The organism is Xanthobacter sp. AM11, assembly GCF_047444035.1.
Classification (GTDB): Bacteria; Pseudomonadota; Alphaproteobacteria; order Rhizobiales; family Xanthobacteraceae; genus Xanthobacter.
The window spans coordinates 2,984,168-3,040,775 of sequence record NZ_JBLAOA010000001.1; the positions used below are offsets into that span (position 1 = coordinate 2,984,168).

General features: G+C 69.1%; 49 protein-coding genes (1 of these 49 only partly in view). 32 read left to right on the plus strand and 17 right to left on the minus strand.

What is annotated here, in order from left to right; translation table 11 throughout:
- Positions 1-126: 126 nt before the first annotated feature.
- Positions 127-426 (minus strand): DUF3253 domain-containing protein, encoded by a 300-nt coding sequence (locus ACI7BZ_RS13730; protein ID WP_414117713.1) that lies wholly within the window; start codon positions 424-426, stop codon positions 127-129.
- 253 nt (positions 427-679) lie between these two features.
- Between ACI7BZ_RS13730 and ACI7BZ_RS13735 the strand changes: the two genes are divergently transcribed.
- From ACI7BZ_RS13735 to ACI7BZ_RS13750, 4 genes are all read left to right on the plus strand, one after another.
- Positions 680-817 (plus strand): hypothetical protein, encoded by a 138-nt coding sequence (locus ACI7BZ_RS13735; RefSeq protein ID WP_414117714.1) that lies wholly within the window; start codon positions 680-682, stop codon positions 815-817.
- A gap of 193 nt (positions 818-1,010) precedes the next feature.
- Entirely contained in the window at positions 1,011-2,051 is a 1,041-nt protein-coding gene (locus ACI7BZ_RS13740) for a hypothetical protein (protein ID WP_414117715.1), read from the plus strand.
- A 17-nt stretch (positions 2,052-2,068) separates the two neighbouring features.
- A complete protein-coding gene (locus tag ACI7BZ_RS13745) occupies positions 2,069-2,503 on the plus strand; it encodes a DUF1489 family protein (RefSeq protein ID WP_414117716.1) in 435 nt (144 codons plus the stop codon).
- A gap of 159 nt (positions 2,504-2,662) precedes the next feature.
- Positions 2,663-3,805, plus strand: a complete 1,143-nt coding sequence (locus tag ACI7BZ_RS13750) for a hypothetical protein (protein WP_414117717.1) — start codon at positions 2,663-2,665, stop codon at positions 3,803-3,805.
- 54 nt (positions 3,806-3,859) lie between these two features.
- On the opposite strand, the gene ACI7BZ_RS13755 is transcribed toward ACI7BZ_RS13750, so the two are convergent.
- Complete coding sequence (locus tag ACI7BZ_RS13755) at positions 3,860-4,096, minus strand: Lrp/AsnC ligand binding domain-containing protein (RefSeq protein ID WP_414117719.1); 237 nt, start codon at positions 4,094-4,096, stop codon at positions 3,860-3,862.
- A 237-nt stretch (positions 4,097-4,333) separates the two neighbouring features.
- Between ACI7BZ_RS13755 and thiD the strand changes: the two genes are divergently transcribed.
- Positions 4,334-5,149, plus strand: a complete 816-nt coding sequence (gene thiD, locus ACI7BZ_RS13760) for a bifunctional hydroxymethylpyrimidine kinase/phosphomethylpyrimidine kinase (RefSeq protein WP_414117720.1) — start codon at positions 4,334-4,336, stop codon at positions 5,147-5,149.
- A 112-nt stretch (positions 5,150-5,261) separates the two neighbouring features.
- Positions 5,262-5,876: a helix-turn-helix domain-containing protein gene (locus tag ACI7BZ_RS13765; protein WP_414117722.1), complete on the plus strand. Its 615-nt coding sequence runs from the start codon at positions 5,262-5,264 to the stop codon at positions 5,874-5,876.
- 15 nt (positions 5,877-5,891) lie between these two features.
- Here ACI7BZ_RS13765 and ugpE read toward each other — a convergent pair whose 3' ends face one another.
- From ugpE to ugpB, 3 genes are all read right to left on the minus strand, one after another.
- Positions 5,892-6,743: a sn-glycerol-3-phosphate ABC transporter permease UgpE gene (gene ugpE / locus ACI7BZ_RS13770; protein WP_414117723.1), complete on the minus strand. Its 852-nt coding sequence runs from the start codon at positions 6,741-6,743 to the stop codon at positions 5,892-5,894.
- Positions 6,743-7,627: a sn-glycerol-3-phosphate ABC transporter permease UgpA gene (gene ugpA, locus ACI7BZ_RS13775; RefSeq protein ID WP_414117725.1), complete on the minus strand. Its 885-nt coding sequence runs from the start codon at positions 7,625-7,627 to the stop codon at positions 6,743-6,745. Before ugpA ends, ugpE begins: the two co-directional genes overlap by 1 nt.
- Before the next feature lie 93 nt (positions 7,628-7,720).
- Positions 7,721-9,076 carry a sn-glycerol-3-phosphate ABC transporter substrate-binding protein UgpB gene (gene ugpB / locus ACI7BZ_RS13780; RefSeq protein ID WP_414117726.1) on the minus strand — a complete coding sequence of 452 codons (1,356 nt, stop codon included), beginning with the start codon at positions 9,074-9,076 and terminating at the stop codon, positions 7,721-7,723.
- Between ugpB and ACI7BZ_RS13785 the strand changes: the two genes are divergently transcribed.
- Positions 9,075-9,266: a hypothetical protein gene (locus ACI7BZ_RS13785; protein WP_414117727.1), complete on the plus strand. Its 192-nt coding sequence runs from the start codon at positions 9,075-9,077 to the stop codon at positions 9,264-9,266. The genes ugpB and ACI7BZ_RS13785 overlap by 2 nt on opposite strands.
- A 96-nt stretch (positions 9,267-9,362) precedes the next feature.
- The gene (locus ACI7BZ_RS13790; RefSeq protein ID WP_414117728.1) at positions 9,363-11,411 is read left to right on the plus strand and encodes an acyltransferase family protein; all 2,049 of its coding nucleotides are present in this window, start codon (positions 9,363-9,365) and stop codon (positions 11,409-11,411) included.
- A gap of 34 nt (positions 11,412-11,445) precedes the next feature.
- On the opposite strand, the gene ACI7BZ_RS13795 is transcribed toward ACI7BZ_RS13790, so the two are convergent.
- From ACI7BZ_RS13795 to ACI7BZ_RS13815, 5 genes are all read right to left on the minus strand, one after another.
- Complete coding sequence (locus ACI7BZ_RS13795; RefSeq protein WP_414117729.1) at positions 11,446-11,757, minus strand: SCP2 sterol-binding domain-containing protein; 312 nt, start codon at positions 11,755-11,757, stop codon at positions 11,446-11,448.
- 209 nt (positions 11,758-11,966) lie between these two features.
- Complete coding sequence (locus tag ACI7BZ_RS13800; RefSeq protein ID WP_414117730.1) at positions 11,967-13,757, minus strand: acyl-CoA dehydrogenase C-terminal domain-containing protein; 1,791 nt, start codon at positions 13,755-13,757, stop codon at positions 11,967-11,969.
- 303 nt (positions 13,758-14,060) lie between these two features.
- A complete protein-coding gene (locus ACI7BZ_RS13805; RefSeq protein ID WP_414117731.1) occupies positions 14,061-16,403 on the minus strand; it encodes a 3-hydroxyacyl-CoA dehydrogenase/enoyl-CoA hydratase family protein in 2,343 nt (780 codons plus the stop codon).
- Between the two features lie 14 nt (positions 16,404-16,417).
- Positions 16,418-17,554 (minus strand): thiolase family protein, encoded by a 1,137-nt coding sequence (locus ACI7BZ_RS13810; protein WP_414117732.1) that lies wholly within the window; start codon positions 17,552-17,554, stop codon positions 16,418-16,420.
- 65 nt (positions 17,555-17,619) lie between these two features.
- Positions 17,620-18,057: a MerR family transcriptional regulator gene (locus ACI7BZ_RS13815; RefSeq protein ID WP_414117733.1), complete on the minus strand. Its 438-nt coding sequence runs from the start codon at positions 18,055-18,057 to the stop codon at positions 17,620-17,622.
- A 448-nt stretch (positions 18,058-18,505) separates the two neighbouring features.
- On the opposite strand from ACI7BZ_RS13815, the gene ACI7BZ_RS13820 reads away from it, so the two are divergent.
- From ACI7BZ_RS13820 to lpxB, 16 genes are all read left to right on the plus strand, one after another.
- Positions 18,506-19,834, plus strand: a complete 1,329-nt coding sequence (locus tag ACI7BZ_RS13820) for an OmpP1/FadL family transporter (RefSeq protein WP_414117734.1) — start codon at positions 18,506-18,508, stop codon at positions 19,832-19,834.
- A 193-nt stretch (positions 19,835-20,027) separates the two neighbouring features.
- Entirely contained in the window at positions 20,028-21,677 is a 1,650-nt protein-coding gene (locus tag ACI7BZ_RS13825; protein WP_414117735.1) for a long-chain-fatty-acid--CoA ligase, read from the plus strand.
- Positions 21,678-21,925: 248 nt separating this feature from the next.
- Entirely contained in the window at positions 21,926-22,933 is a 1,008-nt protein-coding gene (locus ACI7BZ_RS13830; protein ID WP_414117738.1) for a 30S ribosomal protein S2, read from the plus strand.
- A gap of 127 nt (positions 22,934-23,060) precedes the next feature.
- The gene (tsf, locus tag ACI7BZ_RS13835) at positions 23,061-23,984 is read left to right on the plus strand and encodes a translation elongation factor Ts (RefSeq protein WP_414117739.1); all 924 of its coding nucleotides are present in this window, start codon (positions 23,061-23,063) and stop codon (positions 23,982-23,984) included.
- Between the two features lie 23 nt (positions 23,985-24,007).
- The gene (gene pyrH, locus ACI7BZ_RS13840) at positions 24,008-24,781 is read left to right on the plus strand and encodes a UMP kinase (protein ID WP_414117740.1); all 774 of its coding nucleotides are present in this window, start codon (positions 24,008-24,010) and stop codon (positions 24,779-24,781) included.
- A gap of 397 nt (positions 24,782-25,178) precedes the next feature.
- Positions 25,179-25,742: a ribosome recycling factor gene (gene frr / locus ACI7BZ_RS13845; protein WP_414117741.1), complete on the plus strand. Its 564-nt coding sequence runs from the start codon at positions 25,179-25,181 to the stop codon at positions 25,740-25,742.
- Positions 25,743-25,770: 28 nt separating this feature from the next.
- On the plus strand, positions 25,771-26,538 hold the full coding sequence (locus tag ACI7BZ_RS13850; RefSeq protein ID WP_414117742.1) for an isoprenyl transferase: 768 nt from the start codon (positions 25,771-25,773) through the stop codon (positions 26,536-26,538).
- Positions 26,539-26,542: 4 nt separating this feature from the next.
- Positions 26,543-27,355, plus strand: coding sequence for a phosphatidate cytidylyltransferase (locus tag ACI7BZ_RS13855; protein WP_414117743.1), 813 nt, complete (start codon positions 26,543-26,545; stop codon positions 27,353-27,355).
- A 10-nt stretch (positions 27,356-27,365) separates the two neighbouring features.
- Entirely contained in the window at positions 27,366-28,535 is a 1,170-nt protein-coding gene (dxr, locus tag ACI7BZ_RS13860) for a 1-deoxy-D-xylulose-5-phosphate reductoisomerase (RefSeq protein WP_414117744.1), read from the plus strand.
- Positions 28,536-28,665: 130 nt separating this feature from the next.
- Complete coding sequence (locus tag ACI7BZ_RS13865) at positions 28,666-29,823, plus strand: M50 family metallopeptidase (protein WP_414119170.1); 1,158 nt, start codon at positions 28,666-28,668, stop codon at positions 29,821-29,823.
- Positions 29,824-30,006: 183 nt separating this feature from the next.
- The gene (bamA, locus tag ACI7BZ_RS13870) at positions 30,007-32,511 is read left to right on the plus strand and encodes an outer membrane protein assembly factor BamA (protein WP_414117745.1); all 2,505 of its coding nucleotides are present in this window, start codon (positions 30,007-30,009) and stop codon (positions 32,509-32,511) included.
- Between the two features lie 76 nt (positions 32,512-32,587).
- Positions 32,588-33,685 carry a UDP-3-O-(3-hydroxymyristoyl)glucosamine N-acyltransferase gene (gene lpxD / locus ACI7BZ_RS13875; RefSeq protein ID WP_414117746.1) on the plus strand — a complete coding sequence of 366 codons (1,098 nt, stop codon included), beginning with the start codon at positions 32,588-32,590 and terminating at the stop codon, positions 33,683-33,685.
- The gene (fabZ, locus tag ACI7BZ_RS13880) at positions 33,682-34,167 is read left to right on the plus strand and encodes a 3-hydroxyacyl-ACP dehydratase FabZ (protein WP_414117748.1); all 486 of its coding nucleotides are present in this window, start codon (positions 33,682-33,684) and stop codon (positions 34,165-34,167) included. The genes lpxD and fabZ overlap by 4 nt, the downstream gene beginning before the upstream one ends.
- Before the next feature lies 1 nt (position 34,168).
- Positions 34,169-34,975 (plus strand): acyl-ACP--UDP-N-acetylglucosamine O-acyltransferase, encoded by an 807-nt coding sequence (gene lpxA / locus ACI7BZ_RS13885; protein WP_414117749.1) that lies wholly within the window; start codon positions 34,169-34,171, stop codon positions 34,973-34,975.
- Positions 34,976-35,911, plus strand: coding sequence for an LpxI family protein (locus ACI7BZ_RS13890; protein ID WP_414117751.1), 936 nt, complete (start codon positions 34,976-34,978; stop codon positions 35,909-35,911). It abuts the gene before it with no gap.
- Entirely contained in the window at positions 35,908-37,107 is a 1,200-nt protein-coding gene (gene lpxB / locus ACI7BZ_RS13895) for a lipid-A-disaccharide synthase (RefSeq protein WP_414117753.1), read from the plus strand. The genes ACI7BZ_RS13890 and lpxB overlap by 4 nt, the downstream gene beginning before the upstream one ends.
- 126 nt (positions 37,108-37,233) lie before the next feature.
- Here the strand turns inward: lpxB and gltA are convergent, their stop codons facing one another.
- The 4 genes from gltA to ACI7BZ_RS13915 form a co-directional block, all read right to left on the minus strand.
- Positions 37,234-38,544 (minus strand): citrate synthase, encoded by a 1,311-nt coding sequence (gene gltA, locus ACI7BZ_RS13900; protein WP_414117755.1) that lies wholly within the window; start codon positions 38,542-38,544, stop codon positions 37,234-37,236.
- 171 nt (positions 38,545-38,715) lie between these two features.
- Positions 38,716-39,378: a molybdenum cofactor guanylyltransferase MobA gene (gene mobA, locus ACI7BZ_RS13905; RefSeq protein WP_414117756.1), complete on the minus strand. Its 663-nt coding sequence runs from the start codon at positions 39,376-39,378 to the stop codon at positions 38,716-38,718.
- Between the two features lie 243 nt (positions 39,379-39,621).
- Positions 39,622-42,330, minus strand: a complete 2,709-nt coding sequence (locus tag ACI7BZ_RS13910) for a glycosyltransferase (protein WP_414117758.1) — start codon at positions 42,328-42,330, stop codon at positions 39,622-39,624.
- Positions 42,331-42,564: 234 nt separating this feature from the next.
- Positions 42,565-43,029: a hypothetical protein gene (locus ACI7BZ_RS13915; protein WP_414117760.1), complete on the minus strand. Its 465-nt coding sequence runs from the start codon at positions 43,027-43,029 to the stop codon at positions 42,565-42,567.
- Positions 43,030-43,208: 179 nt separating this feature from the next.
- Here ACI7BZ_RS13915 and ACI7BZ_RS13920 point away from each other — a divergent pair, with 179 nt between their 5' ends.
- Positions 43,209-44,834 carry a glycoside hydrolase family 17 protein gene (locus tag ACI7BZ_RS13920; protein WP_414117761.1) on the plus strand — a complete coding sequence of 542 codons (1,626 nt, stop codon included), beginning with the start codon at positions 43,209-43,211 and terminating at the stop codon, positions 44,832-44,834.
- On the opposite strand, the gene ACI7BZ_RS13925 is transcribed toward ACI7BZ_RS13920, so the two are convergent.
- Positions 44,794-45,192, minus strand: a complete 399-nt coding sequence (locus tag ACI7BZ_RS13925; protein ID WP_414117763.1) for a hypothetical protein — start codon at positions 45,190-45,192, stop codon at positions 44,794-44,796. The genes ACI7BZ_RS13920 and ACI7BZ_RS13925 overlap by 41 nt on opposite strands.
- A 160-nt stretch (positions 45,193-45,352) precedes the next feature.
- Between ACI7BZ_RS13925 and glmU the strand changes: the two genes are divergently transcribed.
- From glmU to ACI7BZ_RS13940, 3 genes are all read left to right on the plus strand, one after another.
- Positions 45,353-46,699 carry a bifunctional UDP-N-acetylglucosamine diphosphorylase/glucosamine-1-phosphate N-acetyltransferase GlmU gene (glmU, locus tag ACI7BZ_RS13930; protein WP_414117764.1) on the plus strand — a complete coding sequence of 449 codons (1,347 nt, stop codon included), beginning with the start codon at positions 45,353-45,355 and terminating at the stop codon, positions 46,697-46,699.
- Positions 46,700-46,866: 167 nt separating this feature from the next.
- Positions 46,867-48,690: a glutamine--fructose-6-phosphate transaminase (isomerizing) gene (glmS, locus tag ACI7BZ_RS13935; RefSeq protein WP_414117766.1), complete on the plus strand. Its 1,824-nt coding sequence runs from the start codon at positions 46,867-46,869 to the stop codon at positions 48,688-48,690.
- 94 nt (positions 48,691-48,784) lie between these two features.
- The gene (locus tag ACI7BZ_RS13940) at positions 48,785-49,990 is read left to right on the plus strand and encodes a GGDEF domain-containing protein (RefSeq protein WP_414117768.1); all 1,206 of its coding nucleotides are present in this window, start codon (positions 48,785-48,787) and stop codon (positions 49,988-49,990) included.
- A 9-nt stretch (positions 49,991-49,999) separates the two neighbouring features.
- Here ACI7BZ_RS13940 and ACI7BZ_RS13945 read toward each other — a convergent pair whose 3' ends face one another.
- Together ACI7BZ_RS13945 and recG are read right to left on the minus strand one after the other, a co-directional pair.
- Positions 50,000-50,377, minus strand: a complete 378-nt coding sequence (locus ACI7BZ_RS13945) for a YbaN family protein (RefSeq protein ID WP_414117770.1) — start codon at positions 50,375-50,377, stop codon at positions 50,000-50,002.
- Positions 50,378-50,490: 113 nt separating this feature from the next.
- Positions 50,491-52,584, minus strand: coding sequence for an ATP-dependent DNA helicase RecG (recG, locus tag ACI7BZ_RS13950; protein ID WP_414117772.1), 2,094 nt, complete (start codon positions 52,582-52,584; stop codon positions 50,491-50,493).
- Between the two features lie 122 nt (positions 52,585-52,706).
- On the opposite strand from recG, the gene ACI7BZ_RS13955 reads away from it, so the two are divergent.
- The 4 genes from ACI7BZ_RS13955 to nagZ all read left to right on the plus strand — a co-directional run.
- Complete coding sequence (locus ACI7BZ_RS13955; protein ID WP_414117773.1) at positions 52,707-53,366, plus strand: protein-L-isoaspartate(D-aspartate) O-methyltransferase; 660 nt, start codon at positions 52,707-52,709, stop codon at positions 53,364-53,366.
- 146 nt (positions 53,367-53,512) lie between these two features.
- The gene (locus ACI7BZ_RS13960; RefSeq protein ID WP_414117775.1) at positions 53,513-54,742 is read left to right on the plus strand and encodes an alpha/beta hydrolase; all 1,230 of its coding nucleotides are present in this window, start codon (positions 53,513-53,515) and stop codon (positions 54,740-54,742) included.
- A gap of 190 nt (positions 54,743-54,932) precedes the next feature.
- Positions 54,933-56,147: a peptidoglycan DD-metalloendopeptidase family protein gene (locus ACI7BZ_RS13965; RefSeq protein ID WP_414117777.1), complete on the plus strand. Its 1,215-nt coding sequence runs from the start codon at positions 54,933-54,935 to the stop codon at positions 56,145-56,147.
- A gap of 146 nt (positions 56,148-56,293) precedes the next feature.
- A protein-coding gene (nagZ, locus tag ACI7BZ_RS13970) for a beta-N-acetylhexosaminidase (RefSeq protein ID WP_414117779.1) crosses the window boundary here: on the plus strand, positions 56,294-56,608 show its start. Its footprint extends 699 nt past the window's final position; the window shows 315 of its 1,014 coding nt (coding positions 1-315); it begins with the start codon at positions 56,294-56,296; its stop codon lies off the right edge, out of view.

The window sequence follows — 56,608 nt, forward strand, 5'->3', positions numbered from 1 at the left end:
ATCGGCGCGCACCCTAGAGCCTGATCCGATCAGGTTGAATCAACCTGATCGGTGAATCAGTCTCTAAATTATTGATAGAGAACGTTTTACCGCCCAGCTTGCGATGCAAGCTGAGCGGAACGTGCTCTAGTCGTTGCGCGGCGGCCCGAGCCGGTAGACGCCGCGGAAGTCGGTGGGGTCCACCGCCTTGCCCTTGCGATAGATGATCAGGCGCCCGGCGAGGGCGAGCCGCACCGCCACCCGCCGCACCGCGGGCAGGGCGCGCTGCCACTGGTCCTTCGGCATCAGCGCCTGCGCCACGTCCATGGGGCTCACGCTCTTGCCCGGCTCGCAGGCGTGCGCGAGGCGCAGGAGCACGGCTTCCGTCTCCCCTTCCTCGGGCAGGCGGGTGTCGCAGGGGGGCTCGTTGGGGGAATCGGCGATCATGGCGCCTTATTAGAGCGCGATCCCGCCAGAGGGAAACGGAAGCTGTCCACCGCCCGCGGAGCGGCGGTGGCGGATGATTCACCCGCCGGGACGGGGCCGGGGAGGGGGTGTCCCGCAATCCACAAGGGTTTTCATCCTGCAGGTGCGAGGCGTTCGCGTCAGGCTCTTGCCGCGGCCTTCATAAAATCTTAAATCTTTGTGCATCGCGGAACGGCCCGTGCCGCCGCGCCCTATCGAGATCCAACATCCCATCATGAACCTCGCTCAAGGCTATACCCATCGGCGCTCCTGCTGGTGCGTCGCGCGCACGGCGCTCGTGGTCTTCCTCCTCGCCGTGACGGTGGTCTATCTGTTCGGCGGCTTCGATCACGCCGCGCTCGGCGGGCGCTGACCGCCGGCCGGATTTCCGGCCCGCCGGCAAATGCTTTACCATGTGAACCAACGGCGGGATTGCCGCGTTGCCTTGCCCGGTGCGCCGGAGGATCATCCGCCGCCTTGGGGCAGCCGCGGCGCGTCCGCCGTTTGCGGCTGAAGGCCGTGGTCGGCGATTGCGGGCAGCCGGGGGCGCCGCGGAGGACGACGAGATGGAGTGGATCGCCCAGGTCTTGGGTATCGTGAACACGAACGTTGCCGTTCCCGGCTGGGTGGTCCTGGTATCCCTGGTCCTTGGCGCGGTGTTCGTGTTCCTGCTGTTCGTGCGGTCGGAGCCGAACGAGAATCCCCTCACCATCCTGGTGCTCATCGGCATTCTGGTGGGCGGGCTTGCCGTGGGCAGCGCGCTGCTGCGCCAGTTCAATGCCTCCTCGGGCATCGCCGAGGCCCGGGCCCTGGAGGCCCGCGCCGCCGCGCTCGATGCCGCCTTCGCCCAGTCTCCCGCCCTTGGCTGCATCGCCCCGGACGTGCGGCTGGTGACGGTCTGCGAGCCGGTGCTGTTCGAGCGGCCCGACGCCGTCGCCTCCGCCCGCGCGCTGGTGCGTGCCCGCATGGCGCTGGTGGAGGATGCGTTCGAGTTCGTCCGCCGGCGCGACGCGACCTATCTCACCGAACGCATCACCGCCTGGCGCCGCCCGCTGGAACAGGACCCCTACGGCCTCGTCGCCGCGGCACTGGTGGATTATTCCGGCTGCACGCCGGCCTATTGCCCGCAGGCGGCGGTGATCGGCGATCCGGTGAAGATCATCGCCAACATGAGCGAGGGGCGCTACGAGACCCTGGTCGCCAAATACACGCCGATCTGGGAGCGCAACGCGCGCAACCGCGGCACCTTCACCCAGGCCACGCCGCCGCGCACCGGCCCCTTCGGCTTCGCGGTGGTTTCGCCGGACAACGCCGCCGCCGGCCACGCCACCGCGGCGCCGGAGCGCCCGCCGGTGGCCAATTTGCCGGTGGAGGAGCCTGAAACCACCGCTTCCACCTCCGCCGCGCCCTCCGGCCCCGCCCCCCTGCCGCCGGCCCGGCCCGCCCGCCCGCCGGCCACGGTGCTGAACCAGGCCTTGCCTGCCGCCGCCGCGCCTGCGCCCCGTCCGGCGGCGCCGCGCCCGCGGCCGCAGCCGGCTCCGGCCGCTGCCGAGCCGCAGGCCGAGGCCGAGGCGCCGGCTGCCGCCGCGCCCGCCGACGACCAATAGGGCGCCGCCCGCACCCTATGGCCCTTCACCTCATCAAGCTGTGCGTCGGCGCCACCTCCATCGCCGACCTGGAGGCCTGGATTGCCGGCCGCGCCGCCGCCGCGCAGGCCGCCGGGCAGGTTTTCGAGCAGATCCACGTCACCCGCATGGTGCCCACGCGCCGCGACGAGCTGCTGGCCGGCGGCTCGCTCTATTGGGTGATCCGCGGCGAGGTGGCCGCGCGCCAGGCCCTCCTCGACCTGCGCCCGTTCACCGACGGGGAGGGGGTGCGCCGCTGCGCCCTGGTGCTGGACCCGCGGGTGGTGCCGCTGGTGCCCCGGCCGTCCCGGCCGTTCCAGGGCTGGCGCTACCTGCCGCCCGCCGACGCGCCCCGCGATCTGGCGCAGGAGGCGGCCGCCGCCGACCTGCCGGACGAGATGCGGCGTGAATTGCGGGACCTCGGCTTGCTCTGACGCCGGACAGCGGGCCACCCCGGCCGGCCGTCGCGGCAGGAATTCGGGTCATCCTGCGTTCAGGAACGCTGCGCCATGGTGCCGCCACGAACGACCCCCGGGCCATGCGGCGCGCCGCCGCCGCGGTGCCGGCCGTTCGCGACCAAAGGGAAGACACCCATGACCATACGCATCGTGCCGGCCACACTCGCCTGCGCCGGCGGCCTTCTTGCCGCCACCGCCGCCTTCGGGCAGCAGAGCCAGGCGCTCAAGGAGATCCCGGCCGACAAGGCGAAGCTCACGGGCAGCATGACCGTGGACTACAATTCCCGCTCCGTGCGCTCCACCAGCGGAACGGACCTTTATGAAATTTCCGACCTCGCCGTGGCCGACCTCATGGTGCTGCGGGGCTCGGTGCAGCGCACGCCGGGCAAGAGCCTCGTCTATTCGGTGAAGTTCGACGTGATCAACCCGTCCAACCCGTCCCAGGTGGCGCGGGAAGTGGCGATCCTGCGGGGCGACCTGCAGATCGACAACAGCGGGCGCTACATTCCCGATGCCGGGCGCCTGCGCATCGACGTGGTGAAGGGCAACCAGACCTCGTCCGGCTATGGCGGCTCCATCCAGGGCCGCAACGTCACCCGCTGGTGGGAGGTGGGCGAGCAGTTCCGCAAGGCCCAGAAGGAAGCCACCAAGATCTATTCGCGCGTGGTGGACGGCAAGGTGGTGTCCATCCAGGTGAAGAACCCGGACCCGCTGCGCTTCGAGCGCACGCAGCTCGCCTCCGGTCCCTTCTCCTTCCTGCCGGAGACGCGGGTTTCCGGCAATCTCGACTATGATTACGAGCTGGGCAACTGGCTCACCGACGCCAACGCCATCAGCTTCAGCTACACGGTGGCCGACCGCTCCTTCACGGATCGGGTGTCGGGCTCCATCCGCTATGTGGAGGAGGAGGGCAGCTTCACCGACAAGGCCGGCAAGAAGAAGCCCTATACCGGCTATTATGAATATAACCTGAGGTGGAACGAGCAGGCGGTGAACAACGACCAGTCGTTCTTCGATGCCGGCGCTGCACAGGCACAGTCCGATGCCTTCTTCTCGTCGGCCGACCAGTCGAAGCCCGGCCTCTATGGCCGCGTCTATTACAACGACACGGAAGACTTCTGCAAAAGGGCGAAGGGCGACGACGGCAAGGACACGTGCGTGGGGCCCACGCGCTCGGATGTCACCTGGGACCTGAAGGCGGAGAAGCTCACCTATGCCCAGCTTGCCAATTGGGTGAAGCTGGAGATGCTCATTCTCGGCCCGCTGACGGACGAGTGAGCGCCCGGTTCCCGCGCCGTCCTGCCGGGCGGCGCGGCTTGCTCCGGCCGGCGGTCAGAACGCCTTGAAGGTGATGATGGTGCGGGTGTCCTGGATGCCCGGGATGGTCTGCACCTTCTGGTTCACGAAATGGCCGATGTCGGTTCCGTCGTCCACGTAGAATTTCACCAGCAGGTCGAATTCGCCGGCCGTGGAATAGATTTCCGAGGCGATTTCCGCATCGGCGAGGGCATCCGCCACCTCGTAGGACTTTCCGAGCTGGCACTTGATCTGGACGAAGAAGGGGACCACGGCGAGCTCCGCTCGGACAGGACGATGGATGGCCGCCGGCTCCCGGTTGAGGGACAGGCCGGCGGGGCGCGCGGCGCCAAGGTGGACAAAAGCCGGCGCACTGGCAAGGGTGGGGCCGGCCTTGGAGCGGACCGCACCCTGACTTATGGAAGGGAGGCGGATCGGCTGCCCATGGGGGCAGATCCGGCCCCTGCCGTTCGCCAGGGCCATCCGCCCCACTGGAGCCCCGTTCCACCCATGCCGCGCCCCAAGGTTCCCATCGCCCTCACCATCGCCGGTTCCGATTCCAGCGGCGGCGCCGGTATCCAGGCGGACCTGAAGACCTTTTCCGCCCTCGGCGTGTTCGGGGCCAGCGTCATCACCGCCCTCACCGCGCAGAACACCCTGGGCGTCTCGGCCATCCACGACGTGCCGGACGGCTTCATCGCCGCGCAGATGGATGCGGTGTTTGCGGACCTGCGGGTGGATGCGGTGAAGATCGGCATGCTCTCGCGCCCCGGCGCCATCCGCACGGTGGCGGAAGGGCTGGCGCGGCACCGGGCGCGCCCGGTGGTGCTGGACCCGGTGATGGTGGCCGCTTCCGGCGCCCGCCTCCTGACCGATGATTCCCTCGCCGGCCTCAAGGCCATCCTCATTCCCATGGCCGATCTCATCACCCCCAACCTGCCGGAAGCCGCCGCCCTGCTGGGCGCCGAACCGGCGCAGGACGAAGCGCAGATGCGCCGGCAGGGGGAGGCGCTGCTTGCCCTCGGCGCCCGCGCGGTGCTCATGAAGGGCGGGCATGGGCAGGGGGCGGAAAGCGTGGACCTTCTGGTGGAGCCCGCGGGCGTCACCCGCTTTGCGGCGCCGCGCCACCCCACCCGCAACACCCATGGCACCGGCTGCACCCTGTCTTCCGCGGTGGCGGCGGGCCTTGCGGCCGGGCTCGCCTTGCCCGCGGCAGTGGCGCGGGCGAAAGACTATATCTCCGGCGCCATCGCCGCCGCCGACCGGCTGGACGTGGGCCACGGCCACGGGCCGGTGCACCATTTCTTTGCCCTGTGGGACGCGTGACGGAGGATTCGGCCGGCGGTTGATGCCCGCACAGCCCGCGCTTCCCTCCGGCGCCTTTGCCAAGTATCGTCCGGCGCAGCGAACGCTCGTTCGGCACAAAGGATTTCTCGGCATGGTCGTCAAGGATCGCGGCGGTAGCGCCCTCGAAACCGGCGCGCAGGTCATCACCGGCCAATTGGGCAAGACCATCCAGCGCCTGCGCAAGGCCTACAACCTGTCCTTGTCCGACCTCGCCGAGCAGTCGGGCGTGGCGAAGTCCATCATCAGCCAGATCGAGCGCAACGAGACCAACCCCACCCTCGCCACCGTCTGGCGCCTCTCCCAGGCGCTGGACATGACGGTGGAGCGGGTGCTCGCCTCCGAGGACGACACGCCGTTCCTGGAAAAGCTCTCGCGCGCGGACACCCCCATCCTGGTGTCCGAGGACGGCCTCGTGCGGCTGTCCATCATCGGCTGGATCAAGACGGTGGAATGGCTGCAATATTATGAGATGCGCGCCGAGCCGGGCGGGGAACTGGATTCCGACGGCCACCAGCGCGGCTCGGTGGAATGCCTCACCGTGGTTTCGGGCACCGTCGCGGTGGAGGTCAGCGGCGTCACCGAGACGGTGAAGGAGGGCGAGACCGTGCGCTATCGCTGCGATCGCCGCCACGTCATCCGCAATCGCGGCCCCGTGCCCGCCCATGCCTTCATGGTGTGCCTGCTGAAGGCGGCCGTGCTGGAATGAGGGCCTGAGTCCGCCCTATTTCTCCGTCTCGGTCAGGCCGCGCACGAACAGGCGCTGCATCAGCGCAATCACCAGCACCGGCGGCAGCAGGGCCAGGACGGCGGTGGCCATCACCAGATGCCACACCGGGTCCGCCTCCGACGCCGCGCCGGCCAGCCGGCGGATGCCCATCACCACGGTGTAGTAGCGGGTGTCGGTGGTCACCAGCAGCGGCCACAGATACTGGTTCCAGCCATACAGGAACAGGATCACGAACAGGGCCGCGATGTTGGTGCGCGAGAGCGGCAGCAGGATGGACCAGAAGAAGGTGAGCGGGCCGGCCCCGTCCACCAGCGCCGCTTCGGTCAGTTCGTCCGGGATGGTCATGAACACCTGCCGGAACAGGAAGGTGGCGGTGGCGCTGGCGATCAGCGGCACGGTGAGCCCGGCATAGGAATTCAGCAGGCCGAGGTTCGACACCACCTGGAAGGTGGGCAATATGCGCACCTCCACCGGCAGCATCAGCGTGATGAAGATGAGCCAGAAGGCCGCCACCCGCAGCGGGAAGCGGAAATAGCACACCGCAAAGGCCGACAGCAGCGAGATGGCGATCTTGCCCGCCGCGATCAGCACCGCCACCACCAGCGAGTTCCACAGCATGGGCCCCACCGGCGGAATGCCCGAGGTGCTGGAGCCGGTGGCCAGCGCGAGGCGGTAGTTCTCCAGGAAATGCCCGCCCGGCAGGAGCCCCACCCGGCCGGCGAGGAAATCCTCCCCCGGAAAGGTGGAGGCGACGAACGCCACATAGACCGGCAGCACCATGACCGCCACGCCGGCGATGAGGGCGAGGTGGGCGAGGAGAAGGGAAAGGCGCGAGGTGCCGGCCATCAATAGCTCACCCGCCGCTCGATGTGGCGGAACTGCACCGCGGTGAGCACGATGACGATGGCCAGCAGCACCACCGATTGCGCCGCCGAGCCGCCGAGGTCCAGCCCTTCGAAGCCGTCGCGGAACACCTTGTAGACCAGGATGGTGGTGGCCCGCCCCGGCCCGCCGCCGGTGGTGGCGTGGATGATGCCGAAGGTGTCGAAGAAGGCATAGGTGAGGTTCACCACCAGCAGGAAGAAGGTGGTGGGGGCGATGAGCGGCAGCACGATGTGGCGGAAGCGCAGCCACGGCCCGGCGCCGTCGAGCGCCGCCGCCTCCATGGAGCCGGCGGGAATGGCCCGCAGCCCGGCATAGAAGAACAGGAAATTGTAGCTCACCTGCTTCCAGGCGGCGGCGAGGATGACCAGCAGCAGCGCCTGCCCGCCGTCGAGGAAGTGGTTCCAGGAGATGCCGAAGGCCCGCAGCGCCCGCGCCGCCGCCCCCACCGAGGGATCGAACAGGAACAGCCACAAGATGCCCGCCACCGCAGGCGCCACCGCATAGGGCCACACCAGGAGCACTTGGTAGAGGCCCGAGGCCTTCCCCAGCGCATCCGCCGCCGCCGCAAGGCCGAGGCCGAGGCCCATGGCCAGCGCCGTGACGCAGAAGGCGAAGAGGAAGGAGACTCCGACCGCCTCCAGATAGGCCGGATCGCCGAACAAAGCGGCGAAATTGCCGAGGCCCACGAAGGTCTGGCTCAGCCCGAACGCATCCTGCGCATAGAGCGAGGAGACCAGCGCCTCCCCCGCCGGCCAGACGAAGAACACGAGCGTCACCAGCACCTGCGGCGCGAGCAGCAGGTAGGGCATGGGCCCGCGGGGGAAGGTGACGCGCTTGGCTTGCATGGGCTTGGGCGGGGTCCTGCCGGCGCCTCATGGCCGGGCGGAGCCGGTCATGAGGCCGCTTTGAGGGGCTGAACGGGGGCGGTCGGCCCGCCCTTACGGGTTGGCCTTCTCGAACGCCCGCAACAGATCATTGCCCCGCTTCTGCGCCGCCGCCAGTGCCGCCTGCAGGGTCTTCCTGCCCGAAAGCGTCTCCTCCAGCTCCTCCTCGATCACGTCGCGGATCTGCACGAAGGAGCCGAAACGCAGGCCCTTGGAATTGGCGGTGGGGGTCTTCAGCGTCATCTGCAGGATGGACACGTCCGTTCCCGGGTTCTTCTCATAGAAGCCCTGGGCCTTGGAAAGGTCGTAGGCGGCCTTTGTGATGGGCAGGTAGCCGGTGTTCTGGTGCCACCATGCCTGCACCTCCGGCTTCGACAGATAGGTGAAGAAGCGGGCGACGCCCTTGTATTCCTCCGCCGGCCGGCCGGTGAGCACCCACAAGGTGGCGCCGCCGATGATGGAATTCTGCGGCGCGCCCGGCATGTCGGGCCAATAGGGCATCATGCCGTAGCCCACCTCGAACCTGGCATTGGCGAGCACGCCGGCCCGCGCCGCCGATGAGGCGATGCTCATGGCGCATTCGCCGGAGAAGAATTTCGGGTCGGCCTTGGCCTGACGGCCGCCATAGTCGAACACCTTGGTCTTCTGCCACTCGGCCAGGGCGCCCCAGTGCTTCACGGTCAGCGCATTGTCGATGGTCAGCTCGGTGCCGAAGCCGCCGAAGCCGTTCTCCAGGGTGCCGATGCCCACATTGTGCCAGGCGGAGAGGTTTTCCAGATTCACCCACGACGGCCATTGGGTGGTGAAGCCGCAGGCGGTGCCGGCGGCCTGCAGCTTCTTCGCCGCCGCCTCCATCTGCGGCCAGGTCCTGGGCGGCGCCGCGGGATCAAGCCCGGCTTTGGTGAACAGGTCCTTGTTGTAATAGAGGATGGGGGTGGACGAGTTGAACGGGAACGACAGCATGTTGCCGGCCGTGTCCGTGTAATAGCCCGTCACCGCCGGAAGATAGGCCTTGGGGTCGAACGGCTCGCCCGCGTCCGCCATCAGCTTGTAGGTGGGATAGATGGCGCCCTTGGCGGCCATCATGGTGGCGGTGCCCACCTCGAACACCTGCACGATGGCCGGGTGCTGCTTGGCCCGGAAGGCGGCGATGGCCCCGGTCATGGTCTCGGGATAGGAGCCCTTGTAGACCGGCACCACCTTGTAGTCGCCTTGCGAGGCGTTGAAGTCGGCGGCGATCTTCTCCAGCTTCTCGCCCAGCGGGCCGGACATGGCGTGCCACCACTGGATCTGGGTCTGCGCCGCCGCCGGCAGCGCCATGGCGCACGCCGCGGCCAGAATGCTCGCCGCAAGGGTTCCGCGCAGGACGGGGCGGGCGGAAACCGAGCGGGCGGAAGAGGGATGAACCATGTTCTGCCTCCTGTGCGCCGCCGGGCCGGCCGCGCATCGCAATGCATGGTGCATGGAAGCGTTGCGCGACGAAACCATGACATGGGCATTGAGCTTGCGTGACACCGCCCCGGCGATCGCCGCCGCGCCCGGTGGGGAACCGGGGGCGGGGGCTGCTCCCGCGACCTGTGGCCTGCCGCATACCTTGTGAATTGCCGCAGGGACAATCTCTGGCTAAATCGGGAGGCGGCGCGGGGGCGGCCGGCGGCGCATTCTGCTTCGCCGGGAGCGGATCAAGGGATCAGGGATGAGTTTGACCTACCGGCCCGACATCGACGGGCTCAGGGCCGTTGCGGTCGGCAGTGTCGTGTTGTTCCACGGGCGCATCCCGCCCTTCGGCGGCGGATTTATCGGCGTTGACGTCTTCTTCGTCATCTCCGGCTTCCTCATCACCTCGATCCTGTACCGGGAAATGTCCGGTGGCAGCTTCTCGCTGGTGGATTTCTACGACCGGCGCATCCGCCGCATCTTTCCCGCCCTGTTCGTGGTGCTGGCGGTGACGACGCTGCTTGCCGCCCTGGTGCTGATGCCGCGGCAGATGGGCGGCTATGTCGCCACGCTGATTCCCTCGGCGCTGTTCTACGCCAACATCCATTTTACCGATCTTATCAACTATTTCGGCCCCAAGGCCGACGAGACCCCGCTGCTCCACCTGTGGTCGCTGGCGGTGGAGGAGCAGTTCTACATCTTCTTCCCGCTGCTCCTGTTCGTTCTCATGAAGGCGGGCGGGCGGCGGCTTGCGGTGCCGGGGCTGGCGCTTGTCGCCATCGGCTCGCTGGCCTACGCCCAGAGCATCGTCGAGACCGACCAGTCCGCGGCCTTCTTCCTGCTCACCAGCCGCGCGTGGGAACTGCTGGTCGGCGCGCTCGTCGCCCTCATCGCCTGGCCGCGCATGGCGGCGAAGCCGGCGGCGTGGATCGCCGTCGCCGGGGCGGCGGCGGTGGTGGCGCCGGTGTTCCTCTACAATCAGGATTCGCCCTTTCCGGGCATCTGGGCGGCGCCGCCGGTGCTGGGCACCGCCGCCCTCATCCATGCCGGTGCCTTCGCGCCGGAGGGCATCGTCTCCCGGCTCCTGAGCCTGAAGCCGATGGTCTATGTGGGGCGAATTTCCTATTCGCTCTATCTGTGGCACTGGCCGCTGCTGGTGCTCGCCGCCCTGTGGAAGGGTGGGCACCTCACCTACATCCAGTCCGGCCTGGTGATCGTGCTGGCGGTGGCGCTGTCGGCGCTTTCGCTGAAATATATCGAGACGCCGCTGCGCCGCTCCGGCGCGCCGGGCGGGCGGCGACTGGCCAGCATCGGCGCCGGCGCCTGCGCCATCGCGCTCACGGTGGGCGTCGCCCTGGGGCTGCAGCAGGCCGGGCGCGGCTTCTTTCCCATCTCGCCGCTCGGCGCGGCGGCGGAGGCGGCGGCCGACGACAAGAGCCAGTTCCAGCGCCATTGCAACCATTCCCCGCGCTACTGGTATCCCGCGTCCATGAAGTCCATGACCCAGTGCGGGCTCGGGCCGGGCGTCGAGCGCGGCACCTATGACGTGCTGGTGTGGGGCGATTCCCATGCCGGGGCCACCTTCATCGGCATCGCCGAGGCGGCGGCACGGCTGGGCTATACTTCCCGGCTGCAGACCATGGCCGGCTGCCCCCCGCTGATCGGCGGCATCGCCCAGCGCGACCAGACGTCGAACAGCGTCTGCCACGATTTCAACGCCGCCGTGCTGGACGAGATCCGGCAGGTCAAGCCGAAGGTGGTGGTGCTGGTGGCGCGGTGGGCACTCACCACCACCCGCGCCGGCCGCGGCTTCGCCCTCGTCACCGACGAATTGCCCGGCGGCGACGTGCGGACCAAGGAAAACAGCATCCGCGTGTTCGCCCACATGGTGGGGCGCACCGTGGAGGAATTGCGGGGCCTTGGCGCGCAGGTGATCCTGCTCGGCCAGTCGCCGGAATATGACGCGGCGCCGTCCCTGTGCTTCGCGCGACGGGAGTTCAAGGGCCATGCCGACACCGCGGCCTGCCTGGAGCAGACGCGCCCGCAGGCGCTGCGCGCCATCGGGCCGGCCAACGACATCCTCGCCGCCGCGGCCACGGGCAGGCCCGGCGTCGCCACCGTGCTGATGGCCGATGTGCTGTGCCGCGGCGACCGCTGCACGGCGGGCGAGCCGCCCGTCTTCTATTATGTGGACGGCAACCACCTGACGGCCACCGGTGCCCGCCGCGCCTTCGAGGACGACGCCCTGCGCCAGGTCCTCGGGCAGGCACTGGCGGCGGGCGGCAGCAGTGCGGCGGCGAAGCCCTGAGCGCCGCCGCCGGCCGGCGATGCCGGCTTTGGGCTCAGCCGGGGTCGAGCAGCCCCGCCAGCTTCAGGGCGACGCCCTGGGAGCCCTCCACCTTCAGGCGGCCGGTGGAGAAGGCGAGCAGGGGGCCGATGCGGCCGGTGATGAGCTTGTCCAGCGTGTCGCTGGAGAGCTTGAGCACCGCATCCGCCTCGCCGCCGCCTTCGCCCACCTCGACGCCGCCGCCAGTGGCATCCAGCAGGATCGCCTCGCCCGTATCGGTGAGGTCGAAGCGCACCTTGTAGCCGAGCTCGGCCAGGGCGCCCGCGCGCTCGCGCATGGCTTCGACGAGGGAGGAGAGATCGGCCATTGGTGATCCTTGGCAGAAGCCCCTTGGGGCCTGGGACGGTGTGAACCCTCTCCCGCTTGCGGGGGAGGGCAGGGAGGGGGAAAGCGGTGTCTGCGCTCGATCCGCCGCATCACGTGGGCAGGCATAGCCCCTGCCCACCCCTCCCCCACAAGCGGGAGAGGGAGCCATCAGCGCCCATTGCGGCGCGTCCAGCGTTCAGAAGCTAGCGCTCAGAACATGGCCTCGTCGAGGGCCATCATGGACGCCTTGCCGGCCTTGATGGAACCCCACAGGGCGGCCACGTCGGGCAGCAGCTTGTCCATGAAGAAGCGCGCGGTGGCGATCTTGGCGTCGTAGAAGGCGGCGTCGTCCGGGTTGGACACGCGCTTCTCGTGGGCCACTTCCGCCATGCGCACCCACATGTAGCCCAGCGCCACCATGCCGAACAGGCGCAGATAGGGGGTGGCGGCGGCGCCGGCCTCCTCCGGGTCCTTCAGCCCCTTCTCGGCGATGTGGGCGGTGGCGAGCTGGAGCGCGCCGAAGGCTTTCGAGAGAGGGGTGATGAGGGGGCCGAGATTCTCGTCGTCCAGCTTGGCGTCCATGTAGGCCAGCACGGGATGGAAGAAGGAGCGCAGGTAGCGCCCCATATGCGCCGGCAGCTTGCGGCCCACGAGGTCGAGGGCCTGCACGCCGTTGGTGCCCTCGTAGATCATGGCGATTCTGGCATCGCGCACATATTGTTCCATGCCGTGGTCGCGGATGTAGCCGTGCCCGCCATAGACCTGCATGCCCATGGAGGTGGCCTCGAAGCCGAGGTCCGTGAACAGCGCCTTCACGATGGGCGTCATCAGCGCGGTGAAGTCCTCGGCGCGCTTGCGCTCCTCTTCGGTCTCCGCCCGCTCCATCAGGTCCAGCGCCCGCGCCACCCAGCCGGCCAGCGCCCGGCAGCCTTCGTTGTAGGCGCGCATGGTCATCAGGGTGCGCCGTACGTCCGGGTGCACGATGATGGGGTCGGCCGGCTTGTCGGGGTGCTTGGCCCCGGAAAGCGCGCGGCCCTGCAGCCGCTCTTTCGCGTAAGCCACAGCCGCCTGATAGGCGGCTTCGCCGAGGCCGAGGCCCTGCGTGCCGACCGACAGGCGCTCCGAATTCATCATGGCGAACATGGCGCGCATGCCCTTGTGGGGCTCGCCCACCAGCCAGCCGGTGGCCTCGTCGAACGCCATCTGGCAGGTGGACGAGCCGTGGATGCCCATCTTGTGCTCGATGCCGGTGCACATGACGCCGTTGCGCGGGCCCAACGAGCCGTCCTCCCTCGGCAGGAACTTGGGCACCAGGAACAAGGAGATGCCCTTGATGCCCTTGGGTGCGTCCGGCAGGCGGGCGAGCACGAGGTGGACGATGTTCTCGCTCATGTCCTGCTCGCCGGCGGAGATGAAGATCTTGTTGCCGGTGATCTGGTAGGAGCCGTCCGCCTGTGGCACCGCCTTGGTGCGCACGAGGCCGAGGTCGGTGCCGCATTGCGGCTCGGTGAGGCACATGGAGCCGGACCACACGCCCTCCACCATCTTCGGCAGGAAGCGGTCCTTCAATTCCTCGGAGGCATAGGCCTTGAGCGCCTGGTAGGCGCCGTGGGTGAGGCCGGGGCAGATGCCGAAGGCGAGGTTGCCCGAGCAGAGCATTTCCTCCACCAGCTTGTTCACGCTCGCCGGCAGGCCCTGCCCGCCATATTTCGGATCGCAGGCGATGCCGTTCCAGCCGCCCTCGCAGAACGCCTTGTAGGCCTCCTTGAAGCCCTTGGGCGTGCGCACCACGCCGTTTTCATAGGTGCAGCCCTCAAGATCGGCGGACTGGTTGAGGGGCGCGAGCACCTCGGTGACGAGCTTGCCCGCCTCTTCCAGCACGGCGTCGATGAGATCGGGGGTGACCTCCTCCAGGCCCTTCAGGGTGGAAAGCTCCGCGCTGCCGTGCAGCTCGTGGAGGACGAAGCGCATGTCGCGCAGCGGGGGGGTGTAGACCTGCATGGCGTTGGCTCCCGTGTTGCTTTGCCTCCGTCCCTCCAACGGGAATGGAAGCGTCTGTTTCCCTCGGCTTCGTCATGCCCGGCCGTGTGCCGGGCATCCACGTCGTGCCGCTGCGCTCCCTGCGGAGCCTTGCATCCGGCCCGGGCGCGTGGATGGCCGGGTCAAGCCCGGCCATGACGGCCTGCTGAGTGTTCACATCCTTTTCCGCCGTCACCCTCCGGCTTGACCGGAGGGGCCATCTCGCCGCTTGTCCCGGCCGATCCATGGGCCCTCCGGTCAAGCCGGAGGGCGACGGCAGTTCATTCAGTTCCTGAGCGGCCGGCCCGTCTCAAGAATGTGCTCGATGCGGTCCAGCGTGGCCTCGGTGCGGATGAGCTTCATGAAGCCGTCCCGCTCCAGCTCCAGCACCCGCGCGGCCGGCACCGGGGCGATGTGGTCGGCATCCCCGCCGGTGAGCACCTCCGCAAGAACGCCGGAGACGGTCCGGTCGTGCCTGGTCGCCATGCCGCGCTTGGCAAAGCCTTCCACCGCCATGTCCATGGCCGCCTTGCCGGAGGGACCGGGCAGGAAGAACTCCACGGGCTTGGGCGGCGCATAGCCTTCCACCAGCGCCAAAGCCTTGGCCTTGGCGTCGGCCAGCAACCGGTCGCGGTTCATGGTGATGCCATCGCCCTCGCGCAGGAACTTCAGCTCCTTCGCCTCGGCGGCGGACTTGGCGACGGTGGCGGTGGAGACGGTCTCGAACACCTTGGAGGGCGCCGGCATGGGCCCCTTGGGGAATTTCGGGTCGCTCGCCCAGCGCTCCAGCATGGCGGTGCAGCCGCCCCAGGCGGGCAGCACGCCCACGCCGCATTCCACGAGGCCGACATAGCTCTCCGCATGGGCCTGCACGGCCGAGGCATGGAGCAGGATCTCGCACCCGCCGCCCAGCGCCATGCCCGAAGGCGCGGCCACTACGGGGAAGGGGGCGTATTTCATGTCCTGGTAGGTCTTCTGGCCGGCGGCCACCAGCTTCTCCACCTCGCCGAAGGCGCCGATGTTGCAGGCGAACAAAGCAAGGCCGAGATTGGCCCCCACCGAGAAGTTGGAGCCCTCATTATAGATGACGAGCGCCTTGTACTTGTCTTTTGTGAGCTTCAGCGCCTTGCCGAGCAGCGTGATGATGCCCTCGTCCAGCGAATTGCCCTTGGAGGTGAATTCCAGGCACAGCACCCCGTCGCCGATGTCCCACAGCGAAGCCGAGCCGTTCTTCATCACCGGCTGGGACTTCAGCTTGATGTCGGCCAGAAGCAGCACGCCTTCCGGCCGCACCACGTCGCCATAGGTGCCGTCGAGGGCGAGGAACTGCCGCTTGCCGTCCTCCACCCGATAGAAGGGCTTGTCCGCCGCCAGCGCCAGCAGGGGGGGGATCTCCTCCCCGTCGGCCTTGAGCAGGTCGATGAGGCGGGCGGCGCCGATCTTGTCGATCAGCTCGAACGGGCCGAACTTCCAATTGTAGCCGAGCCGCATGGCGTCATCGATGGCGACGATGTCGTCCGCCGCCTCGGGCACGAGGCGCGCCGCATAGGCGAGGGTGCGGGCCATCACCGCGCGGGCATAGCGGCCGCCGGCGCCGGGGGCGGAGAGGAAAGCGAACAGGTCGCGCCCGCCGCCGTCCTCCAGCTCGGCCACGCTCGCCTTGCCCTGCGGCCGGTAGTCGCCGGTTGCAAGGTCGATGGCCTCCTTCAGCTTCTGCCCGCCCTCGCGGTTGAGGCGATAGAAGCCGCCCTTGCCCTTGCGGCCGGTGTAGCCGGTCGCGATCATCTTCTCGATCAGCGGCGTCTCGCGCAGCGTGGCGTGGAAGGGATCGGACAGGGGCAAGGCGCGCTTCAGCGAGCCCTGCACATGGGGCATCAAATCGAGGCCCACGAGGTCGATGAGGCCGAACACGCCGGTCTTGGGAAAGCCGAAGGGCCGGCCCATCACCGCGTCCGCATCCTCGATCCGAAGGCCCTGGGCGAAGGCCTCGCCCACCGCCAGCTGCAGCCAGTAGGTGCCGAGCCGGTTGGCGATGAAGCCGGGGGTGTCCTTGCAGGTCACCACCGTCTTGCCCAGCCTCACGTCGGCGAAGCGGGCGACGGCTGCGACGGTCTGCGGATTGGTTTCCGGCCCCGAGACGATCTCCAGGAGCCGCATGTAGCGCGGCGGATTGAAGAAATGGGTGATGAGGAAGTCGCGCCGGAAGCTCTCCGGCAGGCCGGCCGTCAGGTCTGCCAGCGGGATGGTGGAGGTGTTGGACGACACCGCCGACCCCGGCCGGCGCGCCGCCTCGATCTTCGCATACAGCGCCTGCTTGATGTCGAGCCGCTCGATGACGGCTTCCACGATCCAGTCGCAGGACGCGAGGTCGGAAAGGTTGTCCTCGATGTTGCCGGGTCTAACCAGCTTCGCCGCGGCCTTGGACATGAAGGGGGCGGGATCTGCCTTCAGCAGCTTCTCCACCGCCGTCTGGGCGATGATGTTGCGGTTTTCCGCCCCCTCGGGAACGATGTCGAGGAGCAGCACCTCGACGCCCGCATTGGCCACGTGCGCCGCGATGCCGGCGCCCATGACGCCGGCGCCGATGACGGCGACCTTCCTGATTTCGTTGCTGTTGTCCTGGCTCATGAGCGCGTCCTCCCTCAGACGCGTTCGAGAAGGGTGGCGATGCCCTGGCCGCCGCCGATGCACTGGGTGGCCAGCGCATATTTGCCGCCTTCCCGCTTCAGCAGCGCGGCCGCCTTGCCGACGATGCGCGCGCCGGTTGCGCCCAGCGGATGGCCGAGGGCGATGGCTCCGCCGTCCAGATTCAGGGTCTCGTCGCGGATGCCCAGCTCCCGCTGGCAGGCCAGCGCCTGGGAGGCGAACGCCTCGTTCAGCTCCACCACGTCGATTTCGGAGATGTCCACGCCTGCGCGGGCCAGCGCCTTGCGGGTGGCGGCCACCGGGCCGATGCCCATGATCTCCGGCGCGCAGCCGGCCACCGCCACGCTTTTCACGCGGGCGAGGGGCTCAAGGCCGTTCTTCTGCGCATAGGCCTCGGTGCACACCAGCACCGCGGAGGCGCCATCGGTGAGCGGGGAGGAGGTGCCGGCGGTGACGGTGCCGTGCTCGTCGAAGGCGGGCTTCAGCCCGGCCAGGCTTTCCGCGGTGGCGTCATGGCGGATGCAGCCGTCCTTTTCCGCGCTGCGGCCATTGATGCGGATGGGCACGATCTCGTCGCGGAAGCGGCCGTCCGCCTCGGCGGCGCTCGCCTTCTGGTGGCTCTTCAGGGCGAAGGCGTCCTGGTCGGCGCGGGTGATCTGCCACTTGGCGGCGACATTCTCGGCGGTCTCGCCCATGCCCATGTAGGCCGCCGGCATCCTGCCGTAGAGGGCCGGGTTGGGCATCGGGTTGAAGCCGGTCATGGGCACGCGGCTCATGCTTTCGATGCCGGCGCAGATGAACACCTCGCCGGCGCCGAGCTGGATCTGGCCGGCGGCCATGTGCACCGACTGCATGGACGAGCCGCAGAAGCGGTTCAGCGTCACTCCGGCGACGCTCTCCGGCAGGCCGGCGATCATGCCGATGAGCCGGGCGATGTTGAAGCCCTGCTCGGCTTCCGGGAAGGCGCAGCCGACGATGAGGTCCTCCACGTCCTCGGTCTTCACTCCGGTGCGGGCGACGAGCGCGGCCACCACCTGGGCGGCGAGATCGTCCGGGCGCACGCGCGCAAGCTCCCCCTTTTTGGCAAGGGCGAAGGGCGAGCGGGCGTAGCCCGCAATCACGACGTTTTGCATGGGCTCTCCTGCCTGTCTTTTATGTATGTTCCGCGGGGCTTGTGCCGCGGGGGCCGTGGGTCTTGTCAGCCGGCGGCCTTCTTCTGGGCCGCCTCTCGTTCGAGGGCAGCCAGGGTCTGCTCCTCGATGTCCTTCAGCTCGACGATGGTCTCCTCAAGGGCGAGGCGCTGGTCCTCCAGCATTTCAAGACGCACCTGCACCTTCTTCAGCAGCATCCGGATCTGCTCGGTCTGGCTCGGGTCCATGTCGTAGAGATCGAGGTATTCCTTGATTTCCCGCAGGCTGAAGCCGAGGCGCTTGCCGCGCAGGATCAGCACCATGCGGGCCCGGTCGCGCTTGGTGTAGACACGCATGGTGCCGGCGCGGCGCGGCGTGATGAGGCCCTTGTCCTCGTAGAATCGGATGGTGCGCGGCGTGACCGCGAGATCCCGCGCCAGCTCGGTGACCGTGAAGAACGTGTCCGTGATGGCGCCGCCTGCGCCCCGCCTGCCTGTGGATGCCACGAGTTCACCTATACGTCACCTGTTGGCCCCGAAGATACATGCTTTGACCTTCGGCGCAAGTCCCGGCATGGAAAATGGAACGCGCTCCGGCGCCGACGCCGCGTCCGGCCGCGGGATGTGCTATCGCAGAAGGGCCGGATTCGAGCGTCCGGCAGAGGCGGGTCGGTGGTTTCCGGGGAATGTGGCTGGCGGCATTGGAAGGTGCTATGAAACCACTTCCCCGACCTGTGGCGGTGCTCGGGGGCGGGCTGAATGATCCTGGATCGGTCTAAATGTGGCTTTCTCGCCACAGGCTTGCGATTCCCCAACGGGAGACGCCCGGAGGCGCCCCAAGCCGGTTGACGGGGATATTCGTTTAGGCATTCTGGGTGACGTATAGGGCACCGTAAAAACCTATAGTGCACCGCAGCGTGCCGGGCCCAGGGAAAACGCAGGAGGGGTCATCCCAATGATAATGCGCAAGTGGGCCGTGCGGGCGGTGCCTGCCTTCGCTCTTCCTCTGGTCGCCATCGCGGCGGGAGAGGCACAGGCCGGCGGCTTCGGCATCCGAGAGCAGAGCGCCTATTACCAGGGTACGGCCTTCGCGGGCTCCGCCGCCGGCGGCGAGGGGTTGGCCTCCATGTTCTGGAATCCGGCCGCCATCAGCTTTGCGCCGGGGCTGAACGTGGAAGGCAACGTCACCTACATCGCCCCCCATGCCTCGGTGGACGTGTTCAGCGCCACCGCGCCCGTCACCGGCGCCGATCTCGGCACGCTGGGGGTGGGCGACATCGTGGACAACGGCGTAGTGCCGGCCACCTACATCACCTACGCCTGGGACAAGATCGCCCTGGGCGTCGCGGTCACCGCCCCGTTCGGCCTCATCACCGATGCGAGCTGCAACTGGGCCGGCCGCTATTATGGTTGCTACAGCCGCATCTTCGACATGAACTTCCAGGGCTCGCTGGCCTACAAGGTGAACGACTGGCTCACCCTGGGCGGCGGCCTCAACATCAATTACATCGACGCGCGGCTCAGCAACGGCCAGGTGCTGGGGGTGATCCCGGCGATGCCGCCGGTGGTGGTCTCGGGCTGGGGCCAGGTGGATGGCGACGACATCGGCTGGGGCTTCAACCTCGGCGCCCTGTTCACCCTCGCCCCCGGCACCACCCTGGGCGTCGGCTACAAGTCCTCCATCGAACACAATCTCTCGGGCACCTTGAGCCTGGGGCTGCCGAAGACGCAGATCGCCAAGCTCGGCGCCGAGGCGGGCCTTACCCTGCCGGACCAGATCACCGCCTCCTTCCGCTCGCAGATCGACCCCAAGTGGACCGTGCTCGGCACGGTGGAGTGGACCAACTGGTCCACGGTGCAGCAACTGGTGGTGAAATCCAACGGCGCCACGGCAAGCGTGCTCGACCTGCAGTGGAACGACGGCTGGTACTTCTCGGCGGGCGTCGAATATCGCTGGGACCCGAAGCTGGCCCTGCGCGCCGGCATCGCCTACGAGCTGAGCCCGGTGCCGGACGAGACGCGCTCGCCGCGCCTGCCCGACACCAACCGCACCTGGCTGTCGGCGGGCCTCACCTACGACTTCACGCCGCAGATCGCCATGGACTTCGCCTACAGCCACATCTTCGGCGAGACGAGCCCCATCAACCTCTATCCCACCGACCCGGCCAACGCCCTGCGCGGCTCGCTGGTGGGCGAGGTGAGCGACGGCTATGTGGACATCATCTCGGTGGCGCTGCGCTACAAGTTCAACGCCCCGACCAGCTCGGCGCTGATCACCAAGTGAGCGGCGGCCGCGTGGCGGCCGATCCCGTGGGCCATGCCGGCACCGCCGCCCCGCAAGCGGGCGGCGGTGTGTCGGCGCCCGCCATCGTGATGCGGGCGCATTCGCGCCGGATCATCAAATGACCTAAGGTCACTACACGCCGACCGGGCGCTACAAGAACCAACAATCGGCGCCGGCGGAAGGGAGGACTTCCATGCTCCATCGCACCGAAGGCGGGGTCGTGCTCACATCGCCCGTGCCCGATCTGCTCGCCGCCAGCGTCGCCGAGCACGGCCCGCGGCCCGCCATGAGCTTCTTCGGCCGCAAATGGACCTATGCCGAGCTGGGCGCGCTCGTGGACAAGGTCGCGGCCGGCCTGCAGGCGCAGGGCGTCCACAAGGGCACCAAGGTGGGCCTGTGCCTGCCCAACACGCCCTATTCGGTCATCTTCTTCTTCGCCGTCATGAAGGCCGGCGGCATCGTGGTGAACTTCAGCCCGCTCTATGTGGAGCGCGAGCTGCGCCACCAGATCCGCGATTCCGGCACCGAGATCATGGTGGTGCCGGACCTGAAGCTGATCCATTCGCGCGTTGCCGCCGTGGCCCAGGAGGCCGGGCTGAAGCACATCATCGTCTGCCCCATGGCCGGCATCCTGCCGTTTCCCAAGGGGCTGCTCTTCACCCTGTTCAAGCGCAAGGAGCAGGCGCAGTACAAGGCCGGCGACGGCCTGCACCTCAATTACCGGGACCTGCTGCGGCACGCGGAGCGCCCGACGCCCGTTCCCGTGGACCCGGCCCGCGACGTGGCGGTGCTGCAATATACCGGCGGCACCACCGGCGTGCCCAAGGGGGCCATGCTCACCCATGCCAACGTCTCCGCCAACGCCCACCAGGTGATCGCCCATGCGGATTGCGAGCGCATCGGCGTGTTCAAGGTGCTGGGGGTGCTGCCGCTGTTCCATGTCTTCGCCATGCAGACGGTGATGCTCATTCCCATCTGCCTCGGCGCCGAGATCATCCTGGTGCCGCGCTTCCAGCTGGACGACCTGCTGAACCGCATCGAGCGGGAAAAGCCCACCATGTTCCCCGGCGTGCCCACCATCTATGCCGCCATCAACAATGTGGCGGGCATCGAGGACCGCGATCTGTCCTCCCTCACCTTGTGCATTTCCGGCGGTGCGCCGCTGCCCAAGGAGGTGCGCGAGCGATTCGAGCAGCTGACCGGCTGCAAGCTGGTGGAGGGCTACGGGCTGAGCGAAACCTCCCCGGTGGTCACGGCCAACCCGCCTTTGGGCCTGGTGAAGGACGGATCGGTGGGCACCGCGCTGCCGCAGACGGCCATCGAGATCCGCGACCTCGCCGACCCGGCGCGCACCGTCGGCGTCGGCGCGAAGGGCGAGGTGTGCGTCCGCGGCCCGCAGGTGATGGCCGGCTATTACCAGCGCCCGGACGAGACCGCGAGCGCCTTCATCGACGGTGCGCTGCGCACCGGCGACGTGGGCTATTTCGATGCCGACGGCTACCTGTTCCTGGTGGACCGCATCAAGGATGTCATCCTGTGCGGCGGCTACAATGTGTATCCGCGGGTGATCGAGGAAGCGCTCTACCTGCACCCGGCGGTGTCGGAGGCGGTGGCCATCGCCATCCCCGACAGCTATCGCGGCCAGGCCCCCAAGGCCTTCGTGACCCTGCGCCAGGGGAGCGAGGCCACGCCCGAGGAGTTGATGACCTTCCTCTCCGCCCAGATCTCCAAGATCGAGCTGCCCAAGGCGGTGGAGATTCGCGAAAGCCTGCCCAAGAGCGTGGTGGGCAAGCTCTCCAAGAAGGAGCTGGTGGAAGAGGAACGCCAGCGGACGCAGGGCTGAGGCGGGCCTGCGGCGGTCCCCCGCGGATGCAGGCGGGCACCGGGCCCACGGCCCGGCGCCCTGCATCCGGCCCTGCGCCACCCCCGGCGCCGCGTCGGCAAAAGCCCTTGCGGCTTGCTTCGTGAAGCCGGCTCGCCTATAAGCCCGCCCATCCCGCACGCGGACACAAGGCCATGTCGGCCATCCGGTGCCCTTTTCCCAGACGGGACAGGGGTACGTCCGCGGAGGCTCAACCGGAGAATACCAAAGTGGCGCTTCCCGATTATTCCATGCGTCAGCTGCTTGAAGCTGGCGTGCACTTCGGCCATCAGTCCCATCGCTGGAATCCGAAGATGGCTCCGTACATCTTCGGCGTTCGCAACAACATCCACATCCTCGACCTGTCGCAGACCGTGCCCGCGCTGCATCGCGCGCTGCAGGCCGTTTCCGACACGGTGGCCCAGGGCGGGCGCGTGCTGTTCGTCGGCACCAAGCGCCAGGCCCAGGAGCAGGTGGCGGACGCCGCCCGCCGCTCCGCCCAGTATTATGTGAACTCCCGCTGGCTCGGCGGCATGCTCACCAACTGGAAGACCATCTCCAACTCCATCGCCCGGCTGAAGAAGCTGGAGGAGATGCTGTCCGGCCCCGAGGCCGGCTCCGGCTACACCAAGAAGGAGCGCCTGACCCTCTCCCGCGAGAAGGAGAAGCTGGACAAGGCGCTCGGCGGCATCCGCGACATGGGCGGCCTGCCCGACCTGCTGTTCGTCATCGACACGAACAAGGAAGACATCGCCGTGAAGGAGGCCCAGCGCCTCGGCATTCCGGTGGCGGCCATCCTCGACACCAATTGCGATCCCGACGGCATCGCCTTTCCGGTGCCCGGCAACGATGACGCCGGCCGCGCCATCCAGCTCTATTGCGACCTCGTGGCGCGCGCCGCCATCGACGGCATCGGCCGTGGCCACACCGATCTCGGCGGCTACGACATGGGCGCCGAGGAAGCGCCGCTGGTGGAGGACCTGCCGGTCGAGGCCGGCGTTTGGTCGTCCTTCGAGCCCCTGTCGGGTCCCCGCGGCGTTGCCGACGACCTGAAGAAGCTCACCGGCGTCAGCCCCGAGATCGAGCAGAAGCTCAACGATCTCGGCGTGTTCCACTTCGGCCAGGTGGCGGGCCTCGATGCCCTCGACGCCCACCGCATCGGCGAGGAAGTGGGGCTGCCCGGCCGCGTGGACGGCTGGATTGCCCAGGCGAAGGAAATGTCTGCCGAGGTGGAATGACCCGTTTTCGGGTGTCCTTGTCGCAGATCTGAAAGCGAATCGAGAGTAATGGGGCGCCCAGGGGCGCTCCCGCGGCCGGCTCGGGCTCCTCCCTGGCCGGCCGTGGTGCGAGAAGAAGGGATTGAACATGGCTGCGATCACCGCCGGACTGGTGAAGGAACTGCGCGAGAAGACCGGCGCAGGCATGATGGACTGCAAGTCCGCGCTCACCGAGACGGATGGCGACATCGAGGCTGCGGTCGACTGGCTGCGCAAGAAGGGCCTCGCCAAGGCCGCCAAGAAGGCCGGCCGCGTGGCCGCCGAAGGCCTGGTGGCGGTGGAATCCTCCGGCCACTACGCCGCCGCCGTCGAGGTGAATGCCGAGACCGATTTCGTCGCCCGCAACCCGGATTTCCAGGCCTTCGTGCGTGAGGTGGCCAAGGTGGCCCTCAACACCGACGGCACGGTGGAAGCCGTGGCCGCCGCCCGGTTCCCGGGCGCCGAGGTCACGGTGGCCGAGCGCCTCACCGCGCTCATCGCCACCATCGGCGAGAACATGACCCTGCGCCGGGCCGCCAAGCTCACCGTGCCGGCCGGCGTCATCGCCACCTATGTGCACGGCGCCGTGGTGGAAGGGCAGGGCCGCATCGGCGTGCTGGTGGCCCTCGAGTCCACCGGCGACGTGGAGAAGCTGACCGCCCTCGGCCGCCAGCTCGCCATGCACATCGCCGCCCTCAACCCGCTGGCGCTCGACGCCTCCGGCATCTCCGAGGAGACCATCGCCCGCGAGAAGGCGATCCTGCTCGAAAAGCACCAGGGCAAGCCCGCCAACGTGCAGGACAAGATTGCCGAGAGCGGCATGAAGAGCTTCTTCAAGGAGGTCACCCTCCTCGACCAGGGCTTCGTGCATGACGGCTCCAAGTCCGTGGCCCAGGTGCTGAAGGAGGCCGAGGGCCAGGTCGGCGCCCCGGTCAAGCTCACCGGCTTCGTGCGCTACGCCTTGGGCGAGGGCATCGAGAAGGAAGAGACCGACTTCGCGGCCGAGGTGGCTGCCGCCGCCGGCCAGTCCTGACGAAAGCGGGGAGGGGGGCTCCCATGACCGCTTCAGTCTCGGACGACTCGGACTTTCCCGAACCCCCGGCGCCGTTTGCGGCGCCGGGCCTGCCCTATCCCCGCATCCTGGTGAAGGTCTCCGGCGAAGCCCTGATGGGGCCGGAGCCCTTCGGCCTGCACCCGCCCACCGTGGCCCGCATCGCCCGCGACCTGGTGGCGGCGCGCGCGCTCGGCTGCGAGGTGGCGGTGGTGGTGGGCGGCGGCAACATCCTGCGCGGCGCGCGGGTGGCGGACGAGAATCTCGACCGGGCCACCGCCGACCACATGGGCATGCTGGCCACCGTCATGAACGGCCTGGCCCTGGAGCGGGCGCTGGAGGCGGCGGGCGCGCCGGCCCGCACCCTTTCCGCCATTCCCATGCCCACGGTGTGCGAGCCCTATGCCCGCCAGCCGGCCATGCGGCATTTGCGCCGCGGGCGCGTGGTGGTGCTCACGGGCGGCACCGGCAACCCCTATTTCACCACCGATACGGGCGCCGTGCTGCGCGCAGCGGAGCTGGACTGCGACGCGGTGCTGAAGGCCACCAACGTGGACGGCGTCTATTCCGCCGACCCGAAGCTGGACCCTACGGCAACGCGCTACGACCGCCTCACCCACGATCAGGCCCTGGCAAAGGACCTGAAGGTGATGGATGCGGCCGCCTTCGCCCTTGCCCGCGAGGCGGCGTTGCCGATAATCGTGTTTTCCATTCGCGATCCGGGGGCGATCGCGACGGCCGCGAAGGGCGAGGGCCGGGTAACGGTCGTCGCTCCCTGAACGGGGCCGACAGGGGGTTCTCCTTGCCGGAACGCGGTCCGGCCTTCTGCGGAAGGCCGGATGGCGGACGGCAGCAGGGGTGGAAGCGCCGGTTTCCGCCCGCGGGAGCGGCACTCCCGAGATCGAGCAGGCGGGCCATGGGGCAGGTTCACAGGCGAGGAGACGGGGACCTGCCGCGCAGCTTAGGCCGCACGCGGCCGTGCCCGCGCGCCGGCACGCCCCGCCGCCGAATTGCCGCACATGCATCGCCTGCTTGCGCCGCGCCCGCGGAGGCCGCCGCCGCGGGCGCGGCGCCGGCGGGCTTCATCATCGACATGGGAGCAGCTCTGCCCCGGCATGGAATCAGAAACGTTTCCGTGCGATGGGAGCCTGCTTCGCGAACCGACAGAGGATGACCATGACCACCGGGACCTTCGACATGTCCGATATCAAGCGCCGCATGCACGGCGCGATCGGCGTGCTCGGGAACGAACTGGGCGGCCTGCGCACCGGGCGTGCCTCCGCCAGCCTGCTCGATCCCATCACCGTCGAGGCATATGGCGCCCGCATGCCGCTGAACCAGGTCGCCACCGTTTCCGTTCCGGAAGCGCGCCTGCTTTCGGTCCAGGTCTGGGACCGCGCCATGGTGAATGCGGTGGAGAAGGCGATCCGCGACTCGAACCTCGGCCTCAATCCGGCGACGGAAGGCCAGGTGCTGCGCCTGCGCATCCCCGAGCTCAACCAGGAGCGGCGGCAGGAACTGGTGAAGGTTGCGCACAAATATGCCGAGGCGGCCCGCGTCGCCGTGCGGCATGTGCGCCGCGACGGCATGGATCTGCTGAAGAAGCTGGAAAAGGACAGCGAGATGGGTTCGGATGAGCTCGACCGCCTGTCCAAGGACGTGCAGAAGGCGACCGACGAGGCCATCGCCGAGATCGACCAGACGCTGGCCCAGAAGGAAAAGGAAATCCTTTCGGTCTGAGGAGCCTCGCGTGAGTCCTGAGCAAGCCATGTCCCTTCGCACCGCCACCAGCGGCGCCGCGGCCCCGGAGGGGCTGCCGGCGGCCGTGCCGGTGCATGTGGGCGTCATCATGGACGGCAACGGGCGCTGGGCCACCTCGCGCAAGCTGCCCCGGGTGGAGGGGCATCGCCGGGGGGTGGAGGCGCTGCGGCGCTGCGTGCGTGCCGCGCGCGAGATCGGCATCCGCTTCCTCACCATCTACAGCTTCTCCAGCGAGAACTGGTCGCGTCCGCTGGGCGAGGTCACCGAGCTGCTGCGGCTGCTGCGCCTGTTCCTGCGCAATGATCTTGCGGAGCTCAACGCCACCAATGTGCGGGTGAAGGTGATCGGCGAACGGGCCAACCTCTCCCCCGACATCCGCCAACTGCTGGCGGACGCCGAGGCCCTGACCCGCGACAATACCGGCCTCACCCTGGTGGTGGCCTTCAACTACGGCTCGCGGCAGGAGATTGCGGCCGCCGTCGCGCGCATCGCGCAGGATGTGGCGGCGGGCCGGCTGAAGCCCGAGGACGTGGGCGTGGACATGATTTCCCAGCGCCTGGAGACGGCGGGAATTCCCGATCCCGACCTCATCGTGCGCACCAGCGGGGAGCAGCGCCTGTCCAATTTCCTTTTGTGGCAGGCCGCCTATTCGGAATTCGTCTTCCTGCCCATCAATTGGCCGGACTTCGACAAGGACGCCCTGCTCTGCGCCATCGCGGAATATACCCGGCGCGAGCGCCGCTTCGGCGGCGTCACCAAGAGCCCCGGGCCCTGACCCCGTGATCTTCGGCTCCGATCTGAAGCATCGCACCCTTTCTGCCCTGGTCCTGATCCCGGTCGTGCTCGTCACGGCCTATCTGGGCGGCGTCGCCTTCGCGGTGCTGTGGACCGCCGCGGGAATCGCCATCCTGTTCGAATGGGCGGGGCTGGCGCGCTTGTCCCGCCGCTCCGCCTTTCTCGCCATCGGCGGCGCGGTGCTGGTGGGCGGCGGCATCCTGGTTGCGGCGGGCGAGCCTTCCTATGCCTTCAGCCTGGTGGCGCTGGGCGCCGCCGCCTGCACCCTTGCCGTGCCGCGGCAGAGCGCCTGGGCCATGAGCGGCGTGCTGGTGGCCGCAAGTGCTGCCTTGCCGGTGGTGGCGCTGCGCGGCGCCACGCCGCTCGGCCTCACGGCGGTGCTGTTTCTGTGCACCGTGGTGTGGGCCACGGACATCTTGGCTTATTTCACCGGCCGGGCGCTGGGTGGGGCCAAGCTGTGGCCGCGGGTGTCGCCCAACAAGACCTGGTCGGGCGCGGTGGGGGGCACCCTGGCGGCCATGGCCGGGGGCGTGCTGGTGGGGTCCCTTGCCGGACTTCCCAGCCTCGTACCGCTGGCGGGCCTGGCGCTGGTGCTCAGCATTGCGGCGCAGCTGGGCGACCTTGCCGAATCGGCGGTGAAGCGCCTGTTCGGCGTGAAGGATGCGAGCCGGCTCATTCCCGGCCACGGTGGCCTGCTGGACCGGCTGGACGGATTTGCCGCCGCCTCCCTGGTGGCGGTGGCCATCGCCATGTTCCGCACGGCGGCAGATCCGGCGGCGGGGCTCCTTGTGTGGTAGGACCAATTTCATGAAGCGCCTTTCCCTCCTCGGAGCCACCGGCTCCATCGGCCGCAGCGTGGCGAAGGTGCTCGCCGACGCGCCCGGCCTGTTCGAGGTCGAGGCGGTGGCCGGCGGGCGGGACGTGGCGGCCCTGGCGCAGGCGGCGCGCAGCCTGGGCGCGCGCTTCGCCGCCATCGCCGACCCGCAGTCCGGCCCGGCCCTTGCCGCGGCGCTGGAGGGCACCGGCATTGCCAGCGGCGCCGGCCCTTCCGCCCTCATCGCGGCGGCGCAGCGCGATGCCGACGTGGTGGTGAGCGCCATCGTCGGCGTGGCCGGCCTTGCGCCCACCGTGGCCGCCTTCGCCCCCGGCCGGCGCATCGCCCTTGCCAACAAGGAATGCCTGGTGGCCGCCGGCAGCTTCTTCATGGCCGAGGCGGCCCGGCGCGGCGCCGAGATCCTGCCGGTGGACAGCGAGCACAACGCCATCTTCCAGGCGCTGGCGGCCGCACCTGCGGCGGCGGTGGAGAAGATCACCCTCACCGCTTCCGGCGGCCCGTTCCGGCTGCGGCGGCGGGAGGAGATCGCGCGCGCGGTGCCGCAGGATGCGCTGAAGCATCCCAACTGGGCCATGGGCGCCAAGATCACCATTGATTCCGCCACTTTGATGAACAAGGGCCTGGAGCTGATCGAGGCCCAGCACCTGTTCGCGGTGCCGCCCGAGCGGCTGGACGCGGTGGTGCACCCCGAGTCGGTGGTGCATGGCTTGGTGTCGTTCGTGGACGGCTCGGTGGTGGCCGGCCTGGCCATGCCCGACATGTGCGTGCCCATCGCCCATTGCCTCGTCCATCCCGAGCGGGTGGCCACCACCTGCCGCCGGCTCGACCTGGTGAAGCTGGGACGCCTCACCTTCGAGGCGCCGGACGAGGAGCGATTCCCCGCCCTGCGGCTGGCGCGCGCGGCCATGGAGGCCGGCGGCGCGCTCGCCACCATGCTGAATGCCGCCAACGAGGTGGCCGTAGCCGCCTTCCTGGAAGGGCGGATCGGCTTTTATGGAATCACCGACACGGTGGCGGCCACCCTCGACCGCATGAACGGCGGCCCGGCGCCGGCGAGCGTGGCGGAAGCCCACGACCTGGACATGCAGGCGCGCCGGACCGCCGCCGCGCTCTTGCCTAAGTTTGCCGCAAAGGCATCCTAGAAGCATCTGCCGCCCCTCGCGGAGGTCGGCGGCATTGGCATGCCGGGCGTTCCGGCGCAGGGTCTGAACCGGGGTGCGGGTACGGCGCGGCCGTGCCCTTCTGGCCCCTGAAGGAATGAGGAAGCGAATGATGGATGTGCTTTCCGGTCTCGGCGCGAACCTGGGCAATCTGTCGTCTCATCTCCTCGGCTATGTGATTCCATTCCTCTTCGTGCTGACTCTGGTGGTGTTCTTCCACGAGCTGGGGCACTTCTTCGTGGCCCGCCGGGCCGGGGTGCGGGTGCTCACCTTCTCCCTGGGCTTCGGCCCCGAGATTGCCGGCTTCACCGACCGGCACGGCACCCGCTGGCGCCTCGCCGCAGTGCCCCTCGGCGGCTATGTGCGATTCTTCGGCGACGAGGACGCCGCATCCACCCCCGACCAGGCGCGGCTGGCGCAGATGAGCGCGGCCGAGCGCAAGGAGAGCTTCTTCTTCCAGAAGGTGGGCTGGCGGGCGGCCATCGTGGCGGCCGGGCCGATTGCCAACTTTCTCCTCGCCATTGTCATCTTCTCCTTTGTCTTCATGGTGTTCGGCAAGCAGGTGACGGCCCCGCGGGTGGACCAGGTGAACCCTGGCAGCGCCGCCGAGATGGCCGGCTTCAAGCCCGGCGACCTGGTGCTGGAGATCGACGGGGCGAAGGTGGAGAGCTTTGCCGACATGCAGCGCATCGTCGGCGGGCATGCGGGCGAGCCGCTGACCTTCATCGTCGCCCGCGGCGACCGGCAGGTGACCCTGAACGCCACGCCGGTGCTGAAGGAGGTGAAGGACCCCTTCGGCAACACCCACCGCACCGGCCTTCTGGGAATCACCCGCTCGCCCCAGGCCGGCGACGTGACCACCCACCGCTACGGCCCGGTGGAGGCGGTGGGCCTCGGGGTGCAGGAGACGTGGTTCGTGGTGACCCGCACCTTCGATTACCTCGGCGGCCTCATCGCCGGGCGGGAATCGGCGGATCAGCTCGGTGGCCCGATCCGCATCGCCCAGGTTTCGGGGCAGGTTGCGACCTTTGGTATCGGGGCACTGCTTTCTTTGGCAGCAGTGCTGTCCGTTTCCATCGGACTCCTTAACCTCTTTCCCATCCCGCTGTTGGATGGCGGGCACCTTCTGTTCTACGCTTTCGAGGCGATCCGCGGGCGTCCGCTCAGCGCGCGCACCCAGGACATCGGCTTCCGCATCGGGCTCGCCCTGGTGCTGATGCTGATGATTTTTGCCACGTGGAACGACGTGTTGCATATTGCTGCGATGTAAGGGTTTTTGATGTGATGCACCGGGGTCGTGGCGGGAGCGCAACGGTCCGCGGGAAAAGGCAGGCGGTGGGGGCAGTTCGGTTTGCACCTGCGGTAAAAGCCTGTACAAGCGGCATCGCAGGGTGAGAATCCGGGCGGGTCCGCACGGCTTCGAGAACAACGAAATTTCAAGGTTGCGCACCATATGACTGCTCCGCATCGCCTGTTGAGAAATCTGGCCGCCGCCTTCGGTTTCGCCGTCTGCGTCACGGCGACCACGGTGGCCGGTTCACTCGTCGTGGCGAGCCAAGCCGCCGCGCAATCCAGTGCAATCGTGGTGGAAGGCAACCGCCGGGTGGATGCGGAAACCATCCGCTCCTATTTCGGTCCCGGCCCCTACACCCCCGGCAAGGTCGACGAGGCCTGGAAGGCGCTGTATGCGACCGGCCTCTTCTCCGACGTGCAGGTGTCCCAGTCCGGCGGCCGCATCATCGTGCGGGTGTCCGAGAACGAGGTGATCAACAAGATCGCGTTCGAGGGCAACAAGAAGATCAAGGACGAGGTGCTGGAGGGCGAGGTTCAGTCCAAGCCGCGCGGCACCCTCTCCAAGTCCACGGTCCAGGCCGACACCCAGCGCATCATCGAAGTGTACCGGCGCTCCGGCCGCAGCGACGTGCGCGTGAACCCGGTGACCATCGACCGCGGCAACGGCCGCGTGGATCTCGTGTTCGAGATCAACGAGGGCAGCAAGACCGGTGTGAAGGACATCAAGTTCGTCGGCAACAAGGCGTTCTCGGACTGGAAGCTGAAGGACGTGATCTCCACGACCACCAGCAACTGGCTGTCCTTCCTGAAGTCCACCGACGTCTATGACCCGGACCGCGTGAATGCGGACCAGGAGCAGCTGCGCCGCTTCTATCTGAAGAACGGCTATGCCGACTTCCGCATCCTGGCCGCCACGGCGGAGCTGGACGCGGGTGGCGGCGGCTATGTGATCACCTTCACCATCGAAGAGGGTGAGCAATACCGCTTCGGCAAGGTGGATATCGTCTCCAACATCCGCGACGTGTCGGCGGACTCCCTGCGGCGTGCGCTGCGGGCTCAGGATGGCCAGATCTACAACGCCGAGATGGTGGAGAAGTCGGTCGAGAACCTCACCATCGAAGCGTCCAAGAGCGGCTATGCCTTCGCCCAGGTGCGCCCCCGCGGCGACCGCGACTTCGAGGCCAAGCGCATCAACGTGCTGTTCGTGCTGGAAGAGGGGCCGCGCGTCTACATCGAGCGCATCGAGATCCGCGGCAACACCCGGACCCGTGACTGGGTGGTGCGGCGCGAGTTCGATATCGGCGAGGGCGATGCCTACAACCGCGTGCTGGTGGATCGCGCCGAGCGCCGCCTGCGCAACCTCGGCTACTTCAAGACCGTCAAGATCACCACCGAGCCGGCTTCCGCGCCCGACCGCGTGATCCTGGTGGTGGACGTGGAAGACCAGTCCACCGGCGAGTTCGCCATCTCCGGCGGCTATTCCACGGCGGACGGCGTGATCGCCGAAGTCTCCCTGGGCGAGAAGAACTTCCTCGGCCGCGGCCAGTATGTGAAGGTGTCCGGCTCTCTGGGCCAGAACGCCTCCGGCGCGGAATTCTCCTTCACCGAGCCCTATTTCCTGGGCTACCGGCTGGCGGCGGGCTTCGACCTCTACTGGAAGGAGACGCAGACCACCAGCTACACGCCCTATGGCACCAACACCGTTGGCGGCGGCCTGCGCTTCGGCCTGCCCATCACCGACGAGATCACGCTGGCCCTGCGCTACAATCTCTACCAGCGCGAGATCAACGTCTGCAGCGACTATGAGGGCTTCGGCGAAGCCTATTATTCCTACTGCGCGGACTCCATCTCCTGGGCCATCCGCGATGCGGCCGCGCAGGGCGCCACCATCACCTCGGCGCTGGGCTACACCCTCTCCTTCAACGGGCTGGACAACAATCTCAGCCCCACCAGCGGCCTTTATGCGGAGTTCAAGCAGGACTTCGCCGGCCTGGGCGGCGACGTGAACTTCATCCGCACCACCGCGGACGTGCGCCACTACACCGCCCTCTATGGGGACAGCGTGCTCATCCTGCGCGGCCAGGCCGGCTATGTGAGCTCGTGGGGCGATGACGACCTGGATGTGCTGGACAATTTCTACATGGGTCCGAACCTGGTGCGCGGCTTCGCCCCGTCCGGCATCGGCCCGCGGGACATCGCGCCCTGCGCTGCGTCCAACAAGGGCACGCCGCTCTACTACAACTGCCTGAACGACGAGACCAACGCGCTGGGCGGCACCACTTATTGGGGCGTGTCGGCGGAAATCCAGTTCCCCTTCGCCTTCCTGCCCAAGGATTTCGGCATGAAGGGCGCGATCTTCGCCGATGCAGGCTCGCTGTTCGACTTCACCGGCCCGACCAACTTCCCCAATGTGAAGAATTTCGACGGCAACAATTATTATGGGAAGCCGAACCAGGTGGCCTGTCCCGCCAGCGCGCAGAACCCGAAGGGTCAAGTCTACAACGTCTGCGTGTATGACGACAATGTGGTCCGGTCCTCCGTCGGCGCCAGCCTGATCTGGCAGTCGCCCTTCGGTCCCCTGCGCTTCGATTATGCCTGGGTGCTCTCGCAGGCCCAGTACGACCAGACCCAGGCGTTCCGCTTCTCCGGCGGCACGCGCTTCTGATCCCTTCCTTCCTGAGGCGGGCGCCGGCGGGCGGTGGCATTTGCCCCGGCCTTCCGGCGCCCGGGTGTGTTTGTACATGAGCCAACAGGTCTTCTTCCCGCTGCCGGCGCCGCTGACCCTTGCCGAGGTGGCGGCCCTCGGCGGCGCCCGCATCGCCGCTCCTTCGCCGGCCGAAGCCGAGACGCTGGGCCAGCGCCGCATCGTCGGCGTCGCGACGCTGGAGACCGCCGGTCCCGAAGAGCTGGTGTTCTGCGACACCTTTCTGTTTGCCGAAAAGCTCGGCACCACCCGTGCCGGTGCCGTCATCACCTCCGAGCGGTTCGCGCCCAAGGTGCCCGCCGGCGCCGTGGTGCTGCTGGCGGCGCGCCCGGCCGCCGCCTTCCTCGCCGTCACGCGCCGCATGTTCCCATCCGCCCTGCGGCCGCAGCCCATCTTCGGCCATGAGGGAGTCGCGCCCGGCGCCCAGGTTCACCCCAAGGCGCGGCTGGAGGACGGCGTGACCGTGGACCCCGGCGCCGTGGTGGGCCCGGGGGCGGAGATCGGCTCCGGCACCATCATCTGCGCCGGCGCCATCGTCGGGCCCAATGTGCGCATCGGCCGCGACTGCGCCATCGGTCCCGGCGCCAGCGTCATCCACGCCTTCCTCGGCAACGGCGTGGTCATCCATGGCGGCGCGCGCATCGGCACCGACGGCTTCGGCTACCAGCCCAGTCCCGCCGGCCATGTGAAGGTGCCGCAGGTGGGCCGCGTGGTGGTGCAGGACCAGGTGGAGATCGGCGCCAACACCACCATCGACCGCGGCGCCCTCACTGATACGGTGATCGGCGAGGGAACCAAGATCGACAATCTGGTGCAGATCGCCCACAACGTGGTCATCGGTCGCCACTGCATCATCGTCTCCCAGACCGGCATATCCGGCTCCACCACCTTGGGCGACTTCGTGATGCTGGGTGGCCAGGTGGGCGTGGTGGGTCACGTCACCATCGGCACCGGGGCGCAGATCGCCGCCTCCAGCAATGTGAAGGGCGACGTTCCGCCGGGGGTGCGCTGGGGCGGGTCTCCGGCCAAGCCCGTGCGCGAATGGTTCCGCGAGGTGACCACGCTGAAGCGCCTCGCCGCCGCCAGCGCGCGCCGGGAAAGGGGCCAGGAGGAGGGGGAGGGAGCGGAGGAATGAACGAGACGACGTCGCTGGGGACCAATGCCGCACCGAAGGTGCTGGCCAGCGCGGACATCCAGAAGGTGCTGTCCTGCCTGCCCCACCGCTATCCCATCCTGATGGTGGACCGCGTGGAACAGATCGACGGCGATCTCTCCTGCGTGGGCATCAAGAACGTCACCGCCAACGAGCCCCATTTCCTGGGTCATTTCCCCGGCAATCCGGTCATGCCCGGCGTGCTCATCATCGAGGGCATGGCGCAGACGGCAGGCGTGGTCTGCGTGCTCGGCAAGAGCCAGGAGAAGCCTTCGCTGGTCTATTTCATGACCATCGACGAGGCCAAGTTCCGCCGGCCCGTGGTGCCGGGGGATGTGCTCGAATACCACATGACGCGGCTCAACCGCCGCCGCAACATGTGGTGGTATCGCGGGGAGGCCAAGGTCCGCGGCGAGCTCGTCGCCGAGGCCAAGGTGGGCGCCATGATCGTGGAGAACAGCTGAATTGGCCAAGATCGATCCTACCGCCCGGGTGGAGAATCCGGCGGGCCTTGCGGACGACGTGGAAATCGGCCCCTTCTGTGTGGTCGGGCCGGACGTGGTGCTGAAAGACGGCGTGAAGCTGCTGTCCCACGTCAGCCTGCAGGGCGCGACCACCATCGGCGCGCGCACGCAGGTCTATCCCTTTGCCTCCCTCGGCACGCAGCCCCAGTCCGTGCACTACAAGGGTGAGCGCACCGAGCTGGTGATCGGCGAGGATTGCGTCATCCGCGAGCATGTCACCGCCAATACCGGCACGGTGTCCGGCCGCGGGGCAACCCGCATCGGCAATGGCGTGATGCTCATGGTGGGCTCCCATGTGGGCCACGATTGCATCGTCGGCAACAACGTGATCTTCGCCAACAACGCCACCCTCGCCGGCCATGTGAGCGTGGGCGACCACACCTTTCTCGGCGGCCTGTGCGCGGTGCACCAATTCACCCGCATCGGCGCGCAATGCATGATTTCCGGCCTCACCGGCGTGCGCGAGGATGTCATCCCCTTCGGCAACGTGCTGGGCCAGGCGGGTAAGCTCGTGGGCCTCAACGTGGTGGGCATGAAGCGGCGCGGCTACACCCGCGAGCAGATGCACGAGGCCCGCGCCGTCTATCGCGACCTGTTCTTCGGCGATGACACGTTTGATGCGCGCCTCGCCCGGGTGCGCGCCATGGTGGAAAGCTCGCCCTTTGCCGCCACGGTGGTGAGCTTCATCGACGCGGATCGTAAGCGGTCCCTGTGCCAGCCCTCGCGGGGCGTCATCAAGGAGGAGTGAGTGGGCCTGCCGGGGCAAGAGGGGCGGGAGAGCGCGGCGCACCCCGTCCCGGGCGCGCCCGGCGCCCCGCCTGCGCGCGCCCGCGGGCCGCTCGGCATCGTCGCCGGCGGCGGCGCCTTTCCGGCCGCCGTGGCGGAGGCGGCGACGGCGGAGGGGCGCGATGTGGTGCTCTTCCTCATCCAGGGCTTTGCCGATCCGGCGCTGGAGCGCTATCCCCATCGCTGGTTCCGTCTCGGCTCTCTCGGCAGCGTCACCCGCTGGGCGCGGGGGCTGGGGGTGCGCGAGGTGGTGATGGTGGGCGCGCTCACCCGGCCGCGGCTGGCGGATCTCGGGCTGGACTGGACCATGGTGCGGCTTTTGCCGCGCATCGCCGGCCTGTTCCGCGGCGGCGACAATCATCTTTTGTCCGGCGTTCTGGGCCTGGTGGCGGAGCAGGGCTTCCATCTGGTCGGCGCCCATGAGGTGGCGCCCCGCCTGCTGCTGCCACGCGGTGTGCTCGGCGCCTTTGCGCCCACGGCCCGCGACACCGCCGACATGACGCGCGGTCTCGACATCATCCGCACGCTGGGGCCGTTCGACGTGGGGCAGGGGGTGATCGTGGTGGACGGCCTGGTGGCCGCCGTGGAAGCCGCCGAGGGCACCGACCAGATGCTGGCCCGCTATGGCGAAATGCGCCGTTCCGGGCGGCTGCGCTTTCCCGCGCGCCACGGCGTGCTGGTGAAGGCCCCTAAGCCGGGACAGGACCGGCGGGTGGACCTGCCCTCCCTCGGCCCGGCCACGGTGGAACGGGCGGCGGCGGCAGGGCTCGCCGGCATCGCCTTCGAGGCGGGCGGCGCCATCGTTCCCGATGCGGCGGCCCTGGTGGCGGCGGCGGATGCGGCGGGCCTGTTCGTGGCCGGGGTGGCGCCGGGCGCCGGGGCGGGCGCGGCGGCATGAGCGGGGCCGGTGCGCAGATGCCCAAACCGCCGCGGCTGTTCGTGGTGGCCGGCGAGGAATCCGGCGACCAGCTGGCCGGCGCCCTCATGGAGGCGCTGCAGCTTCAGGCGCCGGGCACCGCATTTCGCGGCGTCGGTGGCCGGCGCATGGCGGCGGCGGGGCTCGAAAGCCTCTATCCCATGGAGGATCTCACCGCCATCGGCATCGCCGCGGTGCTGGGCAAGCTGCCCACCATCCTGCGCCGGCTGAAAGAGACGGTGGAGGCGGTGCTGGCCGATCCGCCGGACGTGCTGGTGCTGGTGGATGCGCCGGACTTCACCCATCGGGTGGCGGCGCGGGTGCGGGCGCGCAACCCGAACATTCCCATCGTCAAATATGTCTCGCCCACGGTCTGGGTGTGGCGCCCGGGCCGGGCGGCGGCCATGCGGCCTTATGTGGACGCGCTGCTGGCCCTGCTGCCGTTCGAGCCGGAGGTCCATCGCCGGCTGGGGGGGCCGCCCACCTTTTATGTGGGCCATCCGCTGCTGGAGCGGCTGGACGCGCTGCGGCCCGGCGCCGCGGAGGCGCAGCGCCGCGCGGCGAAGCCGCCCCTGGTGCTGGTGCTGCCGGGCAGCCGGCGGCGGGAGATCGTGCGCCTGGGCGCGGATTTCGGCGCGGCCCTGGCGCAGGTGGCTGCCAGCCAGCCCATGGAACTGGTGCTGCCCACCCTGCCGCGGCTGGAAGGGCTGGTGCGCGAGACCGTCGCCGCCTGGCCGGTTCGCCCCGCCATCGTCACCGGCGAGACGCAGAAGCTGGCCGCGTTCCGGTCGGCCCGGGCCGCGCTGGCGGCGTCCGGCACGGTGACGCTGGAGCTGGCCCTGGCGGGCATTCCCCATGTGGCGGCCTATCGCGTGGGCTGGCTGGAGGCGCAGATCGGCCGCCGGGTGCTCCAGGGCACCACGGTGATTCTCGCCAATCTGGTGGCGGGTGAAAATGTGGTGCCGGAATTCCTGCAGGAATATTGCACGGTGCCGGTGCTGGTGGACGCGCTGGGCAAGGTTCTGGCGCAGACGCCGGAGCGGGCGCGGCAGGAAGCGGCCTTCGCGCGCTTCGATGCCATCTTCGGCATCAAGGGGCCGAGCCCCAGCGAGCGGGCGGCGCAGGTGGTTCTGCGGCTCGCGCGGGAGGGCCGGCCGGGCCTGTTGCCGCCGGCCTGAGGCCGGATGCGGCCGGGTCCACGCACCGGCTTTCCCGGCGCCATCGGCGGGAACCGGCCCCACCCAAACGAAAAACGCGGCCCGGAGGCCGCGCTTCCCTTGTCTCATGGCGTGGCGCGTGAACGCTCACTTGCGCTTGGGCATGGCCACGTAGTCGCGCAGCGCGGCGCCGGTATAGAGCTGGCGCGGGCGGCCGATGCGCTGGCCCGGGTCCTCGATCATTTCCTTCCACTGGCCGATCCACCCGACGGTGCGGGCGAGGGCGAACAGCACGGTGAACATGGTCGTGGGGAAGCCCATGGCCTTCAGCGTGATGCCCGAGTAGAAGTCGATGTTCGGATAGAGCTTCTTCTCGATGAAATATTCATCGGAGAGCGCGATGCGCTCCAGCTCCACCGCCACGTCCAGCAGCGGATCGTCCTTGATGCCCAGCTCGGTGAGCACTTCATGGCAGGTCTGCTGCATGATCTTGGCGCGCGGGTCGTAATTCTTGTAGACCCGGTGGCCGAAGCCCATGAGACGGAACGGATCGTTCTTGTCCTTCGAGCGCTTGATGTATTCCGGGATGCGGTCCACATGGCCGATCTCGGTGAGCATCTTCAGCGCCGCCTCGTTGGCGCCGCCATGGGCGGGACCCCACAGGCAGGCGATGCCGGCGGCGATGCAGGCGAAGGGGTTGGCGCCGGACGAACCGGCGAGGCGCACGGTGGAGGTGGAGGCGTTCTGCTCGTGATCGGCGTGGAGGATAAAGATCTTATCCATCGCCTTCGAGAGAATCGGGTTCACCTTGTATTCCTCGCACGGCACGGCAAAGCACATGCGCAAGAAGTTCGAGGTGTAGTCGATATCATTCTTCGGATAAACGAAGGGCTGGCCAATGGAATACTTGTAGGCCATGGCTGCCAGCGTCGGCATCTTCGCAATCATGCGGATGGATGCGATGAGGCGCTGGGTCGGGTCGGAAATATCGGTGGAGTCGTGATAGAAGGCCGAGAGCGCCCCCACCGAGGCCACCATGATGGCCATGGGGTGGGCATCGCGGCGGAAGCCCTGGAAGAAGCGCGTCATCTGCTCGTGAACCATCGTGTGACGGGTCACGGAAGCGTCGAACTCGGCCTTCTGGGCGGCGTTCGGCAGCTCGCCGTAGAGGAGCAGGTAGCACGTCTCGAGGAAGTCGCCGTTCTCGGCAAGCTGCTCGATGGGGTAGCCGCGATAGAGCAGCACGCCCTCGTCACCGTCGATATAGGTGATCTTGCTCTCGCACGAGGCGGTCGACGTGAAACCGGGGTCGTAGGTGAACATCCCGGTCTGGCCGTAGAGCTTGGAGATATCGACCACGTCCGGCCCAATGGTGCCTTCGTGGATCGGAAGATCCCAGCTCTTTTCCCCCAAGCTCAGCTTGGCGGCTTTAGCCCCGGTGTTGGTGGTGGCGTCCATGGATCCCTCATCCTTTGGGCGGACAAGAACCGGATCTCCGCGAAGGGCCGGAGCTGGCCATCCGGTTCTCCGAGCGGCAAGTCCGTCTCCGCTCCGGCACCTTCGCGTTAGCGAAGTCGCCATTGAGCAGTCCTAAACCCTCCCCATTCCTGCCGCAAGCATGACCATGCTTCATTGACGGGCAGCCTGGCGAAATTCAGCAATGGCAAGGTCTTCCGGCGTGTTCACGTTGAAGAACGGGTCGTCTGGTCCTGTTTCCCAGCTCTCTGTTACGGCACCAAGGGTGTCCAGGAGAAGCCCGACTTTCAGCCGGCCCGCCTCCAGGCAATGCCGCAGCGCGGTACGAGCGTTGGCCGGCCACAGGGCGACCACCGGGTGGCGCTGGCCCCCCGACGCGGCGCAGACGAGGCCGCCGGTGTCCGCATGCCGCGCGGCCAGGCGCCGGGCGAGGTCCGGCGGCAGGAAGGGGGTGTCCGCCGGCACGGTGAGGAGCGGGGCGCCAGGAGATTCTGCGGCCAGGCGTTCCAGCCCCGCCAGCACCCCGGCCAGCGGGCCGGGATGGCCGGGGATGGAATCGGCCACCAGGGGCAGGCCGAAGGCGGCATAGGCGTCGCGATCGGCATTGGCATTGATCCACAGGGCGCCGGCCTGCGGGCGCATGCGCGCGATCACATGGGCGATCAGCGGCCGGCCGGCGAGCAGGACGAGGGGCTTGGCGGGGGCAGGCGGCGCGAGGCAGGGCGCCGTTGCGCCGGGCTCGGGCGGCGTGCCGGCCATGCGCCGGCCGAGGCCGCCGGCGAGGATGAGGACATGGGGCAGTTCGGGCTCGGGCATGGGCTCTTTTAAGGCGCGGTCGGCTCGGGGGGAACGGGATGGCTGGATGTCGAGGCCCGGGGGAGAGCGGCGGGGCCGGGCAGCACCACGTCCGGCGGGGCCGGGCGCGCGTGGCTGCAACGGGCTCCCTCGTGGTGGCGGGTGACGGCGTGACGGCGCTACTCCGGCTTCGGTCCCGGATGCGGAAACGCCCGGCTCAGGGAGCCGGGCGTTGGGCTTTAGGGGTGGGGCGGGGAGGCGGGATCAGTCCGCCACCGCGGGCGGCGGGGAAAGGCCCAGCCGCCGGGGCACCGCCGCAAGACGGGCGCCCAGCGTCCGCCAGGCGGCGAAGTCATTGAGGCGCGAGGGCTCGAAGGCGCCGATGATGGCGGCCGCCAGGAACGGCAGGCTCTGCACCATCAAGGCGATGCCGTAGAGGTTGATCTCGCGGATGTGCCGCCAGTCGTTGGAGGTCTTCACGATGGAAGAGCCCGGCAGGTTGTTGGCCACCAGCATGTAGGCGCCGGCGGCGACGAGCAGGCCGCCGATGATGGCTTCCGGCAGGGCCGGGAAGGACCGCGCCGCGCCGGCCAGCCAGTTGTTGCCCTTGGCCGTGCGGGCAAAGGCGAGGTCCTTGTAGCGGAAGCCGTCCAGCACCGCCTTCGCCACCGTGAACTGCACCGCGCTCGCCGCCACCGCCGCGCCCAGCATGCGCAGGGGGGAGGTCTCCACCCGCAGGCGGTAGAGGCTGACGAAGTGCAGCACATAGACGAGGAAGGTGATGAGGATCGGCAGCGTCAGCACATGGGCCGGCACCGAGATGGAGAAATAGGCGACGAAGGGCACGAACAGCAGGGAGGCGACGGCCATGAAGGCACCCACCGATTCCGAGCCGAGCCAGGAGATCCAGCCGAGCACGAAGTGGCGCTTCTGGGCCGTGGTCAGGCGCGAGCGGTCCGGCAGGAAGCGGCGCCAGTGCTTCTTGATGATCTGGAAGCCGCCGTAGGCCCAGCGGTGGCGCTGCTTCTTGAACGCCTCGAACGAGTCGGGCAGCAGGCCATAGCCGTAGCGCTTGCGGGTATAATGGGTCTTCCAGCCGTTCTCGGCGATGGAGAGGCCGAGGTCGGTATCCTCGCAGATGGTGTCCGACGACCAGTTGCCCGCCTCAAGCATGGCGGCGCGGCGGATGAGGCACATGGTGCCGTGGACGACGATGGCGTCATCCTCGTTGCGTTGCACCATGCCGATGTCGAAGAAGCCGGCATATTCGGCATTCATGGCCTCGTGCAGCGGGCTGCGCGCCGCATCGCGATGGTCCTGCGGCGCCTGGACGAGGCCCACGGTGGGGTCGTCGAACACCGGCACCAGGTCCTTCAGCCAATCGGGGGTCACCACATAGTCGGCGTCGATCACGCCGATGATCTCCGCGTCGGGCGCGGTGGCCTCCAGCGCGATGCGCAGGGCCCCCGCCTTGAAGCCGGAAACCTTCTCGGCGTTGATGAACTTGAACCGCTCGCCCAGCAGCGCGCAGTGCTCGCGCACGGGCTCCACCATCGCCGGGTCGGGCGTGTTGTTGACGATGATGATGGCCTCGAAATTCGGATATTCCAGCCGGGCCAGCGCGTCGATGGTCTGCTTCAGCATCTCCGGCGGCTCGCGATAGGCCGGCACGTGGATGGAAACCTTGGGGAAGCGCGAGGGCGCGGCGGCCTTCTGCGTCTCCACCAGCCGGCGGGGGCCACGGCCGAAGGTGATGGCGGCCAGCTCCTCCACCCGGTAGAGCAGCACGAAGACGAGGGGCACCAGCATCACCGCGCTGAGCACGAGGGTGATGTAGTCGCCGCCCGCCACATAATGGTTGAGCCAGTAGTCCACCACCAGCGCAAGCCAGGCCGCGACGGCATTGGCGGCACCCGCCAGCACGAAGCCCTGGGAGACGGTGAGATCACGCATGCGCAGCAGCGGCAGGGTGAACAGCACGCCGATGAGCAGCGCCAGGATGGCGGTCTGGTTGTAGGTGGTCTCGAAGATGGGGCCGCTGAGCGGGAACTTCAGGTTGCGGTCGGCGTCGAACACGCCCCAATACTGTCCCACCGAGCCCTCGTTCTGCTTCTTGGGCAGGTCGAACGCCTCGATGATGTTGTATTCGATGCCCAGGGCATCGGCCCGCGCCACGAAGTTGCGGATGATCCTGGCCTGGTCGATGGGGTCCGGCACCGAGGCACCGCGATTGTAGCCGTGCGAGGGCCAGCCGAACTCGCCGATGACGATGCGCTTGCCGGGATAGGCGGCGCGCAGGCGGTTGTAGGCGCTGATGGTGTAGTCCACCACCTGGTCGGCCGGCACGTCCTCCCAATAGGGCAGGATATGGGCGAGGATGAAGTCCACCGAGGAGGCAAGCTCGGGGTTGTCCAGCCAGGTGTTCCAGATTTCGCCGGTGGTCACCGGCACGTTCACCTGCCGCTTGACCTTGCGGATGAGCGCGGCCAGCTCGGATTCCTGCATGTCGCCGCGCAGCATGGTCTCGTTGCCCACCACCACCGCGTCCACATTGCGGTTCTGGCGGGCGACCTCCACCACGTTGGCGAGCTCGCGGGCGTTGCCGGCCCTGGCCTTCTCGATCACCGCGCCGGTCTTGTCCGTCTCCTTGTTGAGCCAGGCGCCGGCGGTCACGCGGATGCCCTGCTCGCCCGCGATGGGGGCGATCAGTTCCTTGCCGTTGGTGGAGGAATAGGTTCGCACGCCACGGGTGTAGGGCGCCACCGCCTGCATGTCGGAGCGGATCTGCGCGGCATTGGTGAGTGCCTCGCCCTCCGGGCTCATGTGCCGGCTGAACGGCGCGAACGACAGGCTCTGGAAGCGGTCCGTGATGTTCGGAGCGCTTGCCTCGGGACGCATGGAAAGCCACATCGCGGCGTGGAACGAGGTCACAACCGCAATGACCGCTGCCGCAGCAGCAAGACCGGGACGCATGGCGATGCCCACCCAAAAGGGAAGATTGAACCCCGAACGCTGGCTTAAGGCGGAGGGTTCCGGAAGACGGGTTGGAGGCACCCTTTCGACCTGCCCCAAGGTCGGCACCGCAGCGTTAACGGAATGTTTACGTTGCAGTGCGTCGAGACACTAACATTCTCGCTTGCAGAGATAAATCCCGATCATGGCGCCTCTTCGACGACGCTGCGTCGGCCGGGTGACGCGCTGATGCTCTTATTGTTGTGGCGCCGCGGCCGCCGGCTGGGCGGGGCCGGCGATATAGTCCGGGTTGACCCAGCACTGCTGCACCCGGCCGCCCAGCCGCTCCTGCGCCTTCGGATCCATGTTGCCCTGCCGCACGAGGCAGCGGAAGGCGAGCTTGAGATGCTCGGTGGGGCAGCCGAAGCGCTCGTACATGTCGAGGTGCCGGCGGGCGGTGTCGATGTCGTCGCGCCACAGGAGTGTGGCGATCCGCCGCCCTGTCCACACGCATTCGGGCAGCCCCGCCGTACCGGGCAGCTTCGCCGCCTCGTTGAACTCCTCCACCGAACGGCGCTGGGCTTCCGCGGCGGCCTTCTGCTCGGGCGTCTGGGCCTCCGTCGCGGGCTTCGGGTCGCCCGGCGGGGTCTGGGCTGCGGCCGGCGAGAGGCAGGCGAGGACGATGGCGCCCGCGAGGAGCGGAAGTCGGAAGCGTTGCATTTGGGTCATTTTTCCAAAGGGAGGGCGGGAGACCGCGCCGACACGTTAGGAGAAGGCATCGAATTTGTCAGCATGACGGCGCGCCCCCGCCCGGCCCGCGCCGGCCGGCGAGGCTTCACAGCGCGCCTTGGAGGCTCTATTTGGCGCGGGGGTCCCCTCATCGCCTTTCTGGAGTTCCGATGCTCTCTTCCGTGCGGCTGCCGCTGGTGCTCGCGCTCGTGGTCGCCGGCGCGGTGGCCGGCCTGTGGGCCTTCCTCGGCCGTCCGGTGGCCATGCCGCCGTCGCCGCTGGCGGCGGGGGAGAAGCTGCCCTGCGTCTCCTATGCGCCGTTCCGCGACGGGCAGTCCCCGTTCCAGAAGGACCTCGTGATCTCCGAGGCGCAGATCGACGAGGATTTCGCCCAGCTCGCGCGTATCACCTCCTGCGTGCGCACCTATTCCATCGAGATGGGGCTCGACCGGGCACCGGCCATCGCCCGCAAGCACGGGCTTTCCATGCTGCTCGGCATCTGGCTGGGGCCGGACGTGGACCGCAACCGCATCGAGCTCGACACCGGCGTGCGCCTCGCACAGGAAAATCCCGACGTGGTAAAGGCCGTGGTGGTGGGCAACGAGGTGTTGCTGCGCGGCGAGATGTCCGCCACCGAGCTTGCGAGCGTGCTCTCCGGCGTGAAGCGGCAGGTGGGCGCGGTGCCCGTCACCTATGCGGACGTGTGGGAATTCTGGGAGCGCAACAAGGGCCTCACCGAGAATGTGGATTTCGTGACCATCCACATCCTGCCGTACTGGGAGGACCTGCCGGTGTCCGCCGAGGAGGCCGGCCCGCATGTGGACGAAATCCGCCAGCGCATGGCCGAGGCCTTTCCCGGCAAGGAGATTCTCATCGGCGAAACCGGCTGGCCCAGCGCCGGCCGCATGCGCGAGGAGGCGCTGCCCTCGCCCTCCAACCAGGCGCGGGTGATGCACGACGTGATGGCGCTGGCCAAGCGCCAGGGCTACCGGGTCAACGTCATCGAGGCGTTCGACCAGGCGTGGAAGCGCCGCAGCGAAGGCACGGTGGGCGGCCATTGGGGCCTGCTCGCCTCCGAGACGCGCAGCCCCAAGTTCGCCTGGGGCGAGCCGGTGGAAGACTTCCCCGGCTGGCGCATGCACATTGTGGCGGGCATCCTCGCCGTGGCCTTCGCCTTCGGCTGCGCCTATGCCGGCGGCCGCCGGCGCGAAGGCGGGGTTCCGCTGCAGGACTGGCTGGCCGTTTCCGCCGTCGCCCTGTTCGGCGGCGCCACGCTGGGCGCGGCGATTTCGGCGCTGCCGCTTGAGAGCCTCGGCTTCGTCGGCTGGCTGCGCAACGGCACCCTTCTTGCCGTGGCGGTGGCCGCCCTGGGGGTGATGCCGGCGGTGATCGGCCGCGGGCAGGGGCTCGCCCCCGTCTCCATCGCCCTCGATGCCCGGCGCTGGCCCGTCTCCAGCGGCCCCGCCATCGCCGCCGCCCTGATGCTGGCCCTTGCCATGGCGGCCATGGGCTCGGTGGCCCTCGAACTGGTGTTCGACCCCCGCTACAAGGACTTCCCCGTCTATCCCCTCACCGCCGTGGTGGCGGCCCTTGCCGCGCCCATGCTGGTGCGGCGGGCGGAGCGCGACGGCGCCGGCCTCGCCGAGGAGGTGGGCATGTGGGCCTTCCTGGTGGCCGGCATCTATGTGCCGCTCAACGAGACCCTCGCCAACTGGCAGGCTTTGTGGTTCGGCGCGCTCTGCCTCACCCTCGCCTTCACGCTGTGGCGGGTCCGGGCCGTGCAAAGGAAAGGATGAGCAGCATCGCTGCCAGCGCCCCGGCAATCTCGTTGTGGAAGACGAGGGCGAAGGCGCTGAACACCATGGCCACCGCGAAGGTGGCAAGGCCCGGCGCCGCGAACTGGATGAGCGCCACCGCCACCGCCACGGCGCCGAACACGTTCCACAGCGACAGGGCCAGCACCGCCGCCCGGCCATAGCAGCCCGCGCTTTCCAGCCCCGCCTCGCAGGCGAGGGACACCAAGGTGGGTTCCACCACCATGTAGCGCATGTAGAGCGCCCACCCCACCGCGCCCATGCCGAGGGGAATGAGCCAGTTCAGCGACCGCGGGCCGGGACGGAACAGCGGGCGCTCGGAATAGGGAACATGGGGCATGGCGGTCTCGTGCGGCCGGCGTCGGGTGGCGATGCTGCTCCTTAAGAGCTGGCACCCGCCGGGTCCAGAGGCAACGGGCGCCGGGCCGGCGGCGCAGCCGGCGCTTCCGCTCGCCGCGGCGGCGGGGTAAGGGGACAGGGCTCGGCCGAGGAGGGTGCAGATGACGGAACGAAGCCTGCTCGTGGTGGTCCTGGCGGCGGGAGAAGGCACCCGCATGGCCTCGCGCCTGCCCAAGGTGCTCCACCGGATCGCCGGCCGCACCATGCTGCACCACGTGCTGGAGGCGACCCGGGCGGCCGGCGCCACCCGCACCGCGGTGGTGGTGGGCCCCGGCCGCGACGACGTGGCCGCCGAGGCGCAGCGGGTGGTGCCCGACGCCGAGGTGTTCGTCCAGACCGAGCGGCTCGGCACCGCCCATGCGGTGCTCGCCGCCCGCGCGGCGCTGGAGCGGGGCGCCGACGACGTTCTGGTGCTCTATGCGGACACTCCTTTGGTGCGCCCGCAGACCCTGAGCCTGCTGCGCGCGCCGCTGGCCGCCGGCGCCGCCGTGGCCGCCTTGGGCTTCCTGCCGGAAGATCCCTCCGGCTACGGCCGGCTCATCACCGTGGGCGACGAGCTGGTCGCCATCCGCGAGGACAAGGACGCCACCGCGCAGGAGAAGGCCATCCGCTTCTCCAATGCCGGCCTCATGGCCCTGTCCGGCGCCCATGCCCTGGCGCTGCTGGAGCGCATCGGCAATTTCAACGCCAAGGGCGAATATTACCTGACCGACGCGGTGGAGATCGCGCGGGCGCAGGGCCTTGCCACCGTCGCCGTGCTGGGCGAGGCGGACGACGTGGCGGGCGTGAACAGCCGCATCCAGCTGGCGGAGGCGGAAGCCATCTTCCAGCGCCGCCTGCGCCTTGCGGCCATGGCCGGCGGCGCCACCCTGGTGGCTCCCGAAACGGTCTTCCTGTGCGCCGACACGGTGCTGGGCCGCGACGTGACGGTGGAACCCCATGTGGTGTTCGGCCCGGGGGTGAGGGTGGGCGACGACGTGGTGATCCACGCCTTCTGCCACCTGGAGGGGGCGACGCTGGATTCGGGCGTCTCCATCGGCCCCTATGCGCGCCTGCGGCCGGGCACGCGACTGGAAACCGGCGTGCGCATCGGCAATTTCGTGGAAACCAAGGCGGCCCACATCGAGGCCGGCGCCAAGGTGAACCACCTGTCTTATGTGGGCGATGCCCATGTGGGGGCCAACGCCAATCTCGGCGCCGGCACCATCACCTGCAATTATGACGGCTTCGCCAAATATCGCACCGTGATCGGCGAGGGCGCCTTCGTCGGCGTCAATTCCGCTCTGGTGGCGCCCGTCACCATCGGCAAGGGCGCCTTTGTCGGCACCGGCGCCGTCATCACCGCCGACGTGCCGGACGACGCCCTCGCTTTGGCCCGCAGCCGGCAGGTGGTGAAGGAAGGCTGGGCCCGCGCCTTCCGCGCTGCGCGGGAGAAGCCGAAGGGCTGAGGGCGCCGCGTGAGAGGATGCGAAAGGTGAAGTGATTCATCCTGCCCTGCGGGGCGGGTTAGGAACGGTCCATTCAGGTTTGCAGTGCACCTTGAGCGGCGCCGCGAACCGGACGCGGGGCCCATCTCGCCGGGGAGACGGGCCGCAACCAGCGGGAGCTTCTGTCCATGTGCGGGATCGTCGGCATTCTGGGGAAGGGCGCCGTCGCGGACCATGTCATCGAATCGCTCCGCCGGCTTGAGTATCGCGGCTACGATTCGGCCGGCATCGCGACGCTGGAGCACGGCCACCTGGAAGTGTGCCGTGCCGAGGGCAAGCTGCGCCACCTGGAAGCCAAGCTGGACAAGCACCCGCTGAAGGGCCACGCCGGCATCGGCCACACCCGCTGGGCGACCCACGGCAAGCCCTCCGAGCGCAACGCGCACCCCCATGCCACCCGGCGCGTCGCCGTGGTGCACAACGGCATCATCGAGAATTTCCGCGAGCTGAAGCAGGAGCTGGAACAGCAGGGCGTCGCCTTCCGCAGCGACACCGACACGGAGATCGTCGCCCAGCTGGTGGATCGCGAGCTGCTCGCCGGGCGCGAGCCGGTGGCGGCGGTGGCGGCGGTGCTGCCGCGCCTGAAGGGCGCCTTCGCGCTCGCCTTCCTGTTCGACGGCCAGAGCGACCTGATGATCGCCGCGCGCCGCGGCTCGCCCCTCGCCATCGGCTACGGCAAGGGCGAAATGTATCTCGGTTCCGACGCCATCGCCCTCGGCCCGTTCACCAGCCGCATTTCCTACCTGGAGGAAGGCGACTGGGCGGTGCTCACCCGCGAGGGGGTGGAGATCCGCGACGAGACCGGGCGCATCGTGGAGCGGCCCATCCAGACCGTGCCCGCCGGTGCCCTCCTGGTGGACAAGGGCAACCACCGTCATTTCATGGCGAAGGAAATCTACGAGCAGCCGGAGGTCATCTCCCACACCTTCGGCCATTATCTCGACCTCGCCGCCGAGACCGTCTGCCTGCCCGAATTCCCCTTCGACCCGAAGGAGATCCAGCACATCTCCATCACCGCCTGCGGGACGGCGCTCTATGCCGGCGCGGTGGCGGAATACTGGTTCGAGCGGTTCGGCCGGGTGCCGGTGTCCACCGACATCGCCTCCGAGTTCCGCTACCGCGAGACGCCGCTGGCGCCGGGCGGCGTCACCATCGTCATTTCCCAGTCGGGCGAGACGGCGGACACGCTGGCCTCGCTGCGCTACGCCAAGGAGTGCGGGCAGAAGGTGGTGGCGGTGGTGAACGTGCCCACCTCCACCATCGCCCGCGAGGCGGACGTGGTGCTACCCATCCTGGCCGGGCCGGAAATCGGCGTCGCCTCCACCAAGGCCTTCACCTGCCAGCTCGCCACGCTGGCCTGCCTCTCCGTCGCCTTCGGCCGCGCCAAGGGCGTGCTGTCGGAGGAGGACGAGCACCGCCTGGTGCGCGCCTTCATGGAGGTGCCGCGCCTGATGACCGAGGCGCTGAAGCTCTCCCCGGAAATCGAGGTGCTCGCGCGCACCCTCGCCAAGGCGAAGGATGTGCTCTACCTCGGCCGCGGCACCAATTACCCGCTGGCGCTGGAAGGCGCGCTGAAGCTGAAGGAAATTTCCTACATCCACGCCGAGGGCTATGCCGGCGGCGAGCTGAAGCATGGCCCCATCGCCCTCATCGACGAGAAGATGCCGGTGGTGGTCATCGCCCCCCACGACCGCATCTTCGACAAGACCGTCTCCAACATGGAGGAGGTGGCCGCGCGCGGCGGGCGCATCATCCTTGTCACCGATCCCAAGGGGGCGGAGGCGGCGCCGGTGAATGCGGTGCAGAAGCTGATCCTGCCGGAGATGCCGGCGACCGTGTGCCCCATGGTCTATTCCATCCCGGTGCAGCTCATCGCCTACCATACGGCCGTCATCATGGGCACGGACGTGGACCAGCCCCGCAACCTCGCCAAGTCCGTGACGGTGGAGTAGCACCGTCTGCGGGCGGGAGCCTGGCGCGGGGATTGCGTGCAGAGGCCTTCTGCCGGCATGCTGAAGGAGGCTGCGGCTCGAGGACTTCAGTGCTATGTCCGCCTCCGCCGTGTTGGTCGTGATGAATATCGTCCTCGCCGCGCTGTTTGCGGCGAGCCACCTGACTATTGCCTGGCTTTATCCCTCCCGGCGGGCGCCCTTGTGGTTCGCCGCCAGCTATGCGGTGGGTCTGCTGACCCCCATCGCCCGGCTCGGCCTCGCCGCGGGCGCGGGGACGCCATCCTTGTGGATGGTGGCGTTCTTCAGTTTCTCCGCGGCGCTGGTGCTGATGGTTTCCGCGCTCTCCGTCTTCTACTGCAGCCGGCTGCCGAAGCGGACGATCGGGGCCCTCGCCGCGGTGACGTTCGCCGCCGCGGTCGGCCTTCTCCAGTTCGACCGCAACACCCTCGCTTATGCGATGACCTACCAGTCGCCCTTCCTGCTGGCCTCGTGGGCCTGCGTCTGGGTGGTGCTGCGCGACAGCCCGCGCCGCGCCAATGATCTGGTCCTGGCGGGGCTGTTCGGTCTCATCGCGCTGCATTTTCCGGTCAAGGCGTTCCTGGCAGCGCACCTGGGCACCGGAATCGACCCGAGGGGGTACGTCACGTCGCCCTATGCGCTGGTTTCCCAGCTGAGCACCGGCATGCTCTTTGCTGCCACGGGGTTCGCGCTGCTCATCACGACAGTGCTCCGGGTGGTGCGCGAGGCTCAGGAAGCGGCGGAGACGGACCCGCTCTCCGGCGCGCTCAACCGCCGCGGTTTCGAGGAGCGGGCGGCGCGCCTGCTGGCCGGGGAGCCGCACCAAAGCCTGCCGGCAGCCCTGCTGGTGCTGGACATCGACCATTTCAAGCGCATCAACGACAGCGGCGGCCATGCGGCGGGCGACCGGGCCATCCGCTGGTTCGCCGGCCTTCTCGCCCATGTGGCGCCGCGCGCGGCGGTGATCGGGCGGCTCGGCGGAGAGGAGTTCGTCATCCTGCTGGCCCGGACCAACCGGGAGACCGGGCGGCTGGTGGCGGAAGCCATCCGCCAGGCGACGCTGGACCGGCCGGATGCGGACGTGCCGGCCATGACCGTCAGCATCGGCGTCACCGACATCCGGCCGGGCGATCTTCTGCACACCGCGCTGGAGCGCGCAGACGCTGCGCTCTATGCCGCCAAGCACGCCGGGCGCAACCAGGTGTGCCTGGCGCCGGAAGCGGCCGATGCGGGGCCGGGAAAAGACAATGTCATCGTCCTGCGCCGCGGCGGCGATGCGTGACGGGGGCGCTCACCGGTTCGGCCGGCTGGCCACGAACACCGCCAGCAGGATGAACACCACCCCCAGCACCGCCAGAAACGGCGTCGGCGCACCGAAATACCAGCTTCCGGTGAAGGTGCCGACGAAGCTCGACAGCGCGAACAGCTTCACCACCGGCGGGATGGCGCCGGTTTCCCGCCAGCGGGCGACGCCGGGTCCCAGATAGCGGTGGTTCAGCAGCCACGCCTCGAACCGCGGCGAGGAGCGGGTGAAGCACCAGGCGGCGAGGATGAGGAAGACCGTGCCCGGCAGCATGGGCACCACCATGCCGATGGCGCCGACCACCAGGAACACGATGCCCGCCGCGAACAGGAGCCGGCGATAGATCTGCGCGCGCAGCCACTGCATCCGCAGCCGCCGCCCGGCGTCCGCCTCCTGCGGCGCAGACTCGGATGGGGTGGGCTCGGGCGGGGCGGGTTCGGGCGGTTTCGCAGCAGCCATCATGGCCGGACCATCGCCGCTCATCCGGCCGAGAGCAAGCGCACTGCAACATCCCGCTCGTGAAGATGCAGCAGGGTGCGCAGCGGCGCGGCCTGCGGGCCGGCGAGGTCGGGGTCGGCCCGCACCCGGGCGGCGGCGGCATCACGGGCCGCCTCCACTTCCGCCGAATGGTATTCCATTCGGGCGAGACGGAAGCCCGGCATGCCGCTCTGGCGGGTGCCCAGCACATCGCCTTCCCCTCGCAGCCGCAGGTCCTCCTCGGCCAGGCGGAAGCCGTCCTCGCTCTCGCGCAGGATGGCCAGGCGCGCCTTCGCCGTCTCGTTCAGCGGCCCGCGATAGAGCAGGAGGCACACCGACGGCTTGTCGCCGCGGCCCACCCGCCCGCGCAGCTGGTGGAGCTGGGCGAGGCCGAACCGCTCGGCGTGCTCGATCACCATCACCGTCGCATTGGGCACGTTCACCCCCACCTCCACCACCGTGGTGGCGACAAGAAGCCGCGTCTGGCCGGAGGCGAAGCGGGCCATGGCGGCATCCTTCGCCGTTCCCGACATGCGCCCGTGCACCAGCCCCACCGTCTCGCCGAACACCGCTTCCAGCGCCTCGAACCGCTCGGTTGCGGCGGCAAGGTCGGTGGTGTCGGTTTCCTCCACCAGCGGGCAGATCCAATAGGCCTGCGCCCCGGCGGCCATGGCCCGGCCCACGCCGGCCACCACCTCGTCGAGCCGCTCCACGGGAAGGGCGCGCGTGTCCACCGGGCGGCGGCCGGGCGGCTTCTCCCGCAGCTCGCAGGAGTCCATGTCGCCGAACAGGGTGAGGACGAGGGTGCGGGGGATGGGGGTGGCGGTCATCACCAGCATGTCTACCGCCTCGCCCTTGCGCGCCAGGGCCAGGCGTTGCTCCACGCCGAACCGGTGCTGCTCGTCCACCACCGCCAGGGCGAGGTCGCGGAAGGCCACGTCGTCCTGGATGAGGGCATGGGTGCCCACCACCAGGTCCGTGCGCCCGTCGGCGAGGCCGGCAAGGATGGCCTCGCGCGCCCGGCCCTTCTCGCGGCCGGTGAGGATGGCGGTGGAAAGCCCGGCGGCGGAGGCGAGGGGGGCGATGGTTTCCAGATGCTGCCGGGCGAGGATCTCGGTGGGCGCCATCAGCGCCGCCTGCCGGCCGGCCTCCGCCACGGTGGCGGCGGCCAGGAGGGCCACTACCGTCTTGCCGGAGCCCACGTCGCCCTGGAGCAGCCGCAGCATCCGCGTGTCGGCGGCCAGGTCGGCGCGGATGGCGGCAAGGGCCTGCGCCTGCGCACCGGTGAGGCGGAAGGGCAGGGCGGCCAGAAGGCGCTGCGACAGGCGCCCGTCGCCGCTGGTGGCGCGGCCGCCGGCCTTTTCCTCCTGCGCCCGCACCAAAGCGAGGGTGAGCTGATGGGCGAACAGCTCGTCGAACGCGAGCCGCCGCCAGGGCGCGCCGGCGGGGGTGGCATCCTGCGGGGATTGCGGCCGGTGCAGCCGGGCGAGCGCGTCCCGGAAGGGCGGCAGGCCGTGTGCGGCGAGGACCGGCGCGGCGATCCATTCCGCCAACTCCGGCACCCGCTGCAGGGCGGCCTCCATGGCGCGGCGCAGATGGCCGGCGGCGAGGCCTTCCACCAGCGGGTAGACTTGCTCCACCTGGGGCAGGCGGGCGAGGCCGGCGGCATCGAGGATGCGGTCGGGGTGGGTCATCTGCCGCATCCCGTCATAGAGCGAGATGCGGCCGCACAGCCAGCGGGTGGCGCCCACCGGCAGCATGTGCTCGATGCGGGCGGGCTCGATCTTGAAATGCACCACCACCAGGTCGCCGCTGGCGTCCGAAACGAAGGTGCGGTGCGGCGCACGGCTGCCGGGGGGCGGCGGCTGGTGCGCATCCACCTTCACCTCCAGCGTCACATCGCTCTCCGGCACGGCCTCGGCGATGGTGGGGCGGGCGCGGCGGTCCACATAGCCGCTGGGCATGTGGAACAGAAGGTCGATGACGCGCGGCATCTCGCGCCCCAGCAGGCGCGCATAGGGGCGGATGAGCTTCGGGCCGATGCCGGAAAGGCTGGTCAAGGGCGCGAACAGCGGGAGGAGGGCGTCCGGGCGCATGGCCGGGCGAGGGTGTCCGATCCGCCCGCGGGGCGCAAGCCGCCCGTCTTCGTCTTCAACTGGAGATCGTGGGCGATCTGCTATAAGTTTCAACATCTAATCGGCAGAAGTGAGCATTCTGCATGAACACGGGCGAGAGCGAAGGCGAACAGGCGGAACGGGCGGCCTTCATTCTGGGCCTCCGGCAGCGGGGGATTCGCGACGTGGCCGTGCTGCGCGCCATGGAGCTGGTGCCGCGTCCCCTGTTCGTGGACCCGCTTCTGCGCCGGCATGCCTATGACGACGTGGCCCTGCCCATCGCCTGCGGGCAGACCATGTCCCAGCCCAGCCTCGTCGCCGCCATGACCGAGGCCCTGAACGTCACCGCCGACCATTCGGTGCTGGAGGTGGGGACGGGATCAGGATACCATGCGGCGGTTCTCTCCCACCTCGCCGCCCGGGTGGTGACGGTGGATCGCTACCGCGCCCTGGTGAGCGAGGCGCAGACGCGCTTCGAGGTGCTGGGCCTGCGCAACGTCACCGCTTATGTGGGCGACGGCATCCAGGGCATGCCGGCCCGCGCGCCGTTCGACCGCATCCTGGTCACCGCCGCCGCGCCCGACATTCCCATGGCGCTGGTGGACCAGCTGAAGTTCGGCGGCGTGCTGGTGATGCCGGTGGGGCTGCCGGAAGAGGTGCAGACCCTGGTGCGCTACGTGAAGGAGCAATCCGGGCGCACCCGCACCGATCTGATGAAGGTGCGCTTCGTGCCCCTGGTGCCGGGCGCCGCGGCCACACTCTAGCGAATTTGCGGCGGCGCCCGTCCCCGTGGCCCTGCGGCCGGGTTGCCGCTGGGGGGCGGGTCCGCTATCGAGGGAATGGTTGCGCGGCGGGAGAATGTGAATTGCAGGTTATCGGATGGCGCCTGGGGGGGCGGTTTCTGGCGTGCATGCTTCTGGCCGGCCTTGTCGCCGGCTGCGGGGGCCGGCCGCCGGGTGCGCTGATTCCGGTTGCCGATACCGTTCCCGGCACCGCGCGGGTGAATATGGTGGTGGCCACCGTGCGCGAGCGCAGCGACGGGCCGGACATCTTCAACGGCGAACGGGCGCGCACCCCGAGCTATGCCGAGATCGAGGTCTCCATCCCGCCCGACGGCGCCCGGGCGGTGGGCGACGTGCAGTGGCCCCGCAGCATTCCCGGCAACCCCGCCACCGATTTCGTGACCACCCGGCTGGACGCCCTCACCCAGGACCAGGCGATCAAGTGGTTCAACGACCGCATCCGCCGCACGCCCGGGCGGCAGGCGCTGGTGTTCGTGCACGGCTACAACCAGCGCTTCGACGACGCGGTGTTCCGCTTCGCCCAGATCATCCATGATTCCCGCGCGCCGGTGACGCCCGTGCTGTTCACCTGGCCGTCGCGCGGCTCCCTCTTGGCCTATGGCTACGACCGGGAGAGCACTTCTTTTTCCCGCGATGCCCTGGAGCGGCTCCTGACCTTCATGGCCAAGGACCCGAACGTGGGGGAAATCTCCATCCTCGCCCATTCCATGGGTAACGTGGTGACGCTGGAGGCGCTGCGGCAGATGGCCATCCGCAACGGCCGCATCCTGCCCAAGATCAAATATGTGATGCTCGCCGCGCCGGACGTGGACGTGGATGTCTTCTACACCGTGCTCGCCGAGCTGGGGCAGCCGCGGCCGGCCTTCACTCTGTTCGTGTCGCAGGACGACAAGGCCCTCGCCGTTTCCCGGCGGGTGTGGGGCGACGTGCCGCGCGTGGGGCAGGTGGACCCCGAGCAGGAGCCGTTCCGCACCGAGTTCGAGCGCTTCAACATCAACGTCATCGACCTCACCAAGCTGCGGGCGGACAGCGACGCGCTCAACCACGGCAAGTTCGCCGCCAGCCCGCAGGTGGTGCAGGCCATCGGCGCGCGCCTTGCCGAGGGCCAGGCCATGACGGATTCCCGGGTGGGCGTGGGCGAGCACATCATCAAGCTCACCTCCGATGCCGCCTCCACGGTGGGCACCGCCGCCGGCCTCGTCATCGCCGCCCCGGTGGCGGTGCTGGACGAAAACACCCGCGAGCACTACGGCGAACACGTCCGGCAGCTCGGCAACAGCGTGCAGGATACGGCCGAGAGCAGCCGAAGCGCAGTCACTGTGCCCCCCGGCCGCTGACAAGCGCCGCGCATCCGGGTCCCGGCCGCGCGCCGGGGCGGCGCGGTGCCGGCGGGCAGGGTGTGGCAGTTTCGTCACGCCGGACGTGAAACATGGGGGCCACGGCCGGGCGCACCCCCCACTTAAGCAGCCGTTTACGCATGGGCCCCTTAACTGCAGGCCAACATTTGTTGCGTGCGAGTTCGGTCACATGCGTATTCCCAGCGAGACTCACGGGCGTAACGTCTTCGCGCGACTGGCGCTGATCGGGCTTGTGTCCGCCTCGGTCGCCGGCTGCAGTTCCGACATGACGCGCTTTGCCGCGGATTCCCCCAACCCCGGCTATGCGCCCCCGGCGGGCCAGCCCCCCGCACCGGAGGTCACCGGATCGGTGGGCGCAGCCCCCTCCGGCCGGGTGGATGCCATGGCGCTGCCGCCTCCGGGCCAGGCCAATGCGGGACAGGGCGCCTATGGCGCGCCGGCTACGCCCTCCTCTTATGCCTCCTCCGGCGGCGGCCAGCCGCTCTACGGTGCCCCGGCCTATGGTGCTCCTGCCACTGCGGCGGCCCGTCCGGCGGCGGCCGGCACCCATGTGGTGGTGGCCGGCGAAACCCTGTCGTCGGTCTCCCGCATGTATGGCGTGTCGGTGGCCGCCCTGAGCGCCGCCAACGGCATCGAGGCGGGCAAGACCGTGCGCACCGGGCAGACCCTCATCATCCCGCCCGGCGGCAATGGCAGTGCCCAGGCGCGCGGCCCCGTCCCGGCCGCTGCGCCCAAGCCGACCCAGGCGGCGGCCGCCACCGGCACCCTTTCGGTGCCGCAGAAGCCTGCGGCGGTGGCGCCGGCCAAGCCCCAGCCCACCAGCACGGTGACCGCCCAGCCCGCGCCGCCGGTGACCGCCGCCCCCACGCCCGCCGTGGCCCGTGGCCCGGCCCCGGCCGCAACGGCGGCGGCCAAGCCGGCCGCCGCCGAGCCGAAGGTGGAGACCGCCGCCAAGGTGACCCCCGCCGTGGATGCGGACGATGCGCCCCGCGCCGCCGGCTCCGGTCCCCAGTTCCGCGCGCCGGTGCGCGGGCGGGTCATCGCCACCTTCGGGCCCAAGCCCGGCGGCGCCCACAATGACGGCGTGAACTTCGCCGTGCCCGAGGGCACCGCGGTGCGTGCGGCGGAGGATGGCGTCGTGGCCTATTCCGGCAACGAGCTGAAGGGCTACGGCAACCTCGTGCTCATCAAGCATGCCGACGGCTACGTGACCGCCTATGCCCACAACAGCGAGCTTGCGGTGAAGCGCGGCGACACGGTGCGCCGCGGCCAGATCATCTCCAAGGCGGGCCAGAGCGGCGGCGTGAACTCGCCCCAGCTGCATTTCGAGATCCGCAAGGGCTCCACCGCGGTGGACCCCAGCCGCTACGTCGCCGGGCTCTGATCGGCGCGTGCTCCAAAGCGGCAGATCGCGCAGCACGGCCGGGCATGTCCCGGCCGTTTGCTTGTCTGCCGCCGCCGGGCGTCCTCCGGCCCCGGACGCCGGCCCCTGCCCTTGACGCCACATCCCCCCGCTTATAGGCCCAGACCATGACATCCCGCGCCTTCATCGCCGGTTGTGCCGGCCCGCGCCTCAGCTCCGACGAACGCGCCTTCTTTCGTGCCGCGGCGCCGTGGGGCTTCATCCTGTTCGCCCGCAACGTGGAGGACCCGGAGCAGGTGCGCGCCCTCGTCGCCGAGCTGCGCGAGGCGGTGGGCTGGTCCGCGCCGGTGCTCATCGACCAGGAAGGCGGCCGGGTGCAGCGGCTGCGGCCGCCGCACTGGCCGGACTATCCGCCCGCCGAGCCGTTCGGGGCGCTCTACCTCAAGGACGCCACCGCGGCGCTGGAGGCGGTGCGGCTCAAT

Excerpts from the sequence above, each read along its gene's own strand:
- ACI7BZ_RS13730 (WP_414117713.1), bottom strand. The coding sequence starts at position 426 with ATGATCGCCGATTCCCCCAACGAGCCCCCCTGCGACACCCGCCTGCCC.
- ACI7BZ_RS13735 (WP_414117714.1), top strand. The coding sequence starts at position 680 with ATGAACCTCGCTCAAGGCTATACCCATCGGCGCTCCTGCTGGTGCGTC.
- ACI7BZ_RS13740 (WP_414117715.1), top strand. The coding sequence starts at position 1,011 with ATGGAGTGGATCGCCCAGGTCTTGGGTATCGTGAACACGAACGTTGCC.
- ACI7BZ_RS13745 (WP_414117716.1), top strand. The coding sequence starts at position 2,069 with ATGGCCCTTCACCTCATCAAGCTGTGCGTCGGCGCCACCTCCATCGCC.
- ACI7BZ_RS13750 (WP_414117717.1), top strand. The coding sequence starts at position 2,663 with ATGACCATACGCATCGTGCCGGCCACACTCGCCTGCGCCGGCGGCCTT.
- thiD (WP_414117720.1), top strand. The coding sequence starts at position 4,334 with ATGCCGCGCCCCAAGGTTCCCATCGCCCTCACCATCGCCGGTTCCGAT.
- ACI7BZ_RS13765 (WP_414117722.1), top strand. The coding sequence starts at position 5,262 with ATGGTCGTCAAGGATCGCGGCGGTAGCGCCCTCGAAACCGGCGCGCAG.
- ugpE (WP_414117723.1), bottom strand. The coding sequence starts at position 6,743 with ATGGCCGGCACCTCGCGCCTTTCCCTTCTCCTCGCCCACCTCGCCCTC.
- ugpA (WP_414117725.1), bottom strand. The coding sequence starts at position 7,627 with ATGCAAGCCAAGCGCGTCACCTTCCCCCGCGGGCCCATGCCCTACCTG.
- ACI7BZ_RS13785 (WP_414117727.1), top strand. The coding sequence starts at position 9,075 with ATGTTCTGCCTCCTGTGCGCCGCCGGGCCGGCCGCGCATCGCAATGCA.
- ugpB (WP_414117726.1), bottom strand. The coding sequence starts at position 9,076 with ATGGTTCATCCCTCTTCCGCCCGCTCGGTTTCCGCCCGCCCCGTCCTG.
- ACI7BZ_RS13790 (WP_414117728.1), top strand. The coding sequence starts at position 9,363 with ATGAGTTTGACCTACCGGCCCGACATCGACGGGCTCAGGGCCGTTGCG.
- ACI7BZ_RS13795 (WP_414117729.1), bottom strand. The coding sequence starts at position 11,757 with ATGGCCGATCTCTCCTCCCTCGTCGAAGCCATGCGCGAGCGCGCGGGC.
- ACI7BZ_RS13800 (WP_414117730.1), bottom strand. The coding sequence starts at position 13,757 with ATGCAGGTCTACACCCCCCCGCTGCGCGACATGCGCTTCGTCCTCCAC.
- ACI7BZ_RS13805 (WP_414117731.1), bottom strand. The coding sequence starts at position 16,403 with ATGAGCCAGGACAACAGCAACGAAATCAGGAAGGTCGCCGTCATCGGC.
- ACI7BZ_RS13810 (WP_414117732.1), bottom strand. The coding sequence starts at position 17,554 with ATGCAAAACGTCGTGATTGCGGGCTACGCCCGCTCGCCCTTCGCCCTT.
- ACI7BZ_RS13820 (WP_414117734.1), top strand. The coding sequence starts at position 18,506 with ATGATAATGCGCAAGTGGGCCGTGCGGGCGGTGCCTGCCTTCGCTCTT.
- ACI7BZ_RS13825 (WP_414117735.1), top strand. The coding sequence starts at position 20,028 with ATGCTCCATCGCACCGAAGGCGGGGTCGTGCTCACATCGCCCGTGCCC.
- tsf (WP_414117739.1), top strand. The coding sequence starts at position 23,061 with ATGGCTGCGATCACCGCCGGACTGGTGAAGGAACTGCGCGAGAAGACC.
- pyrH (WP_414117740.1), top strand. The coding sequence starts at position 24,008 with ATGACCGCTTCAGTCTCGGACGACTCGGACTTTCCCGAACCCCCGGCG.
- frr (WP_414117741.1), top strand. The coding sequence starts at position 25,179 with ATGACCACCGGGACCTTCGACATGTCCGATATCAAGCGCCGCATGCAC.
- ACI7BZ_RS13850 (WP_414117742.1), top strand. The coding sequence starts at position 25,771 with ATGTCCCTTCGCACCGCCACCAGCGGCGCCGCGGCCCCGGAGGGGCTG.
- dxr (WP_414117744.1), top strand. The coding sequence starts at position 27,366 with ATGAAGCGCCTTTCCCTCCTCGGAGCCACCGGCTCCATCGGCCGCAGC.
- ACI7BZ_RS13865 (WP_414119170.1), top strand. The coding sequence starts at position 28,666 with ATGGATGTGCTTTCCGGTCTCGGCGCGAACCTGGGCAATCTGTCGTCT.
- bamA (WP_414117745.1), top strand. The coding sequence starts at position 30,007 with ATGACTGCTCCGCATCGCCTGTTGAGAAATCTGGCCGCCGCCTTCGGT.
- lpxD (WP_414117746.1), top strand. The coding sequence starts at position 32,588 with ATGAGCCAACAGGTCTTCTTCCCGCTGCCGGCGCCGCTGACCCTTGCC.
- fabZ (WP_414117748.1), top strand. The coding sequence starts at position 33,682 with ATGAACGAGACGACGTCGCTGGGGACCAATGCCGCACCGAAGGTGCTG.
- lpxB (WP_414117753.1), top strand. The coding sequence starts at position 35,908 with ATGAGCGGGGCCGGTGCGCAGATGCCCAAACCGCCGCGGCTGTTCGTG.
- gltA (WP_414117755.1), bottom strand. The coding sequence starts at position 38,544 with ATGGACGCCACCACCAACACCGGGGCTAAAGCCGCCAAGCTGAGCTTG.
- mobA (WP_414117756.1), bottom strand. The coding sequence starts at position 39,378 with ATGCCCGAGCCCGAACTGCCCCATGTCCTCATCCTCGCCGGCGGCCTC.
- ACI7BZ_RS13910 (WP_414117758.1), bottom strand. The coding sequence starts at position 42,330 with ATGCGTCCCGGTCTTGCTGCTGCGGCAGCGGTCATTGCGGTTGTGACC.
- ACI7BZ_RS13915 (WP_414117760.1), bottom strand. The coding sequence starts at position 43,029 with ATGCAACGCTTCCGACTTCCGCTCCTCGCGGGCGCCATCGTCCTCGCC.
- ACI7BZ_RS13920 (WP_414117761.1), top strand. The coding sequence starts at position 43,209 with ATGCTCTCTTCCGTGCGGCTGCCGCTGGTGCTCGCGCTCGTGGTCGCC.
- ACI7BZ_RS13925 (WP_414117763.1), bottom strand. The coding sequence starts at position 45,192 with ATGCCCCATGTTCCCTATTCCGAGCGCCCGCTGTTCCGTCCCGGCCCG.
- glmU (WP_414117764.1), top strand. The coding sequence starts at position 45,353 with ATGACGGAACGAAGCCTGCTCGTGGTGGTCCTGGCGGCGGGAGAAGGC.
- glmS (WP_414117766.1), top strand. The coding sequence starts at position 46,867 with ATGTGCGGGATCGTCGGCATTCTGGGGAAGGGCGCCGTCGCGGACCAT.
- ACI7BZ_RS13940 (WP_414117768.1), top strand. The coding sequence starts at position 48,785 with ATGTCCGCCTCCGCCGTGTTGGTCGTGATGAATATCGTCCTCGCCGCG.
- ACI7BZ_RS13945 (WP_414117770.1), bottom strand. The coding sequence starts at position 50,377 with ATGCAGTGGCTGCGCGCGCAGATCTATCGCCGGCTCCTGTTCGCGGCG.
- recG (WP_414117772.1), bottom strand. The coding sequence starts at position 52,584 with ATGCGCCCGGACGCCCTCCTCCCGCTGTTCGCGCCCTTGACCAGCCTT.
- ACI7BZ_RS13955 (WP_414117773.1), top strand. The coding sequence starts at position 52,707 with ATGAACACGGGCGAGAGCGAAGGCGAACAGGCGGAACGGGCGGCCTTC.
- ACI7BZ_RS13960 (WP_414117775.1), top strand. The coding sequence starts at position 53,513 with ATGCTTCTGGCCGGCCTTGTCGCCGGCTGCGGGGGCCGGCCGCCGGGT.
- ACI7BZ_RS13965 (WP_414117777.1), top strand. The coding sequence starts at position 54,933 with ATGCGTATTCCCAGCGAGACTCACGGGCGTAACGTCTTCGCGCGACTG.